48 protein-coding genes, 1 tRNA gene and 1 pseudogene (1 of these 50 only partly in view) are annotated in these 57,671 nt (G+C 38.1%); 12 read left to right on the forward strand and 38 right to left on the reverse strand.

The features are described from left to right. Positions 1 to 16 precede the first annotated feature (16 nt). Entirely contained in the window at positions 17 to 286 is a 270-nt protein-coding gene (gene rpsN, locus FC84_RS07000; RefSeq protein WP_057757196.1) for a 30S ribosomal protein S14, read from the forward strand. Positions 287 to 351: 65 nt separating this feature from the next. Here rpsN and FC84_RS07005 read toward each other — a convergent pair whose 3' ends face one another. The 5 genes from FC84_RS07005 to FC84_RS07025 form a co-directional block, all read right to left on the reverse strand. Then, complete coding sequence (locus FC84_RS07005) at positions 352 to 1,101, reverse strand: epoxyqueuosine reductase QueH (protein WP_057757198.1); 750 nt, start codon at positions 1,099 to 1,101, stop codon at positions 352 to 354. A gap of 878 nt (positions 1,102 to 1,979) precedes the next feature. Further along, a complete protein-coding gene (locus tag FC84_RS07010) occupies positions 1,980 to 2,972 on the reverse strand; it encodes an NAD(P)-dependent oxidoreductase (RefSeq protein ID WP_057757200.1) in 993 nt (330 codons plus the stop codon). A gap of 30 nt (positions 2,973 to 3,002) precedes the next feature. Then, a complete protein-coding gene (locus FC84_RS07015; RefSeq protein ID WP_057757202.1) occupies positions 3,003 to 4,169 on the reverse strand; it encodes a hydroxymethylglutaryl-CoA synthase in 1,167 nt (388 codons plus the stop codon). Between the two features lie 4 nt (positions 4,170 to 4,173). Further along, positions 4,174 to 5,445, reverse strand: coding sequence for a hydroxymethylglutaryl-CoA reductase, degradative (locus FC84_RS07020; protein WP_057757203.1), 1,272 nt, complete (start codon positions 5,443 to 5,445; stop codon positions 4,174 to 4,176). Continuing rightward, positions 5,445 to 6,623 carry a thiolase family protein gene (locus FC84_RS07025; protein WP_057757205.1) on the reverse strand — a complete coding sequence of 393 codons (1,179 nt, stop codon included), beginning with the start codon at positions 6,621 to 6,623 and terminating at the stop codon, positions 5,445 to 5,447. The genes FC84_RS07020 and FC84_RS07025 overlap by 1 nt, the downstream gene beginning before the upstream one ends. Before the next feature lie 180 nt (positions 6,624 to 6,803). On the opposite strand from FC84_RS07025, the gene FC84_RS07030 reads away from it, so the two are divergent. Beyond that, positions 6,804 to 7,100: a hypothetical protein gene (locus tag FC84_RS07030; RefSeq protein ID WP_057757207.1), complete on the forward strand. Its 297-nt coding sequence runs from the start codon at positions 6,804 to 6,806 to the stop codon at positions 7,098 to 7,100. Between the two features lie 40 nt (positions 7,101 to 7,140). Here the strand turns inward: FC84_RS07030 and whiA are convergent, their stop codons facing one another. The 10 genes from whiA to FC84_RS07080 form a co-directional block, all read right to left on the reverse strand. After that, positions 7,141 to 8,085 (reverse strand): DNA-binding protein WhiA, encoded by a 945-nt coding sequence (gene whiA / locus FC84_RS07035; protein WP_057757209.1) that lies wholly within the window; start codon positions 8,083 to 8,085, stop codon positions 7,141 to 7,143. A 12-nt stretch (positions 8,086 to 8,097) separates the two neighbouring features. Continuing rightward, positions 8,098 to 9,117, reverse strand: coding sequence for a gluconeogenesis factor YvcK family protein (locus tag FC84_RS07040; RefSeq protein ID WP_057757211.1), 1,020 nt, complete (start codon positions 9,115 to 9,117; stop codon positions 8,098 to 8,100). After that, positions 9,114 to 10,004 (reverse strand): RNase adapter RapZ, encoded by an 891-nt coding sequence (gene rapZ / locus FC84_RS07045; RefSeq protein ID WP_057757213.1) that lies wholly within the window; start codon positions 10,002 to 10,004, stop codon positions 9,114 to 9,116. Before rapZ ends, FC84_RS07040 begins: the two co-directional genes overlap by 4 nt. 145 nt (positions 10,005 to 10,149) lie before the next feature. Beyond that, entirely contained in the window at positions 10,150 to 13,038 is a 2,889-nt protein-coding gene (gene uvrA, locus FC84_RS07050) for an excinuclease ABC subunit UvrA (protein WP_057757215.1), read from the reverse strand. Position 13,039: 1 nt separating this feature from the next. Beyond that, positions 13,040 to 15,040 (reverse strand): excinuclease ABC subunit UvrB, encoded by a 2,001-nt coding sequence (gene uvrB / locus FC84_RS07055; protein ID WP_057757216.1) that lies wholly within the window; start codon positions 15,038 to 15,040, stop codon positions 13,040 to 13,042. A gap of 184 nt (positions 15,041 to 15,224) precedes the next feature. Then, positions 15,225 to 15,860, reverse strand: a complete 636-nt coding sequence (locus FC84_RS07060) for a YfbR-like 5'-deoxynucleotidase (RefSeq protein WP_057757218.1) — start codon at positions 15,858 to 15,860, stop codon at positions 15,225 to 15,227. A gap of 539 nt (positions 15,861 to 16,399) precedes the next feature. Then, positions 16,400 to 16,891 carry a PTS sugar transporter subunit IIB gene (locus tag FC84_RS07065; protein WP_057757220.1) on the reverse strand — a complete coding sequence of 164 codons (492 nt, stop codon included), beginning with the start codon at positions 16,889 to 16,891 and terminating at the stop codon, positions 16,400 to 16,402. Beyond that, positions 16,860 to 17,294, reverse strand: coding sequence for a PTS sugar transporter subunit IIA (locus tag FC84_RS07070; RefSeq protein WP_057757222.1), 435 nt, complete (start codon positions 17,292 to 17,294; stop codon positions 16,860 to 16,862). The genes FC84_RS07065 and FC84_RS07070 overlap by 32 nt, the downstream gene beginning before the upstream one ends. Before the next feature lie 26 nt (positions 17,295 to 17,320). Continuing rightward, complete coding sequence (locus FC84_RS07075; RefSeq protein WP_057757224.1) at positions 17,321 to 19,012, reverse strand: PTS system mannose/fructose/sorbose family transporter subunit IID; 1,692 nt, start codon at positions 19,010 to 19,012, stop codon at positions 17,321 to 17,323. A gap of 47 nt (positions 19,013 to 19,059) precedes the next feature. Next, positions 19,060 to 19,770, reverse strand: coding sequence for a transaldolase (locus FC84_RS07080; RefSeq protein ID WP_057757226.1), 711 nt, complete (start codon positions 19,768 to 19,770; stop codon positions 19,060 to 19,062). A 198-nt stretch (positions 19,771 to 19,968) separates the two neighbouring features. Between FC84_RS07080 and FC84_RS07085 the strand changes: the two genes are divergently transcribed. Beyond that, positions 19,969 to 21,003 (forward strand): LacI family DNA-binding transcriptional regulator, encoded by a 1,035-nt coding sequence (locus tag FC84_RS07085; RefSeq protein WP_057757228.1) that lies wholly within the window; start codon positions 19,969 to 19,971, stop codon positions 21,001 to 21,003. 319 nt (positions 21,004 to 21,322) lie between these two features. On the opposite strand, the gene FC84_RS07090 is transcribed toward FC84_RS07085, so the two are convergent. The 3 genes from FC84_RS07090 to FC84_RS07100 all read right to left on the reverse strand — a co-directional run bounded on the left by FC84_RS07090 (position 21,323) and on the right by FC84_RS07100 (position 25,351). Further along, a complete protein-coding gene (locus FC84_RS07090) occupies positions 21,323 to 23,044 on the reverse strand; it encodes a phospho-sugar mutase (RefSeq protein ID WP_057757300.1) in 1,722 nt (573 codons plus the stop codon). Positions 23,045 to 23,484: 440 nt separating this feature from the next. Further along, on the reverse strand, positions 23,485 to 24,795 hold the full coding sequence (locus tag FC84_RS07095; protein WP_057757229.1) for an NCS2 family permease: 1,311 nt from the start codon (positions 24,793 to 24,795) through the stop codon (positions 23,485 to 23,487). A 235-nt stretch (positions 24,796 to 25,030) separates the two neighbouring features. Continuing rightward, positions 25,031 to 25,351, reverse strand: a complete 321-nt coding sequence (locus FC84_RS07100) for a heavy metal-binding domain-containing protein (protein WP_057757231.1) — start codon at positions 25,349 to 25,351, stop codon at positions 25,031 to 25,033. Between the two features lie 168 nt (positions 25,352 to 25,519). Between FC84_RS07100 and FC84_RS07105 the strand changes: the two genes are divergently transcribed. Both FC84_RS07105 and FC84_RS07110 read left to right on the forward strand, forming a co-directional pair. After that, entirely contained in the window at positions 25,520 to 26,602 is a 1,083-nt protein-coding gene (locus FC84_RS07105; RefSeq protein ID WP_057757232.1) for a YibE/F family protein, read from the forward strand. Next, the gene (locus tag FC84_RS07110) at positions 26,599 to 27,345 is read left to right on the forward strand and encodes a YibE/F family protein (protein WP_057757234.1); all 747 of its coding nucleotides are present in this window, start codon (positions 26,599 to 26,601) and stop codon (positions 27,343 to 27,345) included. Before FC84_RS07105 ends, FC84_RS07110 begins: the two co-directional genes overlap by 4 nt. Before the next feature lie 51 nt (positions 27,346 to 27,396). Here the strand turns inward: FC84_RS07110 and FC84_RS07115 are convergent, their stop codons facing one another. The 3 genes from FC84_RS07115 to FC84_RS07125 form a co-directional block, all read right to left on the reverse strand. After that, complete coding sequence (locus tag FC84_RS07115; protein ID WP_057757236.1) at positions 27,397 to 28,323, reverse strand: Gfo/Idh/MocA family protein; 927 nt, start codon at positions 28,321 to 28,323, stop codon at positions 27,397 to 27,399. Between the two features lie 114 nt (positions 28,324 to 28,437). Further along, positions 28,438 to 32,328 carry an MMPL family transporter gene (locus FC84_RS07120; RefSeq protein ID WP_057757238.1) on the reverse strand — a complete coding sequence of 1,297 codons (3,891 nt, stop codon included), beginning with the start codon at positions 32,326 to 32,328 and terminating at the stop codon, positions 28,438 to 28,440. 30 nt (positions 32,329 to 32,358) lie between these two features. Further along, a complete protein-coding gene (locus tag FC84_RS07125; protein ID WP_057757240.1) occupies positions 32,359 to 32,925 on the reverse strand; it encodes a TetR/AcrR family transcriptional regulator in 567 nt (188 codons plus the stop codon). A gap of 182 nt (positions 32,926 to 33,107) precedes the next feature. On the opposite strand from FC84_RS07125, the gene FC84_RS07130 reads away from it, so the two are divergent. Both FC84_RS07130 and FC84_RS09150 read left to right on the forward strand, forming a co-directional pair. Next, the gene (locus FC84_RS07130; RefSeq protein ID WP_057757242.1) at positions 33,108 to 33,560 is read left to right on the forward strand and encodes a nitroreductase family protein; all 453 of its coding nucleotides are present in this window, start codon (positions 33,108 to 33,110) and stop codon (positions 33,558 to 33,560) included. Beyond that, a complete protein-coding gene (locus tag FC84_RS09150; protein ID WP_263970762.1) occupies positions 33,547 to 33,678 on the forward strand; it encodes a hypothetical protein in 132 nt (43 codons plus the stop codon). Before FC84_RS07130 ends, FC84_RS09150 begins: the two co-directional genes overlap by 14 nt. 53 nt (positions 33,679 to 33,731) lie before the next feature. Here the strand turns inward: FC84_RS09150 and FC84_RS07135 are convergent, their stop codons facing one another. Beyond that, entirely contained in the window at positions 33,732 to 34,214 is a 483-nt protein-coding gene (locus FC84_RS07135) for an 8-oxo-dGTP diphosphatase (RefSeq protein WP_057757244.1), read from the reverse strand. 146 nt (positions 34,215 to 34,360) lie between these two features. On the opposite strand from FC84_RS07135, the gene FC84_RS07140 reads away from it, so the two are divergent. Continuing rightward, positions 34,361 to 34,993: an NAD(P)-dependent oxidoreductase gene (locus tag FC84_RS07140; protein ID WP_057757246.1), complete on the forward strand. Its 633-nt coding sequence runs from the start codon at positions 34,361 to 34,363 to the stop codon at positions 34,991 to 34,993. Between the two features lie 75 nt (positions 34,994 to 35,068). Here the strand turns inward: FC84_RS07140 and purB are convergent. From purB to FC84_RS07175, 7 genes and pseudogenes are all read right to left on the reverse strand, one after another. Further along, positions 35,069 to 36,368, reverse strand: a pseudogene (purB, locus tag FC84_RS07145) (adenylosuccinate lyase). A gap of 12 nt (positions 36,369 to 36,380) precedes the next feature. Further along, positions 36,381 to 37,502, reverse strand: a complete 1,122-nt coding sequence (locus FC84_RS07150; protein ID WP_057757248.1) for an ATP-grasp domain-containing protein — start codon at positions 37,500 to 37,502, stop codon at positions 36,381 to 36,383. A gap of 42 nt (positions 37,503 to 37,544) precedes the next feature. Further along, the gene (locus FC84_RS07155; RefSeq protein ID WP_057757250.1) at positions 37,545 to 38,834 is read right to left on the reverse strand and encodes a nucleobase:cation symporter-2 family protein; all 1,290 of its coding nucleotides are present in this window, start codon (positions 38,832 to 38,834) and stop codon (positions 37,545 to 37,547) included. 32 nt (positions 38,835 to 38,866) lie between these two features. Then, a complete protein-coding gene (locus FC84_RS07160; RefSeq protein ID WP_057757253.1) occupies positions 38,867 to 39,451 on the reverse strand; it encodes a xanthine phosphoribosyltransferase in 585 nt (194 codons plus the stop codon). Between the two features lie 140 nt (positions 39,452 to 39,591). After that, positions 39,592 to 40,230 (reverse strand): glycoside hydrolase family 73 protein, encoded by a 639-nt coding sequence (locus FC84_RS07165; protein ID WP_083479579.1) that lies wholly within the window; start codon positions 40,228 to 40,230, stop codon positions 39,592 to 39,594. A 139-nt stretch (positions 40,231 to 40,369) separates the two neighbouring features. Further along, positions 40,370 to 40,861, reverse strand: coding sequence for a GNAT family N-acetyltransferase (locus FC84_RS07170; RefSeq protein ID WP_057757254.1), 492 nt, complete (start codon positions 40,859 to 40,861; stop codon positions 40,370 to 40,372). Between the two features lie 150 nt (positions 40,862 to 41,011). Further along, entirely contained in the window at positions 41,012 to 41,212 is a 201-nt protein-coding gene (locus FC84_RS07175) for a cold-shock protein (RefSeq protein ID WP_057757256.1), read from the reverse strand. A 411-nt stretch (positions 41,213 to 41,623) separates the two neighbouring features. Between FC84_RS07175 and FC84_RS07180 the strand changes: the two genes are divergently transcribed. Then, positions 41,624 to 42,268: a hypothetical protein gene (locus FC84_RS07180; protein WP_151425816.1), complete on the forward strand. Its 645-nt coding sequence runs from the start codon at positions 41,624 to 41,626 to the stop codon at positions 42,266 to 42,268. A gap of 50 nt (positions 42,269 to 42,318) precedes the next feature. On the opposite strand, the gene FC84_RS07185 is transcribed toward FC84_RS07180, so the two are convergent. From FC84_RS07185 to nagB, 3 genes are all read right to left on the reverse strand, one after another. Next, entirely contained in the window at positions 42,319 to 42,936 is a 618-nt protein-coding gene (locus tag FC84_RS07185; protein ID WP_057757259.1) for an ECF transporter S component, read from the reverse strand. A gap of 137 nt (positions 42,937 to 43,073) precedes the next feature. Next, positions 43,074 to 44,642 (reverse strand): amino acid permease, encoded by a 1,569-nt coding sequence (locus tag FC84_RS07190; RefSeq protein ID WP_057757261.1) that lies wholly within the window; start codon positions 44,640 to 44,642, stop codon positions 43,074 to 43,076. Between the two features lie 188 nt (positions 44,643 to 44,830). Beyond that, positions 44,831 to 45,544: a glucosamine-6-phosphate deaminase gene (gene nagB, locus FC84_RS07195; RefSeq protein WP_057757263.1), complete on the reverse strand. Its 714-nt coding sequence runs from the start codon at positions 45,542 to 45,544 to the stop codon at positions 44,831 to 44,833. A 214-nt stretch (positions 45,545 to 45,758) separates the two neighbouring features. On the opposite strand from nagB, the gene FC84_RS07200 reads away from it, so the two are divergent. Next, positions 45,759 to 45,843: transfer RNA gene (locus FC84_RS07200), tRNA-Leu, on the forward strand. Between the two features lie 101 nt (positions 45,844 to 45,944). On the opposite strand, the gene FC84_RS07205 is transcribed toward FC84_RS07200, so the two are convergent. The 3 genes from FC84_RS07205 to FC84_RS07215 are packed head-to-tail and all read right to left on the reverse strand — an operon-like array spanning position 45,945 to position 49,077. Then, positions 45,945 to 46,400, reverse strand: a complete 456-nt coding sequence (locus FC84_RS07205; RefSeq protein ID WP_057757266.1) for a SprT family protein — start codon at positions 46,398 to 46,400, stop codon at positions 45,945 to 45,947. After that, positions 46,393 to 48,582 carry a Tex family protein gene (locus FC84_RS07210; protein ID WP_057757268.1) on the reverse strand — a complete coding sequence of 730 codons (2,190 nt, stop codon included), beginning with the start codon at positions 48,580 to 48,582 and terminating at the stop codon, positions 46,393 to 46,395. The genes FC84_RS07205 and FC84_RS07210 overlap by 8 nt, the downstream gene beginning before the upstream one ends. 57 nt (positions 48,583 to 48,639) lie before the next feature. Then, complete coding sequence (locus FC84_RS07215) at positions 48,640 to 49,077, reverse strand: hypothetical protein (RefSeq protein WP_057757272.1); 438 nt, start codon at positions 49,075 to 49,077, stop codon at positions 48,640 to 48,642. A 220-nt stretch (positions 49,078 to 49,297) separates the two neighbouring features. On the opposite strand from FC84_RS07215, the gene FC84_RS07220 reads away from it, so the two are divergent. Further along, on the forward strand, positions 49,298 to 50,785 hold the full coding sequence (locus FC84_RS07220; RefSeq protein WP_057757274.1) for a helix-turn-helix domain-containing protein: 1,488 nt from the start codon (positions 49,298 to 49,300) through the stop codon (positions 50,783 to 50,785). 4 nt (positions 50,786 to 50,789) lie between these two features. Beyond that, positions 50,790 to 52,175: an FAD-dependent oxidoreductase gene (locus FC84_RS07225; RefSeq protein ID WP_057757276.1), complete on the forward strand. Its 1,386-nt coding sequence runs from the start codon at positions 50,790 to 50,792 to the stop codon at positions 52,173 to 52,175. A 148-nt stretch (positions 52,176 to 52,323) separates the two neighbouring features. Here FC84_RS07225 and FC84_RS07230 read toward each other — a convergent pair whose 3' ends face one another. The 3 genes from FC84_RS07230 to FC84_RS07240 form a co-directional block, all read right to left on the reverse strand. Further along, positions 52,324 to 55,014 carry a cation-translocating P-type ATPase gene (locus FC84_RS07230; RefSeq protein WP_057757278.1) on the reverse strand — a complete coding sequence of 897 codons (2,691 nt, stop codon included), beginning with the start codon at positions 55,012 to 55,014 and terminating at the stop codon, positions 52,324 to 52,326. Positions 55,015 to 55,398: 384 nt separating this feature from the next. Continuing rightward, positions 55,399 to 56,226, reverse strand: a complete 828-nt coding sequence (gene nadE / locus FC84_RS07235; protein ID WP_057757280.1) for an ammonia-dependent NAD(+) synthetase — start codon at positions 56,224 to 56,226, stop codon at positions 55,399 to 55,401. A gap of 16 nt (positions 56,227 to 56,242) precedes the next feature. Next, positions 56,243 to 57,671: the 3' portion of a nicotinate phosphoribosyltransferase gene (locus FC84_RS07240; RefSeq protein WP_057757282.1), read on the reverse strand. The gene runs 50 nt beyond the window's last position; 1,429 of the gene's 1,479 nt are visible here — the last part of the coding sequence; the start codon falls outside the window, past its right edge; it ends in the stop codon at positions 56,243 to 56,245.

The raw sequence follows: 57,671 nt of genomic DNA on the forward strand, positions 1-57,671 counted from the left end.
TATCGAAGGAGAATTTATGGCAAAAAAATCTAAAATTGCTAAAGAATTAAAAATTGAAGCCACAGTTAACAAGTATGCGGCTAAACGCGAAGCATTAATCGCTGCGCACGATTATGCTGGGTTATCTAGATTGCCTCGTAATGCCTCGCCAACCCGAATTCATCATCGCGATGCACTGGACGGTCGACCTCATGCTTACATGCGTAAATTCAAAATGTCTCGACTTAACTTCCGTCAACTAGCGCACTTAGGCCAGATTCCCGGCGTTAAAAAAGCAAGCTGGTAAATAAAAAACACGTCACTATCATAAATATTGATAGTGACGTGTTTTTATTTGATTAATTTAGACCACTAATTTTTATATTGAATATCAGGGAATGTTTCGTCTTGATGTTGGCGAACAAATTCAGTAGCTTCTTTATTAACAGCCTTCAAGTCCACACCTTGTTGCTTAGCCGCAAATAAACAGCCACAATAACACTGCCGATAAACATCATATTCTTGACACATTTCAATTGAGCGTAAATATCCAGAACGTTTCTTAAAGTCACTGGGTAAGTACGAAACGTTGTAAATATGTTGAATATCAAAACCTAATTCATTAATTATTTGGGCATTTTTATGTGGACTAATAGTTAAGGCGCTTCCGAAATAATCAAATCCTAACGCTTGAGCCTTTTGAGCAACACGGTCAAGACGGTAACTGTAACAAAGTGTGCAGCGCGCACCACCTTCAGGCGCTTGCTTCAAATCTTTCACAACACTAAGCCATTGACCCGGTTCATATTCAGCCCCAATAAACGTCACCTGATTGCCTGTCTGCGCATTAAAATCAGTAATGAATTTCTGCTGAACATATTTGCGTCGTTCAAACTCCATTCGTGGATGAATATTGGGATTATCATAATAAACCGTCACGTCTGCAAATTGCGTTAAATACTCTAATGTATAAGTACTGCACGGTGCACAGCAACTATGTAATAGTATTCTAGGTCGCTTAGTTTCTCGTTGCCAATCTTGGATCACTTTTTGTAGTACAACATCATAATTAATCTTTTGACCCGCTTCAAACATTTTAGAAATTTTAGCGTATTCTAACATTGAATATTTACCTCATGATTCTACTTACAGTATTAAAATTAATTTGCTGATTTATTATAGCATGTACATTCATCTTATTTTTGGAAAATTTTAGACAAAATAATAGACGACCTAGCTGAACCGTATCCAGCTAAGTCGCCTTTTTGTTGCGTAAAGAGAAGTTAGATGCATTTTTCATATCTTTCGTAATATCTAACACCTCATGCTATTCAATTGTGACAAGAAGCTCGTTTACTTCGCATTCATAATTTTCGCTTATTTGCGTTCCGCTATTATCGGCGGCTATTAATTGTAGCTGCTAAACTGCTTCCTGCTTGGTTGTGTTGTCTAAATAACTTCAGACATACACCTCCATCAACATTTTTATTTTGAACTCAGAATTCTGCTTTTCACACAGCTTTTCCGATTGTTACTTTAGCCTTCCACTACTGAGGAAAGTATAGTTGGTATTTTACTACCAACACCTATTACTTGATTCAAAATCTACTTAGATACTGACGATCTGTTGGATCCTAAACCTCAAACGAACTGTTAATGCTAAAACTTAAGCTTACGCTAATCGCAACACTTAAATCTTTAAATCTAGAGAACCTTGCTGTTCTGTCCATTAAACTCTACAGGTTATTCTCTCTTGGCACCGCTCAACTCTGGCCTGAATTGAGCATCACTTGACTAATGATCACTAGTTCTAATTTGCTAGGACGATAATCCTATCGTTGACTAGCTGAGCACCTGCTCCTCTTTACAAGTATATAGTAACAGCTAATGTAATCGGTTGCAAGTAAAAGCCCTTAATCTTTTAATTATTTTTTATTTGCATTTTAACCATAAAAAAAGCTGCTACAAATGCCAATGTAGCGGCTTTTCAAAGAACTTATTTATTTAACTGGATTAATCGTTGTACCTTGTTCAACATAGCTAAAAATATTGTCAACCGAAATACCAACCATGTTCTCAACAGCCTTCATTGAATGATAAGCAATGTGTGGTGTGATAATCACATTATCCATCTCTTGCAAGGCCAAATAGTGTGATTCTTGTGGTTGCTCACCACTTTGAATTTCTCGTTCAATATCAGCTTCATATTCAAAAGTATCGATTCCGGCACCAGCCAAATGCTTCGTTTGGAGTTCGCCAATTAAAGCATCAGTGTCAATTAGATTGCCACGACCAGTATTTACAACAATTGCATCTTGCGGTAACAGTGCCAAGCGATCAGCATTTAATAGATGATCGTTCTCTTTAAGGCCTGGAACGTGTAACGTTACCAGACTAACTTGCTTCAATAAGTCTTCTAAAGAATCAACATATTGCAGCCAATCAGGCGCATCTTTTTTAGGAAAAGCATCAAAAGCAATAATCTTAGCACCCATATTATGCAATAATTCAGCGGTCGTAAAGCCAATATGACCAGTTCCAATAACACCAACAGTCTCATCACGCAAAGTTCGACCGGTCATTTTTTGGGCGGATACTAACTGACCGGCTTCAATAGCACGATCCATTTCCTTAGTTTTCCGGAGTAATCGGAGCATTGTCATAACCACGAATTCTGCAATGGTAGCAGGTGAATAAGATGGTACATTACTAATTTGAATATTATATTTACGAGCAGCCGCAAAATCGATATTATCCGTACCAACATTACGTAAAGCTAATAAAGGAATCTGCAAGTCGGCCATTTTTTTAAAGAGTGGTTCGTCATAAGCGCCTGTTTGCATCGTACTAATCGCGTCACTACCAGCAGCTAGTTCAATGTTATCAGCAGTAACCCATTCTGGGGTTTGAACTAATTCGAAATTTTTTGTTTGAGCAAGTTTTTCGAAATAATATTTTTCTTCTTTGTTTACACCAAATGCTGTTATTTTCAAAATTCGGCGCCTCCTAAATCTAAACTAATTTTATTTATAAAGCCGTTGATGATCGGTCATGCCTTGCAAATAAAAAGTGGCATTTTTTGAGATTGGCGTAATCACCATTTCACTACCATCAGTTGGTAAAGCTTGGTTAAAGAAAGTTTCATATTCACTAACAGAAAGTTTTTGACGTTGATCTAGCATTTCAGCTACATTCACTTGTTGACTAACATCTTGATACCTAGGTTGTAAAGTCCCAGTAAAGAACTCGCCAACTGCACCAGAACCATAGCTGAACAAGCCTAACCGCGCGTTAGCGGGCAAATCACTATTTTGCAATAACGATAATAAACTCAAATACAAGGAGCCAGTGTAAATATTACCCACGCGACGATTAAAAACCGTGGCTTTAGTAAATTGAGCTAACAAGGATTCTTGTAATTCAGTATTACTGTCAGCACTAATTTGGCGTAATCCTTTAAGCCCCAACTTGGTATAAGGAATATGGAATAATACCGCTGCAAAGTCTGCCAATTCAGCAGAAGTCTTCGCCTGATAATCATGCCAAACCAAGTCTAAGAACCGTAGATATTGCTCCGTTGAATATTTGCCTTTAGCAAAAGCTGTATCAGAATAATTAGGCCGCCAAAAGTCCATAATATCCTCACTAAAATAAGCACTCGTTCGTTCTAATGCCAAAATTCTCGGTTGGCGAGTAACAAGCATCGCTACGGCACCAGCACCTTGAGTGACTTCTCCGGCAGTGGCTACCCCATAGCGAGCCACATCTGAGCCTAAAACTAATACTTTTTGACTATCAGCATGCGCAATAAGATGATCAACGGCTGTCTGTAAAGCGGCCGTTGCCCCGTAACAAGCTTCTTTAACTTCCAGCGCACGCGCACGCGGATTAATTCCGAGCAAGCGTTGCACATATAATGCACCAGCTTTGGATTGGTCAATGCCACTTTCAGTTGCAAAAATAATTTCATCAATCTCAGCCAAATCATCAGCTGATAAAATCTTCACGGCCGCATTGGCAGCCATAGTCACAACATCTTGGTCAAGTGGTACAACAGCTTGTTCATCCTGACCAATTCCGATTTTGAACTTATTAGGATCCACATCGCGTTCATGTGCTAACTCAGTTAAATCAAGATAAAATTCAGGCGTATAAAAGCCGATCTTATCAATTCCTATCTTTTCAATCATTTTCTTATTCACCTTTTTTATCACGTAATTGTTGCAACAATGCTTGTGCTAACGCGAGATCTGCCCGGTTAGCTTGATTAAGTTGTTGTTGTAAAGTTGCTATTTCTGAACCAATTGCACCAGCTTGAATGGCTAGGTTGGCTGATTGCAAACGCATATGACCAGCTTGAATACCACTGGTAACTAGTGCCCGTAAAGCAGCCAAATTATTAGCTAACCCAACGCTAGCCATTATACCCATTAGTTTTTCAACCGTTGGTTGTTGCAAAATCTCTAAGCTAATCTGGGCACCTGGTAACGAATTGATGGCTCCACCAACACTACCTATTGTTAATGGAAATGTTAACCGGCCATGCAAAGTTTGTGTTTTTAAATCAGCTTGCCAAGTAGACAAAACGGTTTGGTTTTGTGCGTTTAAATAAGCCGCCGTGGCCGCACTAAGCGCGCGGATATCATTACCTGTGGCTAAAGCGACGGCAAAAACACCATTCAAAATACCTTTATTTTCAGTTGCACCTCGGTCAGCGTTTAAATGCGCAAAGTCATTTAAAGTTGCGATTCGTTGGGCCACCTGTTGCCCACTCATTTTTTTAGTGGAAAGAGCTTCAAAGGGAACCATACAAGTAACTTTTGCCAGCATTTTTTGACCACTATTACTTAAAATTGCTGCGGTAATTAGCTCTTGATCATTGAGCATATTGGTTTGCAAATATTGCGCAACAGCTTCCGCAATGGTATTTGCCAAATTCGCACCAAAAGCTGCTACTGGATCAATCCACAATTCAACTTCAACAAACTTTGAACCAACTTGGTTGATCGAAAAATGATGTAGGCCACCGCCACGTCTAACAATACTAGGATGGGCATCATTGGCTACCTGCTTAAGATGATCGGCAATTTCATTAAATCGCGCCGTAAAATCAGCAAAGTCAGTAACGTTGGCAATGATGACTTGGGCTTTTAGCAAGCGTTCTTTAACCGTGGTTGTAAAACCACCGCCAGCTGCTACCCGCTTGGCACCATTACTGGCTGCGGCAATGATTGATGGTTCCTCAGTTACCATCGGAATTAAATATGATTGACCGTCAATCACAAAATTATCAGCTACGCCAAAAGGTAAATTAAATTGACCTAAATTATTTTCAACCATAGCACTAAGTACTTGGTCGCTTAATGCCGGTTTGTTCAACAAGTATTCACTGCTAGTAGCAGATAAAATACCTTGCTGCTGTAATTGAGCTAACCGTTCTTGACGCGACAATTCATAAAACTTCATTAGGCTAACCCTTCTCGACTAAGACGCAGCGCAATACCTTGGCCGCCGCCAATACATAAAGTCGCTATTCCGTTGTTTAGCTGTTGCTGCTGCATAATATTAAGTAGTGTCGTGACCATTCGTGTTCCTGTGGCAGCCAAAGGATGGCCCAATGCTGTTGCACCGCCAAACGGATTTAACTTTTCCTCAGGGATTTGTAAAGTTTGTTGTACAATCAAGGCTTGGGCTGCAAAGGCCTCATTTAGCTCAACAACATCAATTTGCCCCATCGTTAATTGAGCATTGGCTAAAACTTGTTGAACAGCAGCGATAGGCGTAATCCCAAACAATTCAGAACTTGTACCAACTTCAGCAAACTCTTTAACATACGCTAAAATTGGCCACTGCTGTTGTTTCGCAAATTCTTCAGTTGCTAATAGAACCATGCTTGCCCCATCATTAAGTGGTGAAGCGTTTCCTGCAGTAATCGTTCCGTCTGCAGCAAAAGCGGGTTTTAATCCTGCTAAACCAGCTAATGTGGTATTAGGACGAATAGCCTCATCTTTTACAACCTCAACACCATTAACAACTACTGGGACAATCTCTGGAGCAAAAGCTTGGTTAGCTGACGCTTGAGCTGCTTTTTGCTGAGATTTCAAGGCGAATTCATCTTGTTGTTGCCGCGTAATGCCCTCTTGTTGGGCAATCCGTTCAACTTGAACGCCCATTCCTTCACCAGTTAAAGCATCCGTTAAACCATCATTAAAAAGACTATCTTTCAATTCACCTTCACGATCAATAGGTTGCTTTTTGGCGGGGCGCTGTAATAATAACGGCGTATTAGACATACTCTCAATCCCGCCGACAACAACTGCCTGTACTTCACCAAGTTGTAGTGCTTGTTGGCCAAAATGCAAGGCTTTTAAACTCGAGCCACAGACATCATTAATTGTTGTTGCCGTCACTGAATTTTGTAAACCACTTAAAATAGCAACTTGCCGGGCAGGGTTTTGGCCTAAGCCAGCACTGTAAACATTACCGAGTAAGACTTGTTGAACTTGTTCGGCTGCACCGTTAACTTCAGACAACAGCCCTTTCAAACAAGCAACGCCGAGTTCAACAGCGGAAACATCCTTAAACTGGCCTAAATACTTACCAATTGCTGTACGTTTGGCCGCTACAATGACAACTTTTTCCAAATAACGAATCTCCCTTAACTTTGAAATATATGATGACGTAACTTTACCGGTCAAAATAAAACTGTTAGCCTATAGAATAACTGAAAAAAATATTTTTGTCTTAAATTGCGCTTGATTTTAAAATAATATTATAACTTTCACACTATGAGATGAGTAATAAAAAAATTATGAGGTGATAACTTGTTAGTGTTAGATTTTCTCCAGTTAATCAGTGATGTTGCTAAACAAACACCTTTTTTCTTTAAAAATAATGAGATAACTTATCGTCTACTATTACCCCAAACAATCGAAATAAACCAACAACCTAGCTTAATTTTTACCACCAGCACAGGCGGAAAGTCATTGTGTCAGTGGGAACTCTTTGTATTATTAAATAAACCAGAATATCGCCAATTACCTATTTATTTACAAATTAACGAACAACCACGACCTGTCTTCGGCTTTAAACTGGCAGATGGTAAAGCTTGGTTAAATTAACCAATAAAAAATCCTGACGTAAAATTGTCAGGATTTTTTATTAGGCAGAGGCTTGTTGCCGCTTTTCTGCGAGTTCATTTAATTTACGCAATCGATGGTTAATTCCTGATTTAGAAATTGGGCCACTAGGAACTAATTGACCAAGTTCACTTAAAGTTTTATCAGGATAGGCTAAACGGAGCTCAGCAATCTCGCGTAACTTAGCTGGTAAACTTTCAAAACCAACTGTGGCTTCTAAATATTTAATATTCTCAATTTGTTTAGCTGCTGCATCAATTGTTTTATTCATATTGGCTGTTTCGCAATTAACCAAACGATTAACTGAATTGCGCATATCGCGGACAATCCGAATATCCTCAAATTTCAACATCGCGTTGGTCGCACCAATTACCTGTAAGAAATCAGCGATCCGTTCTGCTTCTTTCAAATAACTAATATAGCCACTGCGCCGCTCTGAAGTTTTAGCATGGAGTTCAAAGTCATTCATCAATTTAAGAATATCGGCGTTATGTGTTTCATATAATGAATAGATCTCTAAATGATAACGACTTGTCTCCGGATTATTAACACTACCGCCTGCTAGAAATGCACCGCGCAAATAAGAACGACTTAATTCAGTGTCATTCATAATCCAATCAGGGATATTAGGCTTAATCGTGTATTCTTCAGCATTCATAATATCCAGGTCTTGTAAGACCATCATTGTTTGTCGCAATACTCGAACAATATATTGATTGTTTTTTTTCAATTTCATTTTACGTTGGACAGAAAGCTCGGCTTCAATCTGATAAACCTGCTTCAATAGCGAATAAATTCGCCGTGCTGTCGCGGGATTTTCTGTTTGAACGTTTAAAATAAATTGATGATTGGTTAAAGATAATGCGCCATTCATGCGTAATAGCGCCGCTAATTCTGCGCGAGCATGGGCCGGATGAACTTCCAATTGCGTCAGTTCTTTTTTTACATCACTTGCGTATGACGCCATTTACTCAAATCCTTACTTCCTAGTATGTTGAAAGGCCCGATTCAGGATTTCCGTTGCCACCTTATCCCCATCATGAAAAACACCATGGTCATGTAGCGAAAGGAAATCATCTGAAATCACACAACGACATTGCGCTTGGAGCCCATTAAAGTCATGTTTAACCTGGGTTAAATATTCATCGTATTTTTGATAATCAAGGAAATTATCAGGCACTTTGCCAATATTGACTAAAACGGTGTCGACATATTGACCACCAAGATGTTCATTAATGACACGAACATGCTCTGCATCAGTAAAATGTTCCGTTTCACCTTTTTGCGTCATAATATTACAAATATAAATTAGTTCAGCATTACTTTGACGAACAGCTTCACCAAGATTTTTAATCATTAAGTTCGGCAAAATACTGGTAAACAAGCTACCTGGTCCTAAAACAATCACATCTGCTTCCGCAATCGCCTCTAAAACAGGTTGAACAGCCGTTGGTTCCTCATCGGGCGTATCTGTATCTGTGACCCAAACACGTTTGATCTGTTTACGCTCACCAGAAATCTCCGTTTCACCAGACACGATTGACCCATCTTCAAACTCTGCATTAAGGGTCAAAGGTTCATTAGAAGCAGGATAAACATGGCCATCGACTGCCATCATTTGCGATAGTGTCTGGACAGCGTCAAAAATGTTACCTTGCATTTCCGTTAGTGCCGCAATAATTAAATTACCAATCGCATGTCCTGCAAAAAAAGAGTCTTTACTGTCAAAGCGATATTGCAGCACATCTAGAAATTCTGGATCGGCATCTGATAAGGAAACAATCACATTACGAATATCACCCGGTGGCACCACGTTAATATAATTGCGAATAATACCTGAAGAACCACCATCATCAGCCACGGTCACAATTGCGGTAACGTTAGCATTTTGTGCGCGTAAACTACCTAAAATAACTGGTAAACCAGTACCACCACCAATAACGACTACTTTAGGCCGACGTCCTTTAATCACACGGACAATTTTATTATCTGTTGTCATGAGCGATTTACCGTCTCTTTACGCTTATTTAAATCACGGTGCGTAATATCCACCGGATAATCTAATTTAGCTAAGTCCTCACCAATGCGTTGTGCAAAAGCGACTGAACGATGTTGACCACCTGTGCACCCAATAGCGATTGTTAAACTAGTCTTACCTTCTTTAACATAACCTGGTAAGGCAGTTTTCAACATTGTCAGTAATTCTTGATAGAAAGTTTCACTCGTTGGTTGACTAAAGACGTAATCAGCCACGTCCTCATCTAAACCTGTTTTAGGTTTAAACTCCGGAATATAGTAAGGATTCGGCAAGAAGCGCACATCCATCACAATATCAGCATCAATTGGTAGGCCGTATTTAAAACCAAAGGACATTGCCTCAATATGGAAAGTTGGAGCATCTTGAGTTTTAAAGTTTTCAAAAATTTCTTCACGTAATTGCCGGGGTGATAAATTCGTGGTGTCGATCATCAGTTGGGCCCGATTACGCATTTCTTGCATTAACGTCCGTTCTTTAGTAATACCATCCATTAATCGACCTTCCATCGCTAATGGGTGTGAACGCCGTGTTTCCTTATAACGGCTCACTAATTCTTCATCGGAAGCATCCAAGAATAGAATTTTAGTGGTGACAAAATTCGTATTCTCCAAGCCAGATAACATATTAATAATTTCGTCATAAAAAGCTCTTGAACGCAGGTCAATGACTAAGGCTATCTTAGTAACCTTGCCTGATTCTTTTAATAATTCCCAGAACTTCGGTAATAAGTTAGGTGGCATATTGTCCACACAGAAATAACCGAGATCTTCGAAGGATTGTATCGCTACTGTTTTACCAGCACCGCTCATTCCCGTAATAATAACCAAATTTAAAGTTTCTGCTGTCATAAAGCACTTCCTTAATAAGTCATAACAATCCGGGCGTTTCATTTTTCATTGTAGCCTAGTCTACAAGGGAAAGCAACTAAGAGTCGTTGAACGCAAATTTTGGCTAAAAAAAGATATGACGCTGGCACGTCATATCTTTTAAAATTTATTCTTCTGTCTCAGTTGTCGCTGCGCTCATTTCCACTTCTTTTTCTGCTAAAGTGCGTTGACGGTCGCGGTCAAGAATTGTTTTTAAGTATTGACCGGTATAACTTTCCTTAACTTCCGCTAATTCTTCAGGTGTTCCAGTAGCGACGATATAACCGCCACCTTCACCGCCTTCTGGACCAAGATCAATTAAGTGATCAGCTGTTTTAATCACATCTAAATTATGCTCAATAATTAAAACAGTATTGCCATCATCAACTAACCGATTTAACACTTGTAATAAACGCTTGATATCATCAGCATGCAACCCGGTAGTTGGTTCATCCAAAATATACAAATTATGACCAACGGATTGTTTATGCAGTTCAGAGGCTAGCTTCATTCGTTGAGCCTCACCACCAGATAACGTGGTAGCTGGCTGTCCAAGTTGAACATAGCCCAAGCCAACATCAACAATGGTTTGTAGTTTACGACGAATTTTTGGAATAGCCGCAAAAAAGTCCAAAGCTTCTGCAACTGTCATATGCAAAACATCAGAGATATTCTTATTCTTATAAGTTACTTCCAAAGTTTCTGAGTTATAACGAGTGCCATGACAAACTTCGCAAGGTACATAAACATCAGGCAGGAAGTTCATCTCAATCTTAATAATGCCATCGCCTTTACAAGCTTCACAACGACCACCTTTAACGTTGAAACTAAAGCGACCTTTAGTATAACCACGTAACTTAGCTTCGTTCGTTTGTGCAAATAGGCCACGCACATCATCAAAAACACCAGTATAAGTCGCCGGATTACTACGTGGTGTCCGGCCAATTGGACTTTGGTCAATATCAATCAAGCGATCAATATTTTGCCAACCTACAATTTTCTGATACTTACCGGGCTTTTCAGAATTGTGATTAAGTTTCTGGGCCAAGACGCGTTTCAAAATTGTGTTAACCAAGGTCGATTTACCTGAACCAGAAACACCGGTCACAACATCAAACTTACCCAGTGGAAAACTGACGTCAATATCTTTCAGGTTATGTTCGGCAGCACCGACGATTTTAATCGACTTGCCGTTACCTTTACGGCGTTTTAATGGTACGGGAATAAATTCCTTGCCAGCCAAATACCGACCAGTTAATGACTTAGGATTAGCCGCCACTTCTTCAGGTGTTCCGGCGGCCATGACATGCCCTCCGTTTTCACCAGCGCCTGGGCCAATATCGATTAAATAATCAGCAGCACGCATGGTATCTTCATCATGTTCGACCACAATTAAAGTATTACCAAGATCCCGCATTTTCTTCAATGATCCAATTAAGCGATCATTATCGCGTTGATGCAAGCCAATGGAAGGTTCATCAAGAATATACATGACGCCAGAAAGATTAGAACCGATTTGGGTTGCTAAGCGAATTCGTTGTGCTTCACCACCGGATAAAGTAGCAGCAGCACGTGATAGCGTCAGATAATCCAAGCCAACATTCATCAAGAATGATAGCCGATCCTTCACTTCTTTTAAGATTGGTTTGGCAATCGTCGTATTTTGTTCCGATAACGTTACTTCTTTGAAAAACGGTAAGGCATCCTTAACCGCATAGTCGGAAACTTCCGCAATATTTTTGCCACTAACCTTAACGGCTAAAGCTTGCGGATTTAAACGTGCCCCATGGCAAGTTTCGCAAGTTAATTCCGTCATATACTGCCGCATCGTTTGACGTGTGAAATCACTATTCGTTTCTTTATAACGGCGTTTAACATTAGTAATCACGCCTTCAAACTCAACATCAACATCGCGAACGCCGCCAAAATCATTTTCATAGTGGAAATGAAACTTCTTATCGCCATTCCCATATAAAACAATATTGCGTTGGCGTTCTGTTAACTTGTTGAAAGGTTTGTCCATATTGATCTTAAAGGCATGAGCTGCTTGTGCTAGTAACTCTGGATAGTATTGCGAACTAATGGGATTCCAAGGCGCTAAAGCACCCTCATTTAGGGTTAGCGAAGGATCTGGCACGACTAAGTCAAGATCGACTTCCAGCTTAACGCCAAGCCCATCACAGTCTGGACAGGCACCAAACGGCGCGTTAAATGAAAATAGGCGCGGCTCCATTTCGCCAACAGTAAAGCCACACAATGGACAAGCGTAATGTTCAGAGAAAACCAGCATCTCGCCGCCAATAACATCAACGTTAGCGTAACCATCAGATAAGCGCAACGCCGCTTCAAGTGAATCAAACAAACGTGAACGAATGCCGTCTTTAACGACTAAACGATCAATCACAATATCGATATCATGTTTCTTGTTCTTATCTAACTCAATCTCATCCGTAATTTCGTGCATCTCGCCGTCAACACGCATCCGCACATAGCCTTCACGTTGAATCTTTTCAAAAGCTTTTTTATGTTGACCTTTTTTAGCACGTACAATTGGTGCAAAAATCTGAATTTTAGTTCTTTCTGGTAAACTAAGAACTTTATCCGTCATTTGATCCACCGACTGACTCGAAATGACCGTACCATCATTAGGGCAAATTGGCGTACCAACTCGGGCCCACAATAAACGTAAATAGTCATTGATTTCTGTGACTGTACCAACAGTCGAGCGGGGATTTTTCGAGGTTGTTTTTTGATCAATTGAAATGGCTGGGCTTAAACCGTCAATCGAGTCAACGTCAGGTTTATCCATCTGCCCCAAGAATTGACGTGCATACGCCGATAAACTTTCTACATAACGGCGTTGCCCTTCTGCATATAACGTATCAAAAGCCAACGAACTCTTTCCAGAACCGGATAAACCGGTCATTACGACTAATTTATCCCGGGGAATCGTCACGTCAATATTCTTTAAATTGTGTGCTCGCGCACCGTGAATCACTATTTTATCATTTGGCAAATTATCCCACCTCAGCCTTTAATTCCAGTAAAGCATCGCGCAAGTTAGCGGCTGTTTCGAAATCAAGTTTCTTAGCAGCTTCTTGCATTTGTTGAGTTAAGCTCTTAATGAGTGCTTTCTTCTCATCTTTGCTCATTTCATCAAAGTCAACCGATTCATCAGCAACTTTATCAGATTCTGTCACCGCTTTAGTTGCTTGAATTGCCGCACGAATTGGTTTAATAATCGTGGTTGGCGTAACATGATGTTCTTCATTAAATTTCTCTTGAATATCGCGGCGTCGCTGAGTTTCATCAATTGCCACCCGCATAGAATCCGTGATTTTATCCGCGTACATGATAACTTTCCCATGTGAATTACGCGCTGCACGTCCAATCGTCTGGATCAATGGTCGTTCGGAACGTAAGAAACCTTCCTTATCGGCATCAAGAATCGCAACTAAGGAAACTTCAGGAACGTCAATTCCTTCACGCAGTAAGTTAATCCCAATTAAGACATCAAACTTACCCATTCGCAGATCTCGCAGTATTTCCGTTCGTTCCAAAGTTTTAATATCGCTGTGAAGATACTTAACCTTAATTCCTAAATCCTTTAGATAATCGGTTAAATCTTCAGCCATCTTCTTGGTTAAGGTTGTCACAAAAACACGTTCATTTTGTTCAACACGTTGATTAATCTCACCAACTAAATCGTCAATTTGTCCCATAATTGGGCGCACTTCAACTTTAGGATCTAATAAGCCAGTTGGTCGAATAATCTGTTCAATCTTTTCATCAGTTTGGGCCAATTCATAAGGACCTGGCGTTGCAGAAACATAGAGAATTTGATTCACATGTTGCTCAAATTCTTCTAATTTCAAAGGACGGTTGTCCAAAGCGCTTGGTAACCGGAATCCGTAATCAACCAACATCTGTTTACGCGCACGGTCGCCATTATACATACCCCGAATTTGGGGCATCGTCACGTGTGATTCGTCAATCATAATATTGAAGTCTTTAGGGAAGAAGTCTAACAGCGTAAATGGTGGTTCACCTTCAGCACGACCTTCCATTTGTCGAGAGTAATTCTCAATGCCTGAGGTATAACCCATTTCTTGCATCATTTCAATATCATAAGTTGTCCGTTGTTCTAATCGTTGCGCTTCTAACAACTTATTGTCTGCTTTAAGTTCTTTTAACCGGCCATCTAATTCAACCTGAATCCGTTTAATCGCCGCATCCATCTGCTCATCATTAGTCATAAAGTGAGTCGCCGGGAAAATTGAAACTTGTTCACGCTCACCAATCACTTCACCAGTTAAAGCGTCAACTTCGACAATACGGTCAATTTCATCACCAAAAAATTCGACACGCAAAGCATGATCATCTCGCGAAGCTGGGAAGATTTCGACCACATCGCCGCGCACACGAAAACGACCACGTTGAAAATCAATATCATTGCGGTCAAATTGAATGCTAACTAACGCTCTCAATAAATCATTACGCTCTAGCGTCATCCCCTCACGCAATGACAAGACACTATCTTGATATTCGCGAGGATCACCTAAGCCAAAGATACAAGAAACAGACGCAATGACAATCACATCATTACGCTCCAACAATGAACTAGTTGCTGAGTGCCGCAACTTATCAATCTCGTCATTAATTGATGAATCCTTTTCAATATAAGTGTCACTTGAAGGCACGTAAGCTTCTGGTTGATAGTAATCATAATAACTGACGAAATATTCGACGCGATTATTAGGGAAGAATTGTTTAAATTCACCATACAGTTGTCCAGCTAAGGTCTTATTATGAGAAATAATTAACGTTGGCTTATTTAAGTTAGCAATAACATTGGCCATGGTAAACGTCTTACCAGTACCAGTGGCACCTTCAAGAATCTGATACTTATTACCTGACTTAAAGTCGTTGGTAATGCGATCAATAGCTTGCCCCTGATCACCAGCAGGTTGATATTTAGAAACTAACTCGAATTTATGATTGGTTTCGCGATTGAACAAATGGCTGCCCCCTAAATATGGTCTCGAACACAAAAGCCCTTTTTGAGCCGTACTGGCTAAGAAGGGCTTGTTCTAATCACAACTAATTGATAATATTTAAGACTCAAAATACACTAAATATTCTACCATACCGAACATAGTTTCGCTATATTTAGGCTTGTCAATTTCAAAAGATTAATCACGCTCACTGGCGCTTTAATAATTCATCAGAAATCGCCACTAACCGCGCTCGATCGGCAAACTGTTCGTTTAATAAGTCGGGCAAAACTTCATTTAAAAAGTACTGAACGGATTTTAATGATTTGAATTGAATAATTGTACTTAAACTTTCACGGAAAATATCTAAATAGACCGATTGGGGATTACCTTTTTGAATTTCACCAAATGATTCATACAATAAATCAACCTTATCCGCAACAGATAAAATCTGCCCTTCTAGCGTTTCATCCTTACCTTCTGATAAGCGACGCATATAACGTTCCTGTAAAAATTCTGGAATTTCATTTTCAATAAAGTTCTGGGTCATTCGCGATTCCACTTCTGCTAATTGACGGCGCAATTCGTGCGTCGCATATTTAACAGGTGTCTTAATATCACCAATGAATCGCTCTGTATAATCGTGATTGAGCGCTTTTTCGTATAGGCGCTGCCAATTGACTGTCTGCCCACTTTCTTCCTCTATATCGCCTAATAATTGGGCAATTTCGGCTACTTTGAACGAATGTGCTGCGACCGTATGCTCTTGATATTTAAAAAAACCTGGCGCACGATTTAAAGTCTCTAAATTCGACAAACCTTCGATATATTCATGCATTCCCATACAAAAAATCCCCCTGTCACTTTAAGATAAATTTTTACTATCGTATCACTTTGACAGAAGGATGTACAAAAAAATACTTTATTCAATTAGAGTTGCAAGGTAAAGCAGCTGCTTCATATCTACGCGAAATACGCTGGTGGATCGCTGAAAACTCGATTTGAATCAAATGAATTTGTCTTGACGCGCTAAAAGTTCAAGACCTAGAACTGCTGTGTTGGACAAAAATTTAATCTTAATTAGCTCACTTAAACTTAGCATAAAAACCAATATATCTTTGGTGTTAAATACTTGATAGGATTCTACTACCGTCTATCTAAGGACTATTTCTGCGCCATACAAAAATCAAAGCATCAAGTGATAATAATTATTATTTAATAAGGTCCACTACTTATAAAATAATTTAACTATGTAAAAAAAGTGCCTCAAAATCATTAAAGTATTTATTAATGATTTTGAGGCACTTCATCAGAATAACCACATCTCTAATTATTAAGATTATTAATATGAACAAGTATTCACTTACACATTACTCATAAAGCTTACTTCTCACCAGATTTTCCGTTCAGTAAATCCTTCATCTCAACTTTGTCATTTTGTGGCATTATCTGGATAAATACATTAACGCCTTTGTCAAGAATCCGCTTGAACGCGTCATTTTCAGAGTCACTTGTAGAAATCGTATGATAAATACGCTCTCTGCCTTGTTTTGCACCCATCCCTCCTAAATCAATTTCTTTAATATCGATACCATGATCAATAAGATACTCAAGAGATTCTGGGACCTTTGCAAGTATAATGGTTGGTGCTTCTAATGGTTCTGAAAGAAATGTAACTGCATCTTCTCGAGTAAACACGCCGATTGCCATTGACTCGGGAATTGCATTTTCAAGTACATTAATCATAAAATCATCGGTGGCAACACCGTCATCTACAATAATTACTTGTTCAGCGTTAGTAACTTTACTCCAGGCAGTCATGACCTGTCCATGGATAAGACGATCATCGATTCTTGTTAAGACTAAGTTTTGCATGTTTTCGTTCTCCTCCTAAAGATAGATTAATAAGTTCAATTCCAGCACTCATCTTATCCAACGCTATATTTGTTAATTCCTTAACTGTTGTCTTTTCGTTACGCACAGTAGCAACACTTATTAGCATTGGAAGATTCATTCCTGTAATCAATGTGAACGAATATTTATTCTTGAGAAAACCAGCAGAATTATATGGTGTGCCACCTTTAATATCACAAAATACTATTGTATCGCCAACCATCTCTGCTAATACATCAGAAATTTTATCCCGATAATCGTCAGGAGACTGGCCCGGGTGCAACTGAATTGCATAAATTTGTTTTTGTGGTCCAACAATCATTTGCAAGCTAGCTAGTAGCCCTTCGCAAAATGGACCATGACTCAATAATAAAATATTAACCATTATTATTTCCTTTCTTAAAACACTAGCTATTTCGCAACGCCTAATACGCCTAAATATGATAACGCAATACCACAAATGAATATACCTATAATAATCCAGGTTGGATTAACTTTCTTAGCAACTAAACGCCAAATTAATAATGTAACGCCTAATGGAATTAGGCCAGGAGCTAATGTATTAAGAATAGATTGTAACTTCATTGTACTCTTTCCAATTTCCCAAACAAGAGGTGTTCGTACTGCTACACGTGTAGCGGCCATGGCACCGACAACCATTAATCCCACAATACTAAAAGCATTCGTAACCTTATCAATTACGCCGTTCTTTAAAATCTGAATAACTGAGCTTTTGCCTTTTTTATAACCATACATAAACAAGAAGTAACCAATTGCATAAATAACAAGTTCAAAAATAACTGTGAATAGAACTGGGCCAAGATAATTACCAGCAAGTGCCATTGATGCACCAACACTAGCTAAAATTGGGAAGAAAATGCCTTGTTGAACAGTATCACCAATTCCGGCTGCAGGTCCCATAAGACCTGTACGTACACCATTAATATCGTCAGCAGAAACATTTTGACCATTAGCACGAGCTTCTTCCATTGATAATGCAACACCATGAATGATTGGTCCAACCATATGTGGTTCAGTATTAAAAAATACCATATACTTTTTTAGTTCATTAGCTTGTGTGTCCGGATCAGAATAGAGCTTCTTTATCGGATGAATCATCATATTAGTTAATCCTAACGCTTGCATTCTCTCATAATTATATGCCGCTTCATCTGATTGCTCCCACAACCAAGTTTTAACTAGATCTTTATGCGTCAATTTACGTTTATAATTATCAGCACTAATGGTTTCGCTAGCTATATCATCTGTATCGCCCTGAGATGCGACTTTAACCTCTTCATTTTCACCAGTTCGATTCTTAAGCGTTAAACGACGGACCTTTTTTGTTGGTTGAGTCTGGGAAGCATTCTTCTGACCCTGTGTTTGGCTAACAAAAATCAAGAATGCAATTGCTGCTGAAAAGATTGCAATTGCCATAATATCGAGTTTTAAATATACAGCTAAGAAAAATCCAATAATAAAAAATGCATTTAAGCTACGTTTTCCTAAATAATTTAATAACATGGCGATACCTAATGCTGGCATTAAGCCACCAACGACTTCTAACGCAGTGGTCAAATTTTCTGGAATTGCATTAATTAGAGCCGTTGCCCAACCTTTACCAAACATTACAAGGCAAAATGCTGGTATGCCATAAACAATTAAAGAAACAACAAATGATGGAACATAGTTGAGCCAACGAACTGCCTTAATATTGCCGTCATCCAACGCTTTATCAGCTCGATGAACCCAAAAAGAATTTACGGTTTGATAGATTTGAACCATTAACAATCCTAAAAGACTAAATGGGATTGCAAATGTAACTGCTAATTTTGGATTAGCACCAGATAATATTGTAAGTGCTGCACCATATATACCGGCAACCATAGTATTACTTGGCATTACGCCGCCGGCATTAATCCATCCTAAATATACTAATTGAATATTAGCGCCAGCAAGCATTCCGAGCATTGGATGTCCCATTACTATGCCTACCAATAGCCCCGTAGTTAACGGATATGTCATACATCTAGTAATTGGTGCAAAGAACCACCACTGTGAAATGATGGCTAAAAGTGCAACTAATATCGCTGATAATAACATGTTCAGTCCTCCTTAATTATGCCAATAATCTGATTTATAAATTATTATTAAATAATTGAGAATCCTAAGGCTTTAACATCTTTGTAGAATCCTTGAACTGTTTCGAGTGACAATTGATTTAAATCTTTTCCTACCATGGAGAGTTTATTTAAAACTGCATTAGTAACGGTAATAATATCGACACCTAATTCTTGTGCTTGGAAAATATTAAATACTTCTCTACAACTTGCCCATAATAAATCAGCTTGAGGATAATTACTTGTGATCGTAACAGCCTCTTTCATAAGTGGCATAGGATCAACACCTGTATCAGCAATTCTACCGGCAAAAACGGAAATAATATTCTTAGTATCAGGGCTTAACACTTTAACAACATCTTTAACCTGATTAAGTGTTAAAATTGCAGTAACGTTGACTTGTATACCCCTACTTGATAATTTTTTAATTAACGGAACAGATGATTCACCTTTCGTATTAGTAATCGGGATTTTAACAAACACATTACTTCCAAGACTTGATATTCTTTCAGCTTCTTTTTCCATTTTCTCAAAATCGTCACTAAATACTTCAAATGAAAGTGGCATCCCTTGAACAGCTGTCAATGCCTCTTTTGCAAATTGTACGTAATCCGTAACACCAGCCTTTTTCATTAAAGATGGATTTGTTGTAAAACCACTAACAGGCCATTTCTCGCGTGCTTCAACCATTCCATCAACAGATGCACCATCAGCATAAATTGCAATCTTAAACTCTGTCATTCTTAAAAACCTCCAAATATAATATTTTTTATGAGTAAACGTTACCGCAAATGCTGAATTTTTTTGATAGCACTAATGCTATCAAAAATAGGACCATACTTTGTTTATACAGTATAAGCGCTTGCGATAACGTTTACATAACTTTATACTGTCATTAAACACCCTTGTTAAAAAATTGTCAACCCGCGAGGTGAGAAATTGAAATTACAAAAGAACGTCTCCATCAAAGATGTTGCCAAGGCAGCCAACGTATCAGTCGCAACTGTTTCGCGAATAATAAACAACAACGGTAGATTTTCTGAGACCACAAAAATTAAAGTTGAACAGGTAATTAATGAACTGGGATATGAGCAGAATAAACTTGCCGTTAGTTTAAGGTCAAATGAATCCAGTACTATTGGAATTATGGTACCCGATATCACTAATGAATTTTTTGCTGCAATTGTAAAAAAATGTGAACAGAGACTATTCAGCGCGGGATATTCGAGTATTATTTGTAACACCGAACGTAGTCCCGAAAGAGAACAGGAGTACTTCCGTGTTTTACAAGAACATCGCGTTGATGGATTAATTATCATTTCTAGTCAAGAAAGCGTTTTAAATCTATCTAATTATAGTATGTTACCAATACTCTATATTGATCGTGATCCACATTCAAAAAGCGAATCCATCGTTTCTTCTGACCATCACGAAGGAGGAAAAATTGCTACTCAATATTTATTAGATTTAAATTTAACACCCTATCTTGTTATGACTAGAACAGAATCATCCGCCACCCTTGACCGCGTTAGGGGGTTTAAAGAAATTTTATTGAAAAATAGTTATCAAGATCCAGCAAGTCATATTATTAGCCTTGACTTAACATCTGATCAATTTCTGAAGGCTGCACCGCAATTGAATATATTTCTTGAACGTATCGCAAAACAAAAGAAAATTGGTATATTTGCCATTAATGATAATATCGCATATATGGTAATCCGAGCGGCAACGCAATTGGGGATAAATATTCCAAACGATCTAAGCGTAATCGGATACGATGGTACTTCTTATTCAGAGATATCCTCACCACGTATAACGACCATTGTTCAGAACGTTGATTTAATATCTGAACATGCCTGCTCAATCTTAATTAACCAAATACAAGATGGAAAGAAACAAAATAATATTAATTATCACGTTGTTTCCGTTCCAGTTTACTTAGATATAAAAGAAAGTACTATTAAAGCAGTATGATAATATCCACCATCTTGGTTAATCAATACACAAATAATTTTTAAAGTAAAGTAATCTTCTTACGCCACTGATAAAAAATGTTGTATAAGCTAGCTTCAAGTCATACCATAAATATTTAGAAAATTTTTCCAGCACACATTCATCAGCGCTGGAGCAAAGTTGCCAGCAGTGTCCACTACGTTCCAGCAACTAGTATTGTTTAGCCGCCATGAAGAAATACCAAACACATTAAAAAGACGCTAAACCCATTTCTGGATTTAGCGTCTAATTATTTAAGTGCGGTTAATAAATTCTTCAGCGCACGGTTATTACCGTTGCACTATTTCAAACGCGTTGCTAAGTCAGCCTGATACTTTTCAATCTTAGCAGTACTTGTTGCAGCACTATCGCTTTCAACACCGAAATAAAGTTTGATCTTTGGTTCAGTACCGGAAGGACGAACTGCAATCCAAGTTTCATCAGTCAAATAATATTTCAAAACGTTAGCTGTTGGCAATTCTAATTTTTCAACTGTGCCATCAGCTAAGGTCTTAGTTTGGTTCTGATAGTCTTCCGTAGCAACAACTGCAACACCGGCAACTTCTGTCACTGGATTAGCACGGAATTCTTTCATAACATTGGCCATCTTTTCATGACCTGATAAGCCTAGGAAGTCAAATGAAACAGTCTTTTCTTGGAAGTAGCCAAACTTAGTAAATAATTCTTGCAAACCATCATACATGGTCTTACCTTGTTCACGATAAAAAGCAGCAACTTCGGCCAACATTACAGAAGCTTGCATGGCATCTTTATCACGAACAAATGATTTAACCAAATAGCCGTAACTTTCTTCAAAACCAAATAAGAAATGACCTTGACCAGTTGTTTCCATTTGTTCGATTTGTTCGCCAATATATTTAAAGCCAGTTAAAACATCACGTGTTTCCACGCCATAGCTAGCGGCAACCTTGGCTGCAAATTCACTAGAAACAATTGATTTGACGATGCAGCCATCAGCTGGTAATTCACCAATTGCTTGTTTAGCAGCTAAAATATAGTTCACCATTAAAGCAGCAATTTGATTACCTGTTAAAAGTTGATATTCACCATTAGGCTGACGAACAGCTGCGCCTAGGCGGTCAGCATCAGGATCAGTTGCAATTAATAAGTCAGCACCATTTTTAGCACCTAATTGTTCAGCCAATTCAAATGTCTGGGGGAATTCCGGATTAGGGAATGGCGTTGTCGCAAATTCTGGATCTAAAACAGCCTGTTCTGGCACAACTACTACATTAGTTAGTCCAGCAGTTCTAAATACGCGATCATACAAGACCTTACCAGTACCGTGTAATGGTGAATAAACAACAGATAATTCACTGGCAACCTTCTTAATTAAGTCAGGCCGAATCGTAACGGTAGCTAACTTAGCCAAATAAGCTTCATCAATATCTTCACCAACAAGTTGCATCAGATTATGAGCTCGTAATTCAGATTGTGTTAACGTCTTAACACTAAATAAATCGGTAACTTTTTCAATGTAAGCAACAATTTGATTCACTTCTTCTGGTGGCATTTGACCGCCGTCAGGTCCATAAATCTTATAACCGTTATATTGTTTAGGATTATGACTGGCAGTGATCATAATACCAGCATAAGTGTGCAAATGACGCACTGTAAATGATAATTCAGGTGTTGGTCGCAAGCCATCAAAGACATAGCTCTTAATACCATGTGCACCTAGAACGCCTGCTGCATTTAATGCAAATTCTTGTGAGTGATAGCGTGAATCAAAGCTGATAGCTACACCAGCAGCCTTTTGTTCAGCTGGTAATTGATCCATGAATCGTGCTAAACCCTCTGTTGCTTGACGAACGGTATAAATGTTCATCGCATTAATACCAGGTTCCATGACACCGCGCATACCGGCTGTGCCGAACTCCATTGGTTTTGTGAATGCTTCAATTAATTTATCTTCATCTTTGGCCATTTCTGCCAAATCGTTCTTTAAGTCACTTGTCAACTCGGCATTTTGCCATAGCTGATAGTTGTCTTGCCAACTCATAAAAAAACCACCTTTCATGACTAATTTCATTATAACTGATTTAGACAAGATGAAAAGTGATTTTTGTAAAGGGTTCACCAAACGAAATGACAGCCTTTCAAGTATTTGGACTTGACCAATTACTGTAAAATTGTGCCAACTTAGAAAAACGCCAGTTAGACCATAACGCTGGCATAACGATACTACACTTTCTTGCCACCCATATTGTGTCAAAATTTCTTTATTTAAGAAGTTTTTAACGTTCGCCGGTACCACTTTCTCACCATAATTAGCGATAATCGCTGGCATGGACCCCTCACTACCGTCAGCTATCCCCACTTCATCACATCTCATCTATTAGGCTTAACACATTAAAAATGCTTAGTTTTAAACAACTTTTGTGCAATAAAAAAGCTTTGAAACGTTGGTATAACCAATATCTCAAAGCAATTCGTCTTTAACTAAACATTTAAAATCCACAAGAAGCCGATAAAGATAAAGAACAAAGCGTACATCACCACAGAAACTTCTTTACCACGTTTAGCAGCGATCATCATAATTGGATAAGTAATCATCCCTAAAGCCATACCATCGGAAATTGAATAAGTCAGCGGCATGCCAATGATAATTAAGAACGATGGGATGGCAATTTCTAATTTATTCCAATGAATATGCGTTAAGTTTTGCGCCATCAAAACGCCGACAATAATTAAAGCTGGTGCGGTAACTTGTGTCGTTACCACTGCCAATAATGGCGAGAAAAACATACCTAAAATAAAGAATAAGCCAGTGAAAACAGCGGTCATCCCTGAACGGCCACCAACTGCAATCCCAGCTGATGATTCAACGAAAGCTCCAACTGGTGATGTACCCAAGATTGACCCGATAAACATTGATGATGAATCAGCCATCAAGGCTTTACCAACACGGGGCATTTCGTTATTCTTCATAAAGCCAGCTTGCTGCGCTAATCCCACTAAAGTACCAGCCGTATCAAAGAAAGTCACTAATAAGAAGGTTAAAACCACAACCCATAATTGTAAACTATTAATCGAGCCAATATGCTTAATTGCCACACCAAATGTTGGAGCTAAGCTTGGCGCCGCAGATACAATTCCATGAGGTAAATCGATCATACCTGTAAAAACACCCAACAATGAAGTTAAAACCATCCCCACAAAAATTGCACCCGGCACGCGTCGAATCATTAAAATTGCTGTCACAATTAAACCAAAAATCGTTAACCAAGTCGTGCCAGTCGTTAAACTGCCTAAACCAACTACTGTTGATTTATTAGCGACAATCAAACCGCCATCTTGTAAACCAATAAAAGCAATAAACATCCCAATACCAGCCGAAATAGCAAATTTTAAATCAGCCGGTATCGCATTGATAATCATTTCGCGAAGTTTAAAAACAGTAATTAATAAGAAGATAATTGAAGCAACAAACACACCAGCTAGTGCCGTTTCCCACGGAACCTTCATGCCGATACAAACGGTATAAGCAAAAAACGCATTAATGCCCAATGCTGGCGCCGAAGCAATTGGATATTTAGCTAAAATCCCCATGATAAAGCAAGCTAAGGCACTAGCTAAGGCCGTTGCAGTAAAAACCGCACCTTTATCCATACCTGATGCACCTAGTACACTAGGATTAACAAATAAAATATAGCACATACTTACAAAAGTTGTTAAGCCGGCTAATAATTCCCGACGCCAATTCGTTTTTAATTCATCAAACATGAAATATTTTTCTAGCTTAGCACCCATTTAATCAAATCCTCTTCGTTAATGTTCGTGTTTTAATCTTAAAAAACAACAAATACTAGCATATAACAATTCAAACATTTTGTAAACACAAACGTTTGATCCGATCTGCTAGAATTTTTAAATGAATCAAAAACACATCCTGCTGTTGCAGTCCTGTCATATTTTTATCCGTTTCCCACAGAGTGACACATAATAAAAAAGTGATTACCAAAAACTGGCAACCACTTAAATATAGCTATCTTAATTTTACTGCTGTCCCGCTACACGTTACCATTAACATACCATTATCAGAACCAAGCACTTCATAATCCATCTTCATCCCAATGACCGCATCGGCTCCTAATTTTTCAGCACGATGTCCCATTTCGTTAATTGCTTCTTCACGAGCTTTGGTCAATTCATCTTCATAACCTTTAGAACGACCACCAACTAAATTACGTAACCCGGCGCCAATATCTTTAAACATATTAATACCAGTAATAACTTCGCCAAAAACGATCCCTTGATATTCACTAACTTCACAGTCTTGAACAGCATTGGTTGTAGTAATAATCATTTTGCCACACTCCATCCTTTTTCTTCATTTTATCGTTTTTAAACGCCGTAAACAATTAATAGCTGTTGTCCCAATTCCTTAAATATTTTTACAAAATTAAGTGATCATTGGACTTTTGATTTCTTTGACCACTAGAATAGACTATTGAAAGAAAAGTTGGTGATTATCTTGCAAAAAAAATATTGGTACTCAATTATTATCTTATTTATTGGTCTCGGTACCGTTTTATTGACGTATTTTAATACAAATTATCAATCAACCATTGCTGTGGTCACCCAGGCGAAGAAAATTAGTGCTGAGAAGGTTAAAGATCAGTATGACAATACTGACCATGAAATCACTCAAAAATTAACGTTAAAAGTGCTCAATCATCAACATCGCGGTCAAAGCTATCATCTCAAAAACACTTATGAACAATCACAACTTGAAGATCAAAAGTATCATAAAAATCAGCGTGTCTTTGTTCAAGTCCGTAATGGCCAGTTGACCATCAGCAATGTTAAACGAGATTGGGTTATTATCTTAATGGTTTTCACTTTAATCTTATTAATGGTTGTTTTAATCGGCGCTAAGTCCTGGCTAGTGTTGATGTCGTTATTGCTGAATACTGTCATCTTTTATGTTGTGATTCATTTCGACATTCAAAAAAACGGATCGGGAACGATTATGATTTACAGCTTAGCTGCTATTATTTTCGCAACCGTTTCTTTCCTTCTTTATCAAGGAATCCACAAGAAAATGTGGGCGATGCTAACCAGCACGATTGTTGCACTCTTAATTTCTTTTGGGCTTTGTTATTTGATTATGCGCTTGACCAATGAACGCGGCATTACTTATATGGCGGTTGAATATGCCACCCAAAATCCGCGGTCGTTGTTTATTGGCCAAACTTTGCTAGGCGTCTTAGGAGCGGTCATGGATGAGTCCACGGACATTGTCTCTAGTCTTAGCGAAATCATTTATCACAATCCTAAAATTACGGGCAAACAACTTTGGCACAGTGGCCGAGCAATTGGCCAAGAAATTATGGGGCCGCTAATTAACGTACTCTTCTTGATCTTTATGGCTGACGCACTACCGATGACGATTCTTTATTTAAGGAATAATAATACGATTGCTTATACTTTTGAGTACACCTTGTCTTTAGGCGTCTTACAAAGTCTAATCTCTGCAATTGGTATTGTTTTAACAGTACCCACTGCCACAATTTGTGCCTATTATTTTCTCATTAAAAAGGAGGGCCACCAATGAGTACAATGCTGGCATTACTGTTAGTTCTACTGACCTTGATGGTCATTGTTGGAGGCCGATCTGGTATTAAAAGTTACTTAAGTATCATCATCAATTTTGGACTAGTCTTTATAGTTGCTTTATTGATTAGTTGGGGTGCCAATATTGCACTTACCGCTGCTTGCTTCGTACCTTTAAAATTGTTAACCATCATTTATTTGGGTACTAACGAAACAAAAATTGCCGATAAATCTTTTCTCATTTCCTTTATTGTAACGGTGATAATTGTTGTTTTAATTTTAGGTTTTAACTTCTTAGCTCAAGCACCTGGAATTGGCGAACAGTCAGGCGAAGATTTAATCGGGCTTTCAGATGCACCAGGATTAAGTTTTGCCGCAATCGGCGTCGTGGTTGCCATTTTCAGTACACTAGGTGCTATTAGTGAAGCGGCCGTAGCCATGAGTGCCGGTTTAATTGAATTAAAACGACAAAATCAACAACTTAGCATGGCTAAATTCTATCAAAGTGGTTTAAATATTGGCGAAGATATTCTTGGGACAGCAGTTAACACAATTTTATTTGGCTTCTTTGGTAGCTTTTTAGCATTATTCATTTGGTACACTCGTTTAAATTACACCATCAGCCAAATTCTCAATGATAAACTTTTCGCCCAAGAGTTTTTGATTATGTGTTATTCAATTATTGGTGTTTTACTAGTTATCCCCTTAACAACCTTGGTTGTTTCACGTTCGAAGAAATTATAATTAGAATTATTAGACAAAATAACAGCCGGCTAAATAGCCGACTGTTATTTTTTAGATAGATGTTTGATACTCAGTCACTAAATCTTGGCATAGTTGATGTGACAGTAAGCTGGATGTAGGGCTGACCGGATTAGGATGTGCTGGATCTTTGACTGCAGCTACAAAAGCCCGAATAAGTGGTGCAAAACCACGTTGTTCTAGTGTTGGTGTCCAATCAGGAAATCTTTGTACTTGGGTTTTTGATGTTGTTAAAGTTGTTAGTTCAGTTAAGTTACTCAAGCGTTGCGTCCCCGTGGGCTGCTGAACTTCAGTTACTTCTAAATTAGCACCGGCTTGCATGTTAACACTAGCGGTTACTAGTTGATGTTGAGCGCGAATGGTGATGGCACAATATTGAATTATGCCTTGTTCACTGTTAAGTTGATACCGATGCGTAAACGGCTCATTAGCCTGTATATTACCCACAAACAACGCTGTATCAACTGCATGAATCATTAAATCAAAAATAGCAAATTCAACGGGTTGTTCCGTATTAGCGCGATTCTTTTCAACTTTGATAACAGCCGGCTGTTGTTGAGTGACGAGCTGGGCTTCAAAAGGTGCAAAGCGCCGATTAAACCCAGCCGTTAGCAATAAATGACGTTCATCGGCTAATTGATAAAGAGCTTTAACTTCGCTGTAATTATCACTAACTGGTTTATCTACGTAAACATGGACGCCCGCTTCTAAAAAGGTTTTGATTAAAGTAGCATGCGTACTGGTCGGCGTATGAATGAATACTGCTTCAATTTTTTGAGCCAATAATTCTCTAACCGTTTGAACAGCTGTCTTAAAGCCATACTGGCGTTGTAAGTTGACGAGCTTATCTAGATTACGTGTACACAATACCCACTCAACTTGATCTTGCATCTCTGCCATGACTGGTAAATAAGCTTTTTGAGCAATTCCACCTAGCCCCATAACACCGATTTTAATCATCTTTAATTCCTCATTTCTAAGCATCATTATGACAAAATTAATCCCCAAATACCAGTAAAAACAAAAACCGTGAAGAACTGATTAACAGTCCTTCACGGTTTTATTTGTAATTAATTAAGCTTGTTCTTCAGTTGTTTTGCTAGAATGCTTAGGTTCTTTGGCATCGTTTTTAGTTTTATCTTTCTTACTGTGATCATAAGTTAAATGGATCGCAGCTGGCAAGATGACTGGTAAAATAACGACCAGAATAACCAAACCAATGATGACACCTAAGGCAACTTGAATTAATGTCAAGACGCCTGATGGCATTAAAGCAGCAAACGTACCGCTTAAGATAATCGCTGCAGAAATAACTACGGCACCGATGACACCTGATGCTTCCACAATCCGTTTACTTGGATTAGGAATTTCATTCCCTAATTCACGATATTTCATCATCAAGAAAATACTATAATCGACACCTAAAGCGAAGATCATGATGAATGTAAAGAATGGGGTATTCCAAGTCAATTGTGAATGACCAAGGAAAGTAGCACTAATCCAACGTGTCAATGACAGTGAACTGAAGTAAGAGAGCAATAACGTACCAATAATGAATAATGGTTGTAAAATCGAACGGGTTACAAACATTAGAGCTAAACCAATACCAACTACCATAATCATTGCTGTTCGACTAAAGTCAGAACTGGCAATTTTTTGTGTATCAGCAATTGATGATGTTTGACCACCCATTGCAATCTTCGCATCGTTCAATGAAGTACCTTTGATATTATTCTTAGATTGCGTTGTTAATTGACGAATCTTATCCATCGCTTTAGTTGAGCTTGGATTTTGATCAAGAACGATTGTCAATTTAGTAATCTTCTTATCTTCAGACATGTAAGTCTTAACAGATTGACTGAAGTCTTTACCATGAATAGCACTCTTTGGAATATAGAATGATTCACCGGCAGCAGATTTCTTCAAGCCACCAAGATAACTATTAGCAGATTTAACGCCACTACCGATTGTCGTTAAACCATCAGAAGCATCGCCTAACCCATTTTGTAAAGTAGCCATTTGACCAACTGTACTTTGTAAGCTTGAGTACATTGTCTTTTGACCATCGCGAACTTGTGTTAAACCGTTCGTTAACGTTGGTACTTGACTATTCAATTGATTAGTACCATTTGCTAATTGACTAGAACCACTTACCAATTGACTTGTACCATTTGCTAATTGACTAGAACCGCTCTTCAATGCACTAGAGTTGTTATTCAACTCACTTGTACCTGAGGCAACTTGGTTTACACCGTTAACGTATTGCGTCATACCCGCAGATAATTCGTTAAGTTGTGACAACATCTTAGAATTACTAATTGTTGATTGAATAGCACTTTCACTTGATGTATCAACGCCACTACCGTTAACACCACTGTTTAATTGTGAAGCTACTGAAGCAGCTTTACTTGAAGCAGATTGAAGTTGTGATAAGCCTTGTGTTAATTCAGTCATTGCAGAAGATAACTCATTTAACTTACCAGCTTGAGCTGTTAAACTATCAGCTTGGCTTAATAATGAATCAGCAGAATTAATCATTGTCTTAACATTGCTCAATTGAGAATTGATTTCTGCCACTTTTTGTTCAGAAGGAATCAAAGCTACCATTTGCTTTAATTGATCAGCATCAATAGATGGCATATTAGCCAGTTCTTTCTTCAAACCGGTTAACGTTTGAACGTTAGTATTAGCGCTAGTATTTGATTTTTTAACGCTATCTAGAATTTTTTGTGCAGCCGCTTTGGATGCGTCTGTTGAATTTGCATCGTTGATAATACTATTAGCACTGGCAACAATCATAGCATTATTAACCATAATACTACCGTCATTAGTACCAACAGATCCTAATGCCGTCGTTAACTTTGTAGTAAGTGCTTGAATATTACCAGCTTCATTAGCCAATTGGTTCAAACTATCGCGTTGTCCAGAGATAGTATTTAACAACTGTGACATCTGGTCCAATTCAGGTTGAATTTGCTTCAAAGTAGCAATTTGTGACTTCATCTCTGTTGTTTGTTGCTTCAAACTAGAAATCTTGCTCGACATTGCTGTCAACTGTGCTAAGTCTTGTTGCTTGCTAGCTAATGATGAATTAATCTTCGTTACACCATCATTAATGCCTGTGTTATAAGCATCCAATCCTGCAACAGCCAATGGCAATTGTGAACTTTGACTAACTAATTGATCAATACCACCAGTAATTTTGTCTGAGTTACCAGCTAATTGAGAAGCACCACTATTAAGTTGAGAAACACCGGCAGTATATGAATCAATACCGCTATTTAAACTGTTTGCACCAGCGTTTAAAGTACCGACGCCGTCGTTCAAGGTATTGGCACCAGAGGCAAGTTGACTCGTCCCATTTTGTAATGCTTGACTACCAGAAACCAATTGGTTAGTACCGTTAACTAGTTTTTGAACATCATTTAAGCCACCAGCCATATCACTATCAGCTAATTTTTGTTCAGCTTCAGATAAACCAGAATTAATTGTCTTAATCCCCTTACCTGCAGCTGTCATACCATCAGTAACGGTTCCCATTTGATCCTTAACATATAGCTTGCCAATCTTGCTACCACCAGGTTGCGTAACAGAGGCAACGGTTTTAACGCCATCGACGCCTTGCAAAGCTTGGGTCAATTGATCAATTGCTTTTAAATCAGCTTCATTATCTAACTTGTGATCACTACGAATGTATAACGTTGTTGGTTCAGCAGTACCTTTAGAGAAGTGTTTTTCAACAACTTCAAAGCCGCGCTTAGCAGCAACATCGTCGCCTAATTCTTGCAAGTTATCATAATTTAAGTTGTTTTTGTAAGTTAAAACAAATGGTAAAGTTGCTAACAAAGCAACGCCTAAAGCAATCAATGGATGTAACACACTGCGCGAAGCTAAGCCATGCCATAACTTACTTGATGAATGACCGTCAAAATTCTTAGAAGGCCAGAACATCTTCTTGCCCATTAAACTCATAAAGAATGGATTCAACGTTAGTAAAACAGCAAGCAAAACAACAACACCGATTGCAACACCAACAGCAGAACGATAAATTGAGAAGTTGGCTAAACCTAAAACAGAGAAACCAATTAAAATAGAGGATCCTGAGTAAAGAATCGTTTTACCAGCCTTATGTTGAGCAATGCGCGTTGCTTCCCAGTTGCTTAACCCTTTACTCAACTCTTCTTTAAATTGGTCGTACAACAGAATGTTGTAGTCTGTCCCAATACCAAACAAGACAACAACCATGAACACTTGGGTAAAGTTTGAAAATGGAAAATTAGCTTTATCCACTAAGTTCGTCACAATACTCAATGACGTAATTAGCGATACACCGACAGTTAATAAAGAAATGATTGGCACAATTGGTGATCTAAAGACTAAGACTAAAACAATGAAGATAAAGACTGCGGCAATAACTTCCGTCTTTTGAATACCGCGTTGGGTCTTCAAATCGAATTCGTTATTTAAGATATCAGCACCAGTGACATAAGTTTTAACACCGGGTGTTTTAACTGCCTTAGTTAATTCATCATTCATCTTAGTAACAGAACCATCATCATGGTCTTTATCGACTAAGAATTGCACTAATTGTGTTGATTTATCTTTGGAAATTAATTGTTTCTTAGTTTCTGCATTATCATTTGCAGCCGTAATTGATTTGATCCCGTACTTTTTCTTGTCGCGGCGAATATCTTTCAGCGTTTGATTAATTCGCTCTTTTTGCGTGGCGGTTAATTTGTCGTTACCATTATTAAAAATAGCGACAACCTCACGCGTATTACCTTGACCGCGACCCCAATCATCTTGGTCAATTTCAGCCAATTTACTTTGCACATTGGCTGGTAATTCTGTTTGCCCTTTGTCATGCACTAACTGTGTAATATCAGGCAACATTACAACTGCTGCTACGACAGCAATTAGCCATGCAATTAAAGCGCCATAATGGTTCTTAAAAAATTTCTGCATGATTTACTTCTCCCTTAATCCCAAAAATAATTAAATAAATGCATCCGCTGTTGTCTCAAGCATTTTACGAAAACTGGCCGTATTATGCGGCACATCATAAGTATCGAAAAATCCCATTGACTCAACCAACGTAAAACCTAAAACCTGGCTAATGAAGGCCTGTAAAAAGGTCACACGATCAACCTTAATGTCTTTCTCCCCATCCATAATTTTGCCAATGATTCCTAAAACTTTCTCCATTGACTGAACAAAGTCCGAATCTTTGGGATAATTTTGGATTGTTTGGATAGTCCCCACTAGCTTTCCCTGTGCTAAAAAGAAGGTTCTGGCAATCTCGCCGTATTTCAAAAGTGCTTCTTTGCCAGAAAGTCCAATTAAACCCGTTGCTAATTCCGCATATAAATCCCTCATCAAACAAGTGCCTAAATATTCCAGCAGTGAATCTAAATTATGGAAGTAATTATAAACGGATTGCGATTTAATATCTAATTTTTTGGCTAGCGTACCAAAAGTTAAGGCTGGTAAGCCCGACTCTTTGACAATATCTGCTGCTGCTTGCGCAACTTTATCTTTATCCAATACTCGACGCTTAGTCATGCCAAGAACCCCCTCCTGCAATTTACAAAAAACAATACTATACCTACTCAAAGAAGATGTCAATCTACAAGTTGTAGATTAATGAAAATGTTTTTGTGTTTTCAATTCTATTTGCAAAACAGTTATGACTTACAATTAATTAGCGTATAATAATGTTAACTTATTTTTTCAAAGGAGTTTTAGTGAATGTCGCGCGTCATACCGCTACTTCTCAATTTCAACAAGCTTTCAGTATCATTAGTGTTACCGACCCCAAGCTAAAGGCTGCTATTCGCCAGATCACCAAACAATCCTATCTAGGTGCTAATGGCCATCTTTTTATTTTCGTTGCCGATGAATATCGCAACGTAACTATTGGCCAAGAAATGGGCAATGCTCAAAATAGTTTAGGCAATACCGATCGCACAATTGCCGCCTTCTCAGATGCAATCCTAGCCGTGCAAAATACAGTTAACGCTACTGAAAGTATGGAACTAGGTGCCGTGATTCTTAGCAGTATTTTAAACGACGCTGCTCAATTGATTGAACTGTTACAGCTGCCCAAATTAACTTTTCCAGTTTTAGGCTTAGAAGTTGGCTATCCTGATCAAGAACCCCAATTAAAACCACGACTATTACGACATGCGCGAAACTAATCAGCGTGTTGACACTTTTACGAATCAAATCTATCAACGTTTAAATAATGTGCCTGAAAAACGTCACGAATTATTACAAATATTACACCAGCAAGGCTTTTTAAACGAAGCTAATTAACAAAACGACCGTGCTACGAAGTCATATGACTCGTAACACGGTCGTTTTTATATTTATCTGAAAATTGTTTTTAATTCAGCATCGTGATCTAAATAAAGTAATTCTGACAGTTCCGGCTCATTAAAAATACGTAAAAAGTCGCTTAATGAGCCCGCCAAAGTTTGCTTTTTAAGTTCTGACTTAGCTAGCCAAAAGATTTCCCCTTCACGACTACTCTTAATCTCACCAGTATTCTTAATCTCACCAGTATAATGAGAAGTTCGATAAAAATAGATCACACGGCGAAACGGTTGTTGATCAGCCGTTAAATCAGCATATTGACATAATCCAGCCATTTTCAATTGTGCTACTTGTAGTCCAGTCTCTTCGAAAACTTCGCGGGTAGCAGCATCAACAAACGATTCATTGACTTCAACATGACCACCTGGAAAAGTAATACCAGGCCAATCTTGTTTAACGCGATTTTCTACTAAAACTTCATCGCCGTTTTCAATCATGACCATATTCAAAAATAATGCCGGCTCTGGTTGATGCATCACTAAACACCTCACATTTAATTGCTTTTATTTTATCATTTAAGCGATTTTCTACCAAGATTGAATCCCTAATCACTTGTAAAAATTAACGCATTCGCCTATGATTAAACAGTAGTTGAAAACGCTGCCAAAGGAGCGATATAATTATGAAAATTGGAATAATTGGTGCTACTGGTCATGTAGGAACTTTCCTAACTAATGAGGCCTTAACTCGCGGTCATGAAATAACTGGCATTGTGCGTAACGTGCCTGAAGAAACGCAAGACCACTTAACCTTTTTACAAAAAGATGTTTTTAATTTAACAACGGCTGATATTCAAGATTTTGATGTTTTGATCTGTTCTTACAATGCACCTGAAGGTGAAGAAGAAGAACATGTTCAAGTCATGAAACATTTAGTCGATATTCTTAAAGGAACTGATGTACGTTTATTCGTCGTTGGTGGTGCCGGCAGTTTATATGTCGACTCCAAGTTAACCACTCATCTCTTTGAAACTGATGAATTTCCAGATGAGTTTAAACCAACTTCAATTAATATGAGCGCTGGTCTAGACTATTTGAAGAATTCAGATGGTGTGCGCTGGACTTATCTTAGTCCTTCTAAAGATTTCTTACTTAACGGTGCTCGCACTGGTAAGTATAAAGTTGGTCAAGAACAATTATTAATTAGTAAATATGGTAAAAGTGAAATCAGCATGGCCGATTATGCCATTGCCATGTTAGACGAAATTGAAGAACCAGAACATCAACAACAACGCTACACCGTTTGTGCTATGTAAAAACGAAATAACAAAAAAAGCCTTGAACAATGAATTGTTCAAGGCTTTTTGTTTTAACTATTTAAAAACTTTAATTTACTCAACCAAACCTAGACGCTCAAAAATTTCATTCACACGCTTTAAATGCCAATGATAGTCAAAGGCATCATCTAAATCGGCAGGCGTTAATTTAGCCATTACCTTAGGATCGTTAGCCAATAAGGTCTTAAAGTCTGCACCATGATCCCATGCTTCTGCCGTCTTAGGTTGAACAAGGTCATAAGCTTCTTCACGACTAAAGCCTTTTTCAACTAATTTAAGTAGCACACGTTGACTGAAAATTAGGCCATGGGTTAAATTCATATTTTGTAACATCCGCTCTGGGAAAACATCTAAATTAGTCAAAATACGATTAAAACGTGCTAATTGATAATCTAACAACGTCGTCGCATCTGGCAAAATAATCCGTTCTGCTGAACTATGAGAAATATCACGTTCATGCCATAAGCCAACATCTTCTAGTGCTGGCGTTTGATAGCCCCGTAAGACACGAGCAATACCACTTAAGTTTTCTGAACCGATTGGGTTACGTTTATGCGGCATTGCTGAAGAACCTTTTTGACCAGCGGCAAAATGTTCTTCAACTTCATGCACTTCTGTCCGTTGCAAATGACGAATTTCTAACGCAAAGCGTTCAATTGACGTGGCAATTAAAGCAATCGTACTAATATATTCAGCATGTAAGTCCCGTGGTAAAACTTGAGTCGAAATATTTTGAGCTCGCAAGCCTAATTTCTCGCAAACATAAGCTTCAATTGACGTCGGAACATTAGCAAACGTCCCCACAGCGCCACTAATCTTACCCGCTTCAACACCCCTAGCAGCATGTTCAAAGCGTTCAATATCACGTTGTAATTCGGCATACCAAGTTGCCAAAACTAACCCAAAAGTTGTAGGTTCAGCATGAACACCATGAGTTCGCCCAATCATCACCGTATCTTGATATTCTAGCGCACGTTGCTTAATAGTTGCTAATAACTCGTTTAAATCGGCCCGTAAAACGTCGTCTGCTTGCTTTAAACGATAACCCTGAGCTGTAATCAACAACATCAGTTGAAGTCAAGCCAAAGTGGACCCATTTGCGTTCTGCACCAAGTGATTCAGAAACAGCACGGGTAAAAGCCACAACATCATGTTTTGTTACTTTTTCTAATTCTTGAACCCGCTCAGTCGTAAAACTAGCATTTTCAGTAATCTTTAACGCATCGGCTTCAGGAACTTCGCCAACTTTTGACCAAGCCTGGCATGCTAAAACCTCAACTTCCAACCAAGACTGGTATTGATTTTGTAAACTCCAAATTTGTTGCATTTCAGGACGAGAATAACGTTCAAGCATTAGTCCAACTCCTTACCACAATTCAGTTCCGCTTAATAATTCTAATAACCCTTGATAGTCACTGGCAACAACAACGGCCTCACCAAGCGTTGGTTGATGATGTCCGGTTGCTTGAATAAGTGGCCAAAATGTAAAGCGCCAATTAACACGCCGTTGGATTTCCGCAAACACTTGCGGTTCCACGCTAGTTGCTAGAGCAATTAAAGCCCCTTCTTGGCGTAAATATAAATCTGGAACAGGCCAATCACAAATAGCCCGCAATTGAATTTCATACTGAGAAAAACCAGATACGGCTTCATAAAGATCAGCAGCTTCATTAGTTCCAGAATAAATTCCCTTTACAAACAATAAACCAGCTTGTGTTTCGAAGAAGCTAATGCTCATTAAGCCTTGATAATGAATATCTTTAGCAATTTCGTTAGCTACCCGTTGAATTTCAGTCATCAATTCTGGCTCGTTCTTTTGATGAGCCAAGGCACTATGAAAATCGCCGTTACGGTAAACCGTCTCTAAAATTGGGAAAGTTTGAATCTTTTGATCCTGATCTTTACCAACCATAATCGTATATTCCTTAGCCCCTGGCACCCATGATTCTAAAATATAACTACCATCAGGCAAGTGATTTTCAAGACGATCTAAATCTTCAGGTTTTTCTAATAAATAATGAGACTGATTAGCCAAACCCTTTTGAATCGGTTTTACAATTGATGGATAACCAATCGAATCAATCACACCACGAATATCAGCTAATGACACCACCATTGCATAGGGTGGAATAATAATATTGTGATCTTCTAAGAACGCTTTTTCCAGATAGCGATCTTGTGTAATGGTCAATAATTCAGTTCCTTGCGGTATTTTATCTGCAATTTGAGCTTCATTAATAGCATTAACACTGACTTCTTCGTTAGTATAAATCACAACTTGACTAGCGTTAGCCAACTGCCGCAATAAATTAACATCATTGCATGATCCAACTAATACTCGATCAGCTGCGCGAGCGGCCAAATCGTGTGGATCAGATAATAACATATTAACCAAAAATCCTAACTTATGAGCAGCATTAGCTAACTGCCAACTACTGTGGCCGCCACCAATGATACCAACATACGAGCGTGGATAAACAAAACTCATTTAATAACCCTCTAATCTTTTAGTCGTTACTTGAATGATTTATCAGTTCGTTGTACTTTTAGTTTCTTTCTCACCAAAGTTTATTTTAACAAATAGCAAGTTTAAAATCACTGCCACTAAGCTTGCCACAACAATCCCATTTTGTAAGAATAGTTTAGCTTGATCAGGTAAAGCGTTAAAAATTTCTGGTTTAATCGTGACGCCTAAACCAGCGCTAATTGAGGTTGCGACAATTAATAAATTCTTATCTTTGGAGAAATCAACAGGTTGTAGCATCCGCATCCCTTGAACGGCAACCATACCGAACATCACTAACATCGCGCCACCTAAAACAGGATCGGGAATAATAGTTGCCAAAGCACCGGCTTTAGGTAATAACCCTAATAACACTAGGAAACCCGCTGCAAAATAAATAGGTTTACGAGTTTTAATGCCAGACATTTGGACTAAACCAACATTCTGTGAGAATGCCGTGTAAGGGAACGTATTAAACAAACCGCCTAAAATAATTGCTAATCCTTCAGCGCGGTAACCTTTCTTAAGATCTTCCTCACCGATTGGACGATCAACGATATCACCTAAGGCAAAGTAGACACCTGTTGATTCCACCATAGAAACAAGCGAAATAATTACCATCGTTAGAATCGGTGCCGGTTCAAATTTAGGCGTACCAAAGTAAAATGGTTGTGGAAAATGGAACCAACTAGCCTCAACAACGGGTTGTAATGAGACCATTCCCATAAAACTAGCAACAACGGTCCCAACAACTAGACCGATTAAAACCGCAATCGATCTTAAAAAGCCATGAGCCCACCCGTTAATAGCCAAAATCACCGCAATCGTAATAAAACCGACTAATAAGTAGCGCGGGTCACCAAAATCTTTAGCACCATCACCACCGCCTAGATTACCAATAGCTACTGGGATCAACGTTAAGCCAATAACTGTAATCAACGATCCCGTTACAACTGGTGGAAATAATTTTTTAATTTTAGCGAACCAACCGGAAATCAGAATTACAACTAAACCGGCCACCATAATGGAGCCATACATTGCCCCAATACTATAATTCTTGCCGATCATCTTTAATGGTTCAATAGCTTGGACGGCACAGCCCAATACAACAGGTAAGCCAATGCCCATGAAGCGATTACTGCGTAGCTGCAGAAAGGTTGCCAATCCGCACATAAAAATATCAATTGAAACTAAGTAAGTTAGCTGTTTCGCAGAAAATCCTAGCGCGCCACCAATTAACAGTGGCACTAGAACTGATCCGGAATACATAGCTAATAAATGCTGCAAACCTAATACGGCAGCTTTTGGGTTTGAAATTTGCGACTTTTCTTGCGTGGCTCTATCTCCTCTTAATCCTGATCCTCATCAACAAAAACAACTTGTCCATTTTCAAAAGCTTTAATCCGAGCTAATGATTGAACTTCAACACCATTTTCATCCAATAACTGGCGGCCCTTTTGGAATGTCTTCTCAATAACAATACCAACACCTTCAAGGGTTGCATCGGCAGCATCAATAATTTCCATTAATCCTTGAACAGCCTGACCGTTAGCCAAAAAGTCGTCAATAATCAACACATGATCATCGCTGCTTAAGAATTTTTTAGAGATAGAAATCTCGTTACTGACCTTTTTAGTAAATGAATAAACCTTAGCGGTATACAAATCATTCTTTAAGGTTAAAGATTTATGCTTACGAGCAAAAACAACTGGCACTTGGAAAATCAAACCAGCCATTACTGCTGGTGCAATGCCTGAAGATTCAACAGTCAAAATCTTAGTAATTTTCTTATCTTGAAATAACCGATGAAATTCTTCTCCCATGTGATACATCAATTGAGGATCTACTTGGTGGTTCAAAAAGTTATCAACTTTTAAGACATCCTCGCCTAATACTTGCCCATCATTTTTAATTCTTTCTTCTAACTCGCGCATGATCAACCTCCACAATTTTTATTTATCTTAACATAACACAGCGTCCACTGCATGACAACGCCATTTAGAGAGACAATTTTGTTCTCTGTCATTACTTTTTCCTGGACCATTTATTAAATAAAAAAACCTTACCGCACTAATTACTGTTTATCGTAATCATCTAAATGATATTGCTGAATAAGTTCAATCAATTTTTCAGCGTAACCGGGATCGGTGGCATAGCCATCCGTTTCTAGCGCTTTGGCTGCTTCTTGGTAATTCTTTGCAGCTAAAAAATGTTGATACTGATTAGCATTCCAGGTTGTTCCTTTATGAAATAACTGGGCATGTTCAAGTAGTGAATCGCGATAAGAAGCATAAACCCGGAAGCGGGCCGTGACTGTTTTCCATTCACCATTTAAATATTCTTGGGTGGTCATTTCTTTGGTATTTTCAGTGCGATCACCCTTCACGCCAAACAAATTATTATATTTAGCAGTTAATTGACTTTGTCCCCAATCACTCTCCAAGATTGCCTGAGCAATTGTAATACTTGGCAATACCTGATAGGTCGCCTTTAATTGAACTGCTTCTGGTGCAACCTTATCAATAAAGTCTTGCTTTTCCGATGAGTTCGTTGATTGAGCCATTGTCGTTGTCGCCTCTTTTGGCTTAGTTGCCTGCTGTCGATCAACTAATGCTAGCAACAGCACCGCGCTGATAATTATCGCAATAATAATCAAGCCTAAATTTGTGATCCCTAATTGAAAAAAATTGTGCGAACTTCGCCGCTTTGTCACACTGTTCCTCCTTAATATACCTAAAGTATACAATCAGTCATTTTTAATCGTTGAGGTTAGAGTTTATTTTACAATAGCGTTGGTTCTTGTTCAAAATCGGCACCGTTATCATCTGACAACTTAATAGAAACTAAAGTTCTTAAATAAATAATTCCTTAGCTAAAACAATCATATCACGTAGTTGGATGCCATTTTCAATAATCGGTTGTTCATATCGCTCAAAAAAATTAGTTTTAATTTCAGCAAAACGAAAACCGGTACGAATATAAAACGCAATATTTTGTACTGAACCATCGCCGGTACCAACTAATAAACGTCGGCATCCTTGTTGACGTGCCTCATGCTCAACAAAGTTAATGAGCTGACGTCCAAATCCATGCCGCTGGTGCGTCGGAATAACGGCAATATTCATAATTTCTAAAGTTGTCTCATCTTGTGCCTTTACAAGAATACTACCAACAAATTCTCCAGCCTGCCTAAGTGCGTAAATTGTCGCAGTGGGTAAATAACGATTGATCATCATCCAAGATTCATCCGCCAAAAATAATAAAGCGGCAATCTGCTCCCGTGCTTCTAATGGTGATAACTGCCACAAACTTAATTCAGATGTCAGTTGCGCTTTAAACTCCATTAACGCTCTCCCTATTAATAAAACTTATGTACTAAACAAAATAATAAATAATTATTAAACTAATCACTAAGTTGTGACGTATTTATTGCAGATATCAAAAAAAAGGACCGACACGAATGTCGATCCAAAACTATTATTTAACTGATTAAATTAAAGTTTGTTTACGTTAACGGCTTGTGGTCCGCGGTCGCTTTCTTCGATGTCGAAGCTAACTGCTTGGCCTTCTTCAAGAGTCTTGTAACCGTCGCCTTGGATAGCTGAGAAATGTACGAATACATCGCTACCATCTTCGCGAGTGATAAAACCATAACCTTTTTCTGCGTTAAACCATTTAACTGTACCTTGTTCCATTAGAACTTTTCCTCCTCTAAGAGACTAATAATTTGTTTGTATTTCTGTGTGGTACTAATGGAAGAAAGTCTATACGAACAATCGAATCAATACCATTCAAAAACTACAACTCTCATACTACCATGCACCATATTAAAATACAAGGCTTTATTCGCTGATAAACATTTATTTTTTTAATTTCTCACAATGTTAAGCGCTGTCGCGTATTCATTATTTTATGCATTTTAAAATTAAATCATTGATTATTAAGGGTACCATCAAGATTAAACCGTTCTTTCTATTAAGAACTAAATACATTGGTTTAGACCAGCGTTCTTTTTCAAGTCGATCAATCGGTACGAATATTGTTTACGCTTTAACTTGTTACTATTTTATGATACCTTAATTGTAAGACATTAGGAGGAGACGGTCGTGATGAAACACCGGCGTTATCTTTTACCACTTTTACTGGTTGGTTTATTCATTCTAACCAGTTGTCAAAAAACGATCAACACCAAAACAGAATTAAAAGATAATACAGAAGCAGTTATTACCGAGCTCAAACTTCAAAAAAAACAATTAACGATTATTGAAAATACCTATAATCAGTTACAGCAACAAATGCCTGAAGCTCAGAAAAAAAATCCCGATACTAATTTATTAGAAGATCAGGATTCAAAAGTTTATTCGCTTAATCAAAAAGCACAAGCTGCGACTGATCAGGTTGCCGATAGCCAAAAGAAAATTGAAAAAATCAATGCTCGTTTAAAAAATACAGCAACCAAAAAATTAACCAATTTACCTAATAGTTCTATTCTGCAATTAACTCAGGCTTTGCATATTGTCCAATTAGACCATGAAAGTTTTAACAAGTTCATGACCGCTTATAAAAAGGATCAAACGGCATTGTATAAACATGCGCCTGAATTATTAACTGAAGAAAATAATGAACTAGATGAATTAATTTCTCAGAACACTCAGTACTTAGGCGCCGTTAATCAACAATTAGAGATTCTTCAAGTCAACATTAATTCCAGTTTAACCAACGCCAAAAAATTGTTGACCGCGTTAAAGTAATAACAAAAGGATCTGAACAAAACGTTCAGACCCTTTTTTAATAAAATTAATTATAATTGCCGACGATCCCAAACGTGTTTTAAAGGAATAGCTAACAATGGTACCACCACTGCGCCACCGATTGCTTCAGCAATCCCGTTAACACCTAAAGAAAGCATCAATAAGATAATTAAATTATCCGTATTACCTTTTAATCCTAATAAATTTAATAAAGGTGCCGAGTTTCCCATAAAGATTAAACTAGTCAGTAAAATAACCAACATGGTATTGGCAATGGCGCCTAAAAGACCAGTCAATCCCAGTGAGAACGGTTGTGGTAACTTAGTTTTGACAAGAAGCCGTGGCAGTCCACCTGCTAACCAACCAACAAACACACGCGGTAATATTGCAATAATTGGATTAGTGAATAAAATAAACGTGACGGTTCCGGGAGTCGTATAAGCATGAATTAATGAAACAATCCCCCAAATTAAGCCCAAAATAGCGCCATCACGTGGTCCCATTAAAATAGCACCTACCATGACGACAATTAAAATCAAAGAAATGCCTGGCATTCCCGGAATAATTGTCAAATAACCAAGAAATGGCACAAACGTTTGTAATAATAAGATAGCTGAAAAAATACCAATGATGGCAATCCTTTGAGCGCGCTGACGTGTTCGATTCAATTTACTCACCTCAAGTTTAACTTGCTTTAATTTTACCTGAAATTATTAAAACTGAGTAGCCAATTCACTTAAATATTTAAATCCACAACGTTGTTAATTATTTTTCAATTCAATCTTTAACTCAGCAGCATTTTAGTCTACTCATCTCGTTTACTGCTTGGTGAAAAGTAATGTGTAACTTTTTGCTTTTCATCATCTAAGGATTTTTCAATGTATTTCAATTCATGTTGATACCGACCCTGTGGGAAAACGGTTCGTTGCACATCTTCTACTTTACGATGCCGAATTTTCCAATTATAGTCAGTCTTTTTAGGGCGTTGCGTCCCTAAACGATAAATCAATAAAGTGATCGCTAAAATCACCACCAAAAAGGCGATCATAATCAATAAATAGCTTAGTTTAGAGATTGCTTTAAAGTTACTACCTGGTATAAAGGTTGAACCCACCACAATTAGCGATGATATTAACCCAATGGTTGCAACTAGCGTTTGACCTATTTTACCACCAGGAACCTTAAACGTTCGCTCTGGTTTATTTTTTTGTTTAATTTGCCGTAAATAAGCAACAAAAATCAAAATATACGTTACTAAATACAACATGACAGTTAGTGACATTGCCATTTGATAGGCACCATTATTGCCACCAAAAACAACTGTTAATAAGAAGCTGATCACTGAAACAATTAGACCTTGAACCAGAATAAGCCGAACTGGTACATCATGACGATTAACGTGTAAAAAATAATGCGGTAAAATGCCATCTTCCGCCGTGACAAACAAAGATTTCACGGGCCCAATAATCCACGAACTAATTTCGCCGACCATGCCTAAAACCATCAATAGCCCGATCACATTAACGCCCCAATGCAGTAGTGGTATCGTTCGGGCAAACATTTGACCAACAGCTTGAATAACACCTTGATTCAAGGTTAAATTAGCCACAGGTACAACGGCGGCAACCGATAGTCCCCCTAAAGAATCAAAAACAATTGCAAAAATAACTAAGGTTAATAGTTCCAACGGATAGTTTTTGCGCGGATTTTTTAAGTCCGTGATATAGGCTGCCGAAGCCTCGATACCAGTAAACGCAAGAATATATGGAACAATCGTCGCAATTGAAAAGTGCTGAGTCAATGTCTGCCAGTTACTAGCCCAATTTGTATTGAAAGCCACTTGACCTGAACCTAATAAATAGATTAATCCTAAAACTAATAAAACTAATGACGGAAACACAATACCGATGGTAAAACTAATATTAACAATTTTTTCGGTATTACTAACACCGCCTAATTGCCAAGCCGTCATGCCCCAATAAATCAGTAAAAAGCAAAGCCACTTTAACCAAGGATTCGTATTAAGTGCGTCCCACTTCAACACGTATGACAAAGAACCAATAATAAAGTAAATCATCGTGATAAAGTTAACGGTAATTTGTAACCATTGGAAGAAAACTGCAACAAAGCCCCACCGTGCACCTAAAACATTTTTTACCCAGGTATAAACGCCACCTTCATTATTACCATCAATAGTAGCCAATTCGGCGGCGCATAATGCGACTGGTAAAAACCAAATTAAACCTGCTAAAAATAAACAGACAACTGCCAGTAGACCTGATTGTGCAAAAGCTGGATATTCATCGGCAGACATTAGCATTGCCGCGGTTAAGGTAAAAAAGCCCCAAAAATTCATTTTTTTATTTGTTGTCATAATCTGCCTACCTTATTCAACGTCTAAATTAATTGTATGCCGCTGATTTAAGGAATACAATTGATAGCCTTAGTCGCTACTGCTTAATGACCATACATAAAAAGAGATTGAAACGAATCGTTTCAATCTCTTTTTATTTGAATTGTCTTTTAAAGTAATATGCTTTAAAACTTATAAATTAGATTATCTTAATATTTGTTTGAGAGCTTGCTTGCAGCAGCTTCGTCTAAAATAAAGATAACATCATCATGATTTTGTAAAGCACTTGCAGGTACATCTGTTGTTACAGGGCCTTCAATAGTTGCTTTGATGGCATCAGCTTTATCTTCACCATAAGCTAACAAGAGAATCTTCTTGCTCTTTAAGATTGAACCAATACCCATTGAGATAGCTTTATGAGGAACATCGTCTTCATTAGCGAAGAAACGAGCGTTAGCATCGATAGTTGATTGAGTTAAATCAACTTCATGTGTTAAGCTATCAAAGGCTGAACCGGGTTCATTAAAACCAATGTGACCATTACGGCCAATTCCTAAAATTTGCACATCGATAGGGTTATCTTCAATAATTTGGTCATATTCTTTAGCAGCAGCATTAATATCTGCAGCCATACCATCAGGTACATAGCTCATCTTAAATGGTTTTTTGTTGAATAAGTTATCTTTCATAAAGTAGTGGTAACTTTGATCATTATCAAATGGTAAACCAACATATTCATCCAAGTTAACAGAAGTCATATTTGAAAAATCAAGATCACTGCTAGTCATTGCATTGTAAAGTGTAATTGGTGTACTACCAGTTGCTAAACCTAGAACCTTTGCACCGTTTTCAATACCAGATTTAATAATATTGAAGGCTGCTTGGCCACCTTCATTTTTATCTTTATAAATTTCAACTTTCATCGCAGTATCCTCCTTGTTTGGTCTAGTCCAATTTACCGCGATTTTAAAATTTTGTCAAGATAAATACCTAAGGTAACGAAAATTTATTTCAGTTTTTTATAGACATTTTTATTAAAAATCAACGTATTGAACTCAACTAAAAAATGTCACACTAATTTTCATTTTTGGGTTGACCGTTTTTTCTAAATAGCCTATAATAGTCTTTGCAATGTTTGCGGGCATGGCGGAACTGGTAGACGCGCAAGACTAAGGATCTTGTGACCGCTTAGGTCGTGGAAGTTCGAGTCTTCTTGCCCGCATTATATTAATTAGTTTAAACGCCTTGGGATAATCTCAAGGCGCTTTTTGTATTAAAAAAGACTTGCCATTCTCAACAAGAACGGCAAGTCTTTTATTTATTCTAGCTCACATGACTCATTGGCACTGCTACCAATTTCCCCTGACAGCGTCCACAGACATAGCGTTGTAAATTAAGCCGACGTTGACGGTAATAATCCAAATGGCAGTGTTGACAATAATAGTGATACTTTCCTTGATTACTAGGTAAGCGTGGCGCAAAACGAGAACCACCTACTTGTTGCAGCAGTTGACGAAATTCGTGGCTACAATGATCATAGGGCAATCCTGCTAAGTGCAAGTGGTAATGACACAACTCATGTTTAATAATCGCAGTAAAGCTTGCTAATGGTAATTCTAAGGCCATCTTCGGATTAAAATCCAAATGGTGATCACTAATATGATAACGACCGCCAGTTGTTTTTAACCGCGCGTTAAAAACGGCTTGATGCTGAAACCGTTGATGAAAATATTGTAAAGAAACTTCTTCAACCAACCGTTGCAATTGTTGATTAGTCATCGTTAATGTCCTTCATTGATAATTGCACCCGTTCACGATCTAAATCAACACTTAAAATCCGAACTTTTACAATATCACCAACTGAAACAACCGCACTAGGATTCTTGACGAAGCGATCCGCTAATTGCGAGATGTGCACTAGCCCGTCATGTTTAACGCCAATATCAACAAAAGCACCAAAATCAACCACGTTCCGTACTGTTCCTTGTAGGATCATACCAGGTTTTAAATCTTCAATTGATAAAACATCTTGGCGTAACAACGGTGCGGGAACATTATCCCGTAAATCTCGACCTGGCTTACATAAACCAGCAATAATGTCATTGACTGTTTCAACACCGACATTATTTTGCTCGGCTAATTGTGTAACGTTTAATAATTTAGACAGTGCTTGTAATTCTGGTGTTCCCAAATCAGCCTTAGTTAAGTTCAACTTTTGTAATATCTTTTCAGCAACCGCATAGCTTTCTGGATGAATATCGGTATTATCAAGTGGCTCACTACCAGCAATAATTCGTAAAAAGCCGATCGCTTGCTGATAAGTTTTCGGACCTAATCGTGGTACTTTTTGCAACTGAGCGCGATTGTTAAAGATGCCATTTTCATTACGATATTTAACAATATTAGCCGAAATTGTCGCTGACAAACCAGAAATATGTTGTAATAAATCCACACTGGCGGTATTTAAATTCACGCCAACATTGTTCACTACATCTTCAACCACAATATCTAATTGTGCGCCAAGTGCCTTCTGGCTAACATCGTGCTGATATTGACCAACCCCAACTGAACGCGGATCAATCTTCAGCAACTCGGCTAAAGGATCTTGTAGTCTCCGAGCAATACTAACTGCTGAACGTTCTTCAACATGTAAATCAGGAAATTCCGCGCGGGCATTATCACTGGCCGAATAAACAGAGGCACCAGCTTCATTTACGATCACATAATAAACCGGCCGTGTCATTTTTTTAAGTGTTTCGGCAACGAACTGTTCCGATTCTCGACTAGCCGTCCCATTACCAATTGCAATCATTTCGACTTGATATTTTTCAATGAAATCGATGAATTGTGGCATTGCTTGTTGTCGTTGCTTTTCGGGCGCTGGTTTGTGAGGATAAATAACCAACTTATCTAAAAACTTACCCGTAGCATCAACAATGGCTAACTTACAGCCAGTTCGATAAGCTGGATCAAATCCTAAAACAACTTTACCTTTCAACGGCGGTTGTAATAATAAGTGACGTAAGTTTTCGCCAAAAACTGAAATAGCGTGATTATCAGCCGTTTCTTTTAAGTTAGCACGAATTTCACGTTCAATTGCCGGACCTATAAACCGTTTATAGGCATCAGCTACCGCTTCATTCATTTGTAGCGCAGCAAAATCATTGCGTTGCAAATTAACGTGCTGATTAATTCGTTTCAACAATTCCGTGACATCAGTTTGAATACCAGCCTTAATCACACCTTCTTTTTCAGCACGATTAATGGCTAAAACACGGTGTGGTACTAATTTCACCAAGGGTTCATCGAAATCATAGTAAAGTTGATAAACGCCTTTAGGATCATTTTCCTGATCCTTAAGCGTCGTGACAAAATGCCCCTGTTGTTGAACAAAATGGCGCGTCCAATCACGAAAATCAGCTTCATCGCTAATTTCATCAGCGAGAATTTCATGAACGCCTTGCCAAACAGCCTCAATTTCATTGATCTCGGCTTCGGGATTCAACATTTTTTCAGCTTCTTGTTGCCACTGTGCTTCAGTTAATTGTGGCTGTTGCTTAATTTTTACTGCTAATGGTTCCAAACCTGCAGCACGAGCAATGGTAGCCTTACTTTTACGCTTTTGTTTGTAGGGAAGATATAAGTCTTCAACTTTTTGTAGTTTATCTGCTTGAGCAATTGCTGTACTTAACTCAGCCGTTAACTTACCCTGCTCATCAATTGCGCGTGTAACTTCTTCCTTACGCTTATTTAAGGCGAGCACTCGTTGATATTCAGTTTCAATTTGGCGAATTTGCACCTCATCTAAACTACCGGTTCGTTCTTTACGATACCGAGCAATAAATGGAACGGTGTTTCCTTCTGCCAACATCGTCAATACCGCAGTAATCGCTTGTGGTTTTAAGTCCAGATTATGCTGTGTGGCTTTTTTTGCTGCTTGATCAATACTAACTTCACTCATTTAAATTTAAGACTCCTAAAAATCAATTCTGACTTGGTTAACTTATTAAGACGGCCACTATGCAAAAGCGCCAATTTTAGTTAAATATTTGCTTAACCGTTCTGTGGCGTCATCTTGATCTTTTTCAGCCTGAGCAAACTGACCTTCATCAATCGTTTGATCTTCATGCAAACTATCAGTCATTGCTTGACAGCCCTTAACAAAATCACTAAACGCATTAACTAATGAATGATGATTACCCATTAATCGTGCCGGTGCTTGAGCTTGGTTTAACTGGCGTAATAACTCAGTATAAGTCTGCGTTCCCGCCGCAAAACCTTGGCGAATTTCGTTATAACGATCTAATGCAAGATCGTCTAATTCCTGATCTACCATTTTCTCTTTTAGCTCTTTAAACATTGGATCAAGTGTCTCCTGCATCTTTTCTGTCTGCTCAATTACTTGATTAATTGTGGTGCCATAACGCATCGCCTTTTGTTGTAATTTATTTGCCATTTTATTCCCGCCCTTTTAATTAATAGCTTTATTATAACAAAAGATGTTCACGAAACGAGTGAGGTTTCCCCCACATAATAAAAAGTTGTCATAATTAATTTCATTATTTTTGAATGTACCTATTTATGCTAAGATAATAGTTATTAGTAATCGCTATCAGTCTGTTTTTTTACCTGTCCGTTTTATCTTTAACTTGACTATATTTTATGAAGGAAAACCTATGAATTTATTTCAACTTCTTAATAAAAATACCGCGCTCGAAATCGATATTGTTAAGGTTATTCTAGCTGCGGGACCAAGAATTTCTAAATCTCAATTGCGCAAAACGTTGAATATTTCTAATTTCACTTTAACAGGTGCTCTAACTCATATTCAGAGCGTCTTTGATGAAGTTAAAATTAATGCAACGCTCGAAATCGAGGACGTTGATTCTGTTACCTATGTACGAGTAAAAAAGGAACCCACAACTGATATTTTTGATTTTTATTATGCTTATTTAGCAGATTCACTTGAATATCAGATCCTGCGGTACTTATTCCACAAGCAAAGTTTTACTCGAATCCAGCTGATTCAGACATTATCAATTAGTGAGGGTTCATTATACCGATATTTAAATCATCTAAATGAACTTTTACATGAATTCAATTTAGCAATTAAAAACGGACGGATTGTGGGCGAGGAACTTCAAATTAATTATTTTTACTTTGAATTAATCTGGAATTCTGTCCCAACCAATGAAATCCACGCACTCATTACTAATGATCGAATCCAGCATACCGTTACCGCATTGGAGAGTTCTTTAGATACTACCTTCAATGATCATACTAAAATGCGGGCGGCATTGTGGCTGCTTATTTTACAAAAGCGCTCCACCATTGAGTTAACTACCAATAGCGTCTCTAAACAGTTACTCAAAGAAATTACCCGTGATCCTCTATTTAATCAGGTTCAAACTGTCTATCTACGCTTTACGATAGGTAATGCTCAAGCAGGTAGTAGTTTCAAAAGTGTTTATTTATATCTGTTTTTAATTTCAATGTTTATTTTCGATACAAATAACCACTTTATCTTCAAGCTAGGTGGTACCTGGCCTACACCTCTTTCTCAAATTAAGCATACGGCTCAATGGATCGTTGAGTTTGTCACTGATAATCTAAATGTTGATTTAGACGATTTTCCAGAAAATTTCACCTTACGCTGGTACTCAGTATTGACGCAACTACTTACACAAATTTATTTTTTTCAAAGCAATATCACGTTTATTTCTACGGATAATCAATGTATCACTCAAACAAAGTATACAAAAAGTTTGATCGAACCAATTATTAAGAAAGTACTAACCGATTTTTCCAAACCAACTATTTCAGATACAATGAAAATATATGGTTATTCAATTTTAGAAAGTTTTATTGAGTCCAGCCATAAGTACGCTAAACATCATTTACGAATCGGCATTTTTGCGCGTAAGGATTATTTCTCAGCTCTTTATCTCGTTGAACAATTTGCAAGTGAATTTAGCGGTAGCTTTAATCTTGATATCGAAATTGCGACACCAACGCAAAAATATGACCTACTAGTTACAGATTCTCCATTATCTGTCTCAAGATACCACTTTGCTAAACAATACGTTCTTGCTGGTCGTTTAAATGCACTAGATCGTGAAATGTTAGCAACCATTTTAAACAACATCATGGAAAGTGTGAATTAGAATAATGAAGATTTTAATTATTGGGGGCTCCCATGCAGGCATTGCCGTTGCTAAAAAAGTTAAAAGCTTAAGTCCGAAAACAAATGTAACACTGATTGAGGCAACCGATCATCTTGGCTTTATTAGTGACACCATCAATCTGATGTTACAGGGCTTAATATCTAAGGATAACATCGCAGAAGGTGAAGTTTATACAATCGACGATATTCGTGCGGCCGGTGTTGATCTTCATTTAAATACCACAGCTTTAGAGATCGACTACAAAAATAAAAAAGTTCTTATTCAAGAATCAACTCATTCAACTGAAGAATTAGCCTACGATTATTTGGTGCTAGCGATGGGGTCATCCAGTTTTGAAAAATTAGATGCCATTAAAGAGCACCCTAATGTAAATCTATTAACTTATAAATATCCAGATGAAACTTTAAAAACCTATGAAGCATTACAAAGCAGTCAAAGTATTATGATTATTGGGGCTGGTTTAATTGGTTTAGAACTGGCTAATAGTTTTACCACGCGTCCTAGCCAAACGATTAATCTGATCGAGCGGGCAGATTATCCCTTGTTCCGTTACTTTGATAAAGAAATTGTTGAGATTTTAATGCGTCACATCCCTAAAAATTTTCACATCTATACAAATCAAAATTTTTATGAATTAGAAAATACCACCGATGATAAAATTAGACTCGTTACCTGGGATGACCAAAAGATTACTGCTGACACTTGCGTACTAGCTCTTAATCCTAAACCTAATACTCATATTGTTGAAGATCATTTGGACTTGAATCCCGATGGTACCATTAAAGTTAATCAGTATATGCAGACCTCTGATCCTGCTATTTTTGCATGCGGTGACTTGGTTAGAATTCCCGTTATTCACGATAATGAGAATTCTTATTTACCACTCATCGGTAATGCACGTAAAACGGGGTATATTGCTGCGTACAACATTCTTTACGGTACTTCTAAGTCTTATCCACCCTCACAACGAACGCTTGCTACTAAGCTCTTTGACCATTATTTAGGCAGTACCGGAATTACGGCCACCGAGGCAAGTTTCTCTGGTTACGATGTTGTTGAAATTAACAAAGAATATCACACTTACGCTAAATATGAACAAGAACGAGATTTTCATCTGTATCTAAAAGTTATTTTTGACCGTAAATCGCGAGAACTTCTGGGTGCCCAAGTTATCACAAACGATCGGGTCCAGCTAGATCTAATTAATATCTTTTCAGTAATGATCTATCATCATGATTTAATTGACCAATTATTAGAGGTTGATACCTTCTTTAGTCCTGAGATTAATCCTACTCGAAACACTTTAATTGATATTGGTATTGAAAGTCTGAAATATCATAATCAAACTACTCACCATGACGACCTATAATCACGAATTTTTTATTAATTTAAACTAGAAAACAAAAATCGTCGTAGATGTAATAATTACATCTACGACGATTCTTGTTATAACTTTTTATAAAATCGACATGTATTTATCTAGTTAAGCAAAGCTCTTCCTCTAGGAAGTCACTTGATTATTGACGCCCCATTTTACGTTGAACAAATTTGACAATTTCAACGATGACAACCATCAAGATTCCGGCACCTAGGACAGTCCCCCATTGAGAAAGGTTCAATTCTGTCACGTGAAATAATTTGTTAAATCCGGGAACAACAATGGTTAATGCAACCATAACGGTGGAAAGTGCAATACCGATATTGAAAGCCCGGTTAGCAAACGGATGAATCTTAAATAATGATTGATGAATCGACTTCACATTGAATGCATGGAATAATTGGATCAATGCTAAAGTCGCATAAGCCATAGTTAACGCGTCGGCATGAATCTCGTTGTAACTTGTGTGTACAGGGAAATTAATTGCCCAAGCGTATACGCCTAATGTCAAAGCTCCTTCAAGAATACCTTGATAAATAATGGATGAAGCAACCCCACCACTTAAGAAGTTAGCTTTACGACCACGTGGCTTACGATTCATTATTCCTGGTTCAGTTGGTTCAACACCTAAAGCAATCGCTGGGAATGTATCCGTTGCTAAGTTAATCCATAGTAACTGAACGGGTACAAGAATGTCCCAACCCATTAACGTCATGAAGAACAACGTTAAAACCTCACCTAAGTTAGCAGACAATAAATATTGAATTGACTTTTGAATGTTGGCAAAAACCTTACGGCCTTCTTCAACGGCAACAATAATCGTCGCAAAGTTATCATCAGCAAGTACCATATCACTAGCACTCTTAGAAACTTCAGTACCTGTAATACCCATACCAATACCAATATCTGCTGACTTCAATGCTGGTGCATCATTAACGCCATCACCGGTCATGGCTACGACTTTACCTTTATCTTGCCAAGCTTTAACGATACGAACTTTATGTTCTGGAGAAACTCGAGCGTAAACAGAATATTGTTTAACTTTCTTCGCAAATTCTTCATCGCTCATTTGATCAAGTTCAGCACCAGTAATAACGGCATCGTCATCGCCAGGTTTAATAATACCTAACCGACCGGCAATAGCTTCGGCTGTATCTTGATGGTCACCAGTAATCATTAATGGTCGAATACCGGCCTTTTTAGCATCGGCAACAGCTTGAGCAGCTTCTGGACGTTCAGGGTCAATCATACCAATTAATCCAGCGAAAATTAAATCATTTTCAACTGTGGCACTATCAAGCTTTTCAGGAACGGCATCAATTACCTTGTAAGCCATTGCTAAGACACGCAAAGCTTGAGTAGCCATTCCCTTATTTTGCTTAAGTATTTCTTGACGATCTGCATCCGTAATTGGCCGAACGTCATCAACATTAGCTTCGATTTGCGTAACGCGTTTTAATAATTCATCCGGTGCACCTTTAACTGCAACGTAAAACTTACCATTTGGTAAGGCATGAATCGTTGACATTAATTTACGTTCAGAATCAAATGGTACCTCGGCAACTCGCGGTTCCTTAACTAATTCATCAGCAACTTGGTAGTCATGGTCAAAACCATATTGAATAAGTGCTGTTTCAGTTGGATCACCAACTAAGTTACCATCGTTTTGAATCTTAGTATCATTGCTGAAAGTCATGACACGTAAAGTGTTATCAGTTTCTGAAATTGGTGCACTGGCTGGCTCCAATTTACCATGACGGTAAACTTTTTCAACTGTCATCTTATTTTGTGTTAACGTACCAGTTTTATCTGAAGCGACGATATCAGTTGAACCTAATGTCTCCACAGCAGGTAACTTACGAACTAATGACTGACGACGAGCCATTCGCGTTGTTCCCAAAGCTAAGATAATTGTAACAATCGCTGGCAGACCCTCTGGAATAGCAGCGACGGCTAAAGAAATCGCTGTTAATAACATTTCAATGACTAATTCACCCATTGGTAAATTATTATGATTGTTCAAAACACCAATGATAAAGATAATTGCCGCAATAGCTAAAATTAACCACGTAATCGTTTTACCTAATGAATTCAAATTAGCTTGTAATGGTGTTGTGGTTTCTTCTGCTGAGTTAATCATACCGGCAATACGACCAACTTCGGTATTCATTCCGGTGCCAACAACTACACCAACACCACGACCATAAGTGACATTACTATTCATATAGGCCATATTGTGACGATCACCAATGGCAATATTTTCATCTTTTAAAGTTGCAATATCTTTTTCAACTGGTACAGATTCACCTGTTAAGGCCGCTTCTTCGATCTTTAACGAAGCAGCTTCAATCAAACGTAAGTCTGCGGGTACAATATCGCCTGCTTCAAGTAAGACAATATCACCAGGTACTAAATCAGGACTGCTGATCGTTTCCATATTGCCATTGCGGCGTACGTGCGCTTCCGGCGTTGACATCTCTCGCAATGCATCGATTGCTTCTTCTGCCTTAGATTCTTGGAAAACACCAAAAATTGCATTAATAATCACCACAGCTAAAATAAGCATTGCATCTGCCCATTCATGAGCCACGACACCAGAAATAATAGCTGCTACTAATAAAACAATAATCATGAAATCTTTGAATTGATCAAAGAATCGTTGGAATAATGTCCGTTTTTTTGCCTGCTCTAATGCATTGGGACCATATTTTTTTAATGCAGCTTCGGCTTGAGCATTACTCAAACCTTTTTCACTAGTACCAAACTCTTTAAGAATTTGCTGCTCGGATTGAGCATAATAACGCTTATTTAATTCTTTTTCCTGTGCCAAAAAATCGACCCCTTTTCTAAATAAATTTGAAAAAATACTGAACTATCTTGGTACTCATGAGAATTAGTAGCCAAGTATAAAAATCAAGTCATTAAATTAATCCTACATCAATAGATAACCTCATTCTCACCATACCCTTTTAATTAATCCAAGGAAACAAAAAAGACTTGTACGCGAACAGCCGCATACAAGTCTCACTATTTAAGATAAAACCAGAACTATCGTCTTGTTGATGGTTTTATCACAGCAATCGCTGCAAGTTACTCCCTTGTTTCTAAAGGCAAGTATACCTGAAAAGTGCGGCTAAAGCAATTTATAACTTATCGATTAGATAAAAAATTATTAGTCATAACTAAATACACTTTAGATAGTACCTTGATCTGATTATTTCCAAAATTCATCAAAAACTGTAATTGGTAAATGGCGCTTATGCTCAGTCTTGATAAACCAATTTTCAATTTTTTCAGCAGCTTGAGGATCGATGTCCTTGCCTTCCAGATAATCATCAATATTATCGTAAGTAACACCTAAAGCGACTTCATCAGGTAATGATGGTCGTTCTTCTTCTAAGTCAGCTGTTGGCTTCTTCAAGTAGAGATGTTCGGGCGCACCTAGCTCTTTTAGCAGTGCTCGGCCTTGGCGCTTATTCAATCGATATAGCGGTGTTACATCAGCACCACCATCACCATACTTAGTATAAAAGCCAGTGATATTTTCAGCAGCGTGATCAGTTCCAATAACTGCACCAGCATGTGCTCCGGCAATTGCATATTGAACAATCATTCTTTGTCGCGCTTTAATATTACCCTTATTAAAATCACTAATCTGTTGATCATTAGCTTCTAACTCTTTTACCATAGCATCTGTTGCCGCTTCAATATCGATACGCACGACTTGGTCAGCCTGCATCCACTCAATAGCTGCCATCGCATCAGCCTCATCGGCCTGAACACCATATGGCAAACGAACCGCGATAAATTGATACGTTGAATCACCAGTCTCATCGCGTAATTCACTAATCGCCATCTGTGCTAACTTACCGGCCAATGTTGAATCTTGACCACCAGAAATACCTAACACATAAGTTTTAAGAAAGGTATTTTTTAATAAATAATCCTTTAAAAAATCAACTGAGCGCCGAATTTCTGCTGTAACGTCGATGGTTGGTTGTGTTTTTTCAACTACAATAATTTTTTCTTGTAAAGGTCGCAAATAATTCACTCCTTAACTAATTTCGATCTCCGCTTAAATTCTCAACCATTTGCCGCATTTGAGCAATATGAGCCATTTTGTGGTCATAAAGTTTTTGAGATAAGTCAACGGGATATTCTTGAGGATTTAAATCTCGTTTATATTCATCCCAAAGTGAATCCAGATTAGTTGTTTCATAAGCTTTAATCGTATCTAAATCCGGCAAATCGTAAACCAGTTTGCCATCAATGTAGATATCCTTCAAAAGTGGCACTGCATCAAAATCATGAATCGTTTTATTAATATAATTATATTTAGGATGGAACATGAATAATTCTTCATGCTCTAAAGGATTCTCATCCCAAAGTGTGACATAGTCACCTTCGGATTTGTTATTTTTTTGCCGGTTCGTAATCCGCCAAACTTGTTTCTTACCTGGTGTGCTGACTTTTTCAACATTGCTAGAAAGTTTAATCGTGTCAACCATGTGGCCTTGAGAGTCTTCAATTGAAACTAACTTATAAACTGCACCTAAGGCTGGTTGATCAAAGGCGGTAATCACCTTCGTACCAACACCCCAAATGTCGATTTTAGCACCTTGCATCTTCAAGTTTTGAATTGTCTTTTCATCCAAGTCGTTAGAGGCATAGATTTTAGCATCAGGGAAGCCGGCATCGTCTAATTGTTGGCGCACACGTTTAGAAATATAGGCCATATCACCAGAGTCAATACGCACACCTTGGAAGTTAATCTTGTCGCCCATTTCCTTAGCAACACGAATAGCGCTTGGCACACCAGAACGCAAAGTGTCGTAAGTATCCACTAGAAATGCACAATCATAATGAGTTTCTGCATAGGCTTTAAAAGCTTGATAATCATTTTGGTAGAATTGAACTAATGAATGCGCATGCGTTCCACTAGCAGGAATACCAAAAATCTTAGCAGCCCGTGTGTTACTTGTTGCATCAAAGCCACCGATATAAGCAGCCCGTGTGCCCCAAAGTGCAGCATCTAGTTCTTGAGCACGGCGAGAACCGAATTCAAGAACAGGACTATCACCAGCGACGGATTTAATACGCGCTGCTTTAGTTGCAACTAAGATTTGGAAATTAATAATATTTAATAAGATTGTTTCAATCAATTGGCATTGATCCAATGGACCCTCAACTTGGAGAACAGGTTCTTCATTAAAAACCAAATCTCCTTCTTGAGCTGAACGGATGGTACATTCAAATTTCATATTTGCCAGATAATCAACAAATTCTGGATCAAAATTCTCACGCTCACGTAAATAAGCTAGATCACTTTCAGTAAAACGAAAATTCTCTAAAAACCCAATAATACGTTCAAGGCCAGCATAAATAGCATAACCATTTTCAAAAGGTATTTTTCGGAAATAAGCTTCAAATACAGCATGACGCTTGTTGATTCCTTTTTTCCAATATGTGTACATCATATTTATTTCA

Origin of the sequence: Lapidilactobacillus dextrinicus DSM 20335, from assembly GCF_001436095.1 — a bacterium.
Lineage (GTDB): Bacteria > Bacillota > Bacilli > Lactobacillales > Lactobacillaceae > Lapidilactobacillus > Lapidilactobacillus dextrinicus.

Coding starts and splice junctions, on each gene's coding strand:
- rpsN (WP_057757196.1), top strand. CDS start 17: ATGGCAAAAAAATCTAAAATTGCTAAAGAATTAAAAATTGAAGCCACA.
- FC84_RS07005 (WP_057757198.1), bottom strand. CDS start 1,101: ATGTTAGAATACGCTAAAATTTCTAAAATGTTTGAAGCGGGTCAAAAG.
- FC84_RS07015 (WP_057757202.1), bottom strand. CDS start 4,169: ATGATTGAAAAGATAGGAATTGATAAGATCGGCTTTTATACGCCTGAA.
- FC84_RS07020 (WP_057757203.1), bottom strand. CDS start 5,445: ATGAAGTTTTATGAATTGTCGCGTCAAGAACGGTTAGCTCAATTACAG.
- whiA (WP_057757209.1), bottom strand. CDS start 8,085: ATGGCGTCATACGCAAGTGATGTAAAAAAAGAACTGACGCAATTGGAA.
- FC84_RS07040 (WP_057757211.1), bottom strand. CDS start 9,117: ATGACAACAGATAATAAAATTGTCCGTGTGATTAAAGGACGTCGGCCT.
- rapZ (WP_057757213.1), bottom strand. CDS start 10,004: ATGACAGCAGAAACTTTAAATTTGGTTATTATTACGGGAATGAGCGGT.
- FC84_RS07060 (WP_057757218.1), bottom strand. CDS start 15,860: ATGGGAATGCATGAATATATCGAAGGTTTGTCGAATTTAGAGACTTTA.
- FC84_RS07065 (WP_057757220.1), bottom strand. CDS start 16,891: ATGCAAAACTTAGTCTTAACAAGAATCGATGATCGTCTTATCCATGGA.
- FC84_RS07070 (WP_057757222.1), bottom strand. CDS start 17,294: ATGGTTAATATTTTATTATTGAGTCATGGTCCATTTTGCGAAGGGCTA.
- FC84_RS07075 (WP_057757224.1), bottom strand. CDS start 19,012: ATGTTATTATCAGCGATATTAGTTGCACTTTTAGCCATCATTTCACAG.
- FC84_RS07080 (WP_057757226.1), bottom strand. CDS start 19,770: ATGACAGAGTTTAAGATTGCAATTTATGCTGATGGTGCATCTGTTGAT.
- FC84_RS07090 (WP_057757300.1), bottom strand. CDS start 23,044: ATGAGTTGGCAAGACAACTATCAGCTATGGCAAAATGCCGAGTTGACA.
- FC84_RS07095 (WP_057757229.1), bottom strand. CDS start 24,795: ATGGGTGCTAAGCTAGAAAAATATTTCATGTTTGATGAATTAAAAACG.
- FC84_RS07100 (WP_057757231.1), bottom strand. CDS start 25,351: ATGATTATTACTACAACCAATGCTGTTCAAGACTGTGAAGTTAGTGAA.
- FC84_RS07110 (WP_057757234.1), top strand. CDS start 26,599: ATGAGTACAATGCTGGCATTACTGTTAGTTCTACTGACCTTGATGGTC.
- FC84_RS07115 (WP_057757236.1), bottom strand. CDS start 28,323: ATGATTAAAATCGGTGTTATGGGGCTAGGTGGAATTGCTCAAAAAGCT.
- FC84_RS07120 (WP_057757238.1), bottom strand. CDS start 32,328: ATGCAGAAATTTTTTAAGAACCATTATGGCGCTTTAATTGCATGGCTA.
- FC84_RS07125 (WP_057757240.1), bottom strand. CDS start 32,925: ATGACTAAGCGTCGAGTATTGGATAAAGATAAAGTTGCGCAAGCAGCA.
- FC84_RS09150 (WP_263970762.1), top strand. CDS start 33,547: ATGCGCGAAACTAATCAGCGTGTTGACACTTTTACGAATCAAATCTAT.
- FC84_RS07135 (WP_057757244.1), bottom strand. CDS start 34,214: ATGCATCAACCAGAGCCGGCATTATTTTTGAATATGGTCATGATTGAA.
- FC84_RS07140 (WP_057757246.1), top strand. CDS start 34,361: ATGAAAATTGGAATAATTGGTGCTACTGGTCATGTAGGAACTTTCCTA.
- FC84_RS07150 (WP_057757248.1), bottom strand. CDS start 37,502: ATGAGTTTTGTTTATCCACGCTCGTATGTTGGTATCATTGGTGGCGGC.
- FC84_RS07160 (WP_057757253.1), bottom strand. CDS start 39,451: ATGCGCGAGTTAGAAGAAAGAATTAAAAATGATGGGCAAGTATTAGGC.
- FC84_RS07170 (WP_057757254.1), bottom strand. CDS start 40,861: ATGGAGTTTAAAGCGCAACTGACATCTGAATTAAGTTTGTGGCAGTTA.
- FC84_RS07175 (WP_057757256.1), bottom strand. CDS start 41,212: ATGGAACAAGGTACAGTTAAATGGTTTAACGCAGAAAAAGGTTATGGT.
- FC84_RS07190 (WP_057757261.1), bottom strand. CDS start 44,642: ATGACAACAAATAAAAAAATGAATTTTTGGGGCTTTTTTACCTTAACC.
- nagB (WP_057757263.1), bottom strand. CDS start 45,544: ATGAAAGTTGAAATTTATAAAGATAAAAATGAAGGTGGCCAAGCAGCC.
- FC84_RS07205 (WP_057757266.1), bottom strand. CDS start 46,400: ATGACTAATCAACAATTGCAACGGTTGGTTGAAGAAGTTTCTTTACAA.
- FC84_RS07210 (WP_057757268.1), bottom strand. CDS start 48,582: ATGAGTGAAGTTAGTATTGATCAAGCAGCAAAAAAAGCCACACAGCAT.
- FC84_RS07215 (WP_057757272.1), bottom strand. CDS start 49,077: ATGGCAAATAAATTACAACAAAAGGCGATGCGTTATGGCACCACAATT.
- FC84_RS07220 (WP_057757274.1), top strand. CDS start 49,298: ATGAATTTATTTCAACTTCTTAATAAAAATACCGCGCTCGAAATCGAT.
- FC84_RS07225 (WP_057757276.1), top strand. CDS start 50,790: ATGAAGATTTTAATTATTGGGGGCTCCCATGCAGGCATTGCCGTTGCT.